Genomic DNA, 54907 nt, shown 5'->3' with positions numbered 1-54907 from the left:
GTCGTTGGGCCCGACGTACATCGACAGCACATGGCCGACCTCCTCCACGCTGGGCTGGGCCATGGCCATCTCGCGGATCGCGCGGGCCGTCTCGGGGCGAATGCCCTCCCCAATCAGCAGGCCGCGCGCCTGGCGGATCAGGAACACGGCCACGCCGGCCAGCAACAGGCCGATGACCACGGAGGCCACGCCGTCGAGCTCAGGCATGTTCAGGCTGTGGCTGAAATAGATGCCCAGCCCCGCCACCAACAGGCCCGCCAGCGCCGCCGAATCTTCGGCAAGCACGGTGTAGGTGGTCGGGTCCTTGCTGCGGTCCAGCGCCTCCCAGAACGGCGTGTCGCCGGCCTGCTTCAGGAACTCCCGCAGCGCAATGACAAAGCTCGCGCCTTCGAACACGGCGGCAGCGGCAAGCACGACGTAGTTCCAGGTCGGGTCGCGCATCGGCTCGGGGTGGCGAATGTGCTGCACGCCCTCGAAGAACGACACGCCGCCGCCCAGCCCGAAGATCAGCACCGCGACGATCAGGCTCCAGAAGTACAGCTCCTTGCCGTGCCCGAACGGATGCTCCGCGCTGGGCGGTCGCTTGCTCAGGCGAATGCCCACCAGCAGCAGCACGCCGTTGAAGGTGTCGACCGCCGAATGAATGCCTTCGGACAACATCGCGGAACTGCCCGTGACGCCGGCCACGACGAACTTGGTGACGGCAATGGCAACGTTGGCGGCAATTGCGCCGTAGATGGCGACTTTGGATTCGGCCATGGGCTTTGCTGTGAGAAAGCAAGCAGTGTGGCTACGCCCTGCCGTTGCGCCGCCGGACGCCCGCGCAAGCCCTTGCAGGACGGCAGGACGCGCGCGCACGCACAAGCCGCGTAGTCAGCGTTGAAGAAACGCCGCGGCTACGCAGCCGCCATGGAGGCCGCGCCCAGCGCGTCGTTCCCCGCCTCGCTGAGCCAGCGCTGCTTGTCGCGCAGCGGCGGCGCGCCGAACATGCGGCCGTACTCGCGCGCGAACTGCGAAGGGCTTTCGTAGCCCACGCTGTGCGCCGCGCTCGCCACGTCGGTGCCGGTCACCAGCATCTGGCGGCGCGCCTCCTGCAGGCGCAACTGCTTCTGGTACTGCAGCGGGCTCATGGCCGTGACCGCCTTGAAATGGTGATGGAACGACGACACGCTCATGTGCACCGCGCGCGCCATGTCCTCCACCCGCAGCGACTGCGCATAGTTGACGCGCAGCGCGCTGATGGCCTTGGTAATGCGCTGGGTGTGGCTGTCCTGCAGCGCAATCTGGCGCAGGCGCGCGCCCTCGCCGTTCACCAGCAGGCGGTACATGATCTCGCGCTTGATCATCGGCGCCATGATGGGCACGTCTTCCGGCGTTTCCAGCAGCCGCAGCAGCCGCAGCACCGGGTCGAGCACCGGCATGGCAATGCGGTTGACGTACATGCCGCGCGACGCGGGCGCGTTGGCCTTGGCGGGCAGCTTTTCGTCGCCGATGAGCTCGCCGATTTCGTCCAGCGCCAGCTCCAGCCGCAGGCCCAGATAGGGCTCGTGCTCGCTGGTCACGCGCACCTGGCCGCACACAGGCAGGTCGACCGAGGTCACCAGGTAGTGCATCGGGTCGTACACGTAGATGTCGTCGCCCACGATGATGCGCTTGGACCCCTGGGCGATGAGGCCCAGCGCAGGCGTGGCAAAGGCGTGCTTGGGGCCGTCGGGCTTGCTGATGCAGAACACCTGCAGGCCCGCCACGGGCGTGTCCACGGTGCCGTCCTGCCCGCGTGTGATGCGGTTGATGAGCTGCACCAGTTCTTTTCTGGCTTCGTCGAGCTCGGGCTCCAGCGGCATCGGCTGGGCAAGGGCAGCGGAAGTGGCAGCGCCAATTTCGGGTGGGGAGTCGGACATGTTCAGGGCCTTGTCACGATGAAGGGGGGCAGCCACGCAACGGCCACCCTGGAGGAATGAGCGGTTTGCAGCTTAGCGCCGCACCCGCGAATCTGCACGCGCCCGGCGGGAGGTCTGGAGAAATAGGCAAGACCTTTGCAGGAACGCGCTCGCCACGCGGGGGGTGGCGGCGGGATACTTTTTGCAGCCGCCGGGGCTTTTCGGCCCGTTCAGGCGCCGCCACGCAAAGGACCACTTTCATGCAGTACCGCAAATTCGGCCGCACCGGCCTCCTGGTTTCCGAACTGTGCCTGGGCACCATGACCTTCGGCGGCTCCACCGGCATCTGGGGCCAGATCGGCAACCTGCAGCAGTCGGAGGCCGAAGGGCTGATCGGCAAGGCGATGGACGCCGGCATCAACTTCATCGACACGGCCGACGTGTACTCCGACGGCCTGTCGGAGGTAATCACCGGGCAGGCGCTGAAGAACCTGAAGGCGCCGCGCGACAGCTTCGTGCTGGCCACCAAGGTGCTGGGCGAAACCGGCAGCAAGGGCGTGAACTCGGCCGGCGCCTCGCGCTTTCACATCATGGACGGCGTGAAAGCCAGCCTGAAGCGCCTGCAGCTCGACCACATCGACCTGTACCAGATTCACGGTTTCGACCCGCTCACCCCCATCGAGGAAACCGTGCACGCGCTGGACACGCTGGTGCGCCATGGCCATGTGCGATACGTGGGCGTGTCGAACTGGGCGGCCTGGCAGATTGCAAAGGCGCTGGGCATTGCCGAGCGCGACCGGCTGGCGCGCTTCGAGTCGCTGCAGGCGTACTACACGATTGCAGGGCGCGATCTGGAACGCGAGCTGGCCCCCATGCTGCGCAGCGAGAACGTCGGCCTGATGGTGTGGAGCCCGCTGGCGGGTGGGCTGCTGAGCGGCAAATATGGGCGTGACATCGAAGCCGAAAAAGGCAGCCGCCGCGCCAGCTTCGACTTTCCGCCGGTGAACGTGGAGCGCGCCTACGACTGCATCGACGTGATGCGCCAGCTGGCCGACGCGCGCAAGGTGTCGGTCGCGCAGATTGCGCTGGCCTGGCTGCTGCACCAGCCGGTGGTGACCAGCGTGATCATCGGCGCCAAGCGCGCCGAGCAACTGGACGACAACATCGCGGCCACCGCCATCAAGCTGACGGCCGACGAGCTGGCCACGCTCGACAAGGTGAGCGCCCTGCCCGCGGAGTACCCCGGCTGGATGCTGGAGCGCCAGGGCGGCGCGCGCGCCAAGCGGCTGACGGAGTCAGGCCAGCGCGGCTGAAGCCAGAGGCTGTGCGCGGCACGCGAAACGGGCCGCATGAGCCGCCGTGGCGCGCAGGGCCCGCAGGTCGAGGTGGCGGGCGGCCTGCGCCGCATCGGGCTGGGCCAGGTGCGGTACCACGCCCAGCAGCGGCGCGCCAAGGCGGGCGCGCAGCGTCTGCAAGTTGGCTTGCGGCGCGAGCATCGACGGATCGACCCTGCTCGCCACCCACCCCGCCAGCACCAGGCCTCGCGCGCGAATGGCCTCCGCTGTCAGCAAGGCATGGCTGAGGCAGCCCAGCCGCAGGCCGACGACCAGCACCACGGGCAGCCCCAGCGCCACCGCCAGGTCGGCGCTGTCCAGGTCGTCGCAGAAGGGCACGCAGAAGCCGCCCACGCCTTCGACCACCACCGCATCGGCCAGTGTCTGCAACTGCGTGAAGGCCGAGAGGATGGGCTGCAGCACGATGCGCACGCCCTCTTCCTTTGCAGCGAGGTGCGGCGACATCGGCGCGCGCAGCAGGTAGGGACAGCGCAGCGCAAGCGGCGCGTCGACGTTGCCGGCGGCATGCAGCCGCTCGACGTCTTCGTTGTGCCACTGACCGCCCGCGCCGCCCACCTCTTCCAGCCCCGCGGCCACCGGCTTCATGCCGACCGCGCGCACGCCCGAGCCGACCAGCAGGTGCAGCATCGCGCTGCTGACCAGCGTCTTGCCGATGCCGGTGTCGGTGCCCGTCACGAACCATTGGCGGCGTGTCATGCGGGCTCCTTCGCGGGTTTCATCAGGGGTTGTGCCAGGGCTTGCCCCACGGCGTCCACCAGCCGCGCCACATCGGCCTCGCTGTGGCTGGCCGACAGCGCGATGCGCAGCCGCGCGGTGCCCGCAGGCACGGTCGGCGGACGGATCGCGCCGACGCGGATGCCCAGCGCATCGAGCTGCGCCGTCACCCGCATCGCCCGCGCGTTGTCGCCCAGCATCAGCGGCTGAATGGCGGTGGGCGACGGTGCCAGCCATGCGCTGCCGTCCGCGGGCAGCACCGCCTGCAGGCCCAGGCGCAGTTGCGCAATACGCGCCTGCAGGCGCAGCCGACGTTGCGCGCCCTCCTCGCCTTCGATGAGCGTTAGGCTCGCGAGCAGGGCATGCGCCACCGCGGGCGGCGCGGCCGTGGTGAAGATGTAAGGCCGCGCGCGCTGCACCAGGTAGTCGACCACGGTGCGGTGCGCCGCCACAAAAGCGCCCGCCACGCCCGCCGCCTTGCCCAGCGTGCCCACCAGCACCAGCCGCTGCGAGCGCAGACCCAGCGCCTGCAGCACGCCGCGCCCGGTGGCGCCCAGCACGCCGAAGCCGTGGGCGTCGTCGATGACCAGCCAGGCGTCGTGCCGCTCGGCCAGCGCCAGCAGATCGGCCACCGGCGCGATGTGGCCGTCCATGCTGAACACCGCGTCGCTCACGATGAGCTTCACGGGCGCATCGCACGCGGCCAGTTGCGCGTCGAGCGCGGCCATGTCGCAGTGCGCATAGCGCACGACCCGCGCCTTGGCCAGCCGCGCACCGTCGATCAGCGAGGCGTGGTTCAGCGCCTCCGAGAAGATCACCGCGTCGGCCCCGCCCAGCGCCGACAGCACCGCCAGGTTGGCCATGTAGCCAGTGCAGAAGAACAGGCTGCGTGCCTCGGGAATGAACGGCGACATCCAAGCGGCCAGGCGCTCTTCGAGCTGCGAATGCGCGCGCGAGTGGCCCTGAATCAGGTGCGAGCCGCCGCTGCCCGTGCCGTACAGCGCCGCGCCTTCGGCCCATGCCGCGGCCAGCGCCGGGTGCGCGGCCAGGCCCAGGTAGTCGTTGCTGCTGAAGCCGAGCATGGTGCGCGGCTGGGATGTGCCGGCCAGCGTCAGCGCTTGTTCGGGCGCGCAGGCGGTTTCCGCGATGTGGCGGCTACGGCGCAACTGTTGTGCATCGAGCGCGGCCATCTCGCTCTGCAGGCGGTCAAGCAAGCGCGACATCTCGGGCGCCTTCGTTCGGGTGGGTGGCAGTGACGGTCTTCAGCGTGGCCAGGGTGGCGTCTACCAATTGGTCGATCTCGTCGTCATCGATCACATAGGGCGGCATCAGATACGCCGTGGCGCCTATCGGGCGCATCAGCAGGCCGTTGGCGCGCGCCGCCAGGTGGAAGCGCTCCGCAAAGCGCGGGCCGGGGTCGCGCACATCGAAAGCGGTGATCATTCCGCACTGGCGCAGGTGCAGGTGGTTGGCCGCCTGCGGGTCGAGCCCCGCGCGCAAGCGCTGCAGCAGCCGCGCGGCGCGGCGCTGGTTGCGTCGCAAGGCGTCTTCTTGCGCGAACAGGTCGAGCGTGGCCACCGCCGCGCGACAGGCCAGCGCGTTGCCGGTGTACGAGTGCGAATGCAGAAAGCTGCGTGCCACATCGTCGTCGACAAAGCCCTGGTAGATGGCGTCACTGGTCATCACCAGCGCCAGCGGCAGATAGCCGCCGCTGATGCCCTTCGACAGGCACAGAAAGTCCGGCCAGATGCCGGCCTGCTCGCAGGCAAAGAAAGTGCCAGTGCGCCCGCAGCCCACCGCAATTTCGTCGGCGATGAGGTGCACCCCATGGCGGTCGCACGCTGCCCGCACGCGGCGCAGGTACTCCGGGCTGTACATGGCCATGCCGGTGGCGCACTGCACCAGCGGCTCGACGATGACGGCGGCAATGGTGTGGTGCTGCGCGGCCAGCAGTGCGTCGAGTTCATCGGCCGCGCGGTGCGCCACGGCGGCGGCGTCTTCGCCCGGCCTTGCCTGTCGCGCGTCCGGCGAGGCCACTCGGTTCGCGTTGGCGAGCAGCGGCGCATAGGCGTCGCGGAACACGGGCACGTCGGTCACGTGCAGCGCGCCGAGGGTTTCGCCGTGGTAGCCCTGCTTCAACGCCACGAAGCGCTGTTTGCCGGCGTGGCCCGCGTTGCGCCAGGCGTGAAAGCTCATCTTCAACGCAATCTCCACCGCCGACGCGCCGTCCGACGCATAGAAGCAATGGCCCAGCGCATGGCCCGTGAGCGCGGACAGTCGCTCGGCCAGTTCCACCGCCGGGGCATGGGTGCAGCCCGCAAGCATCACGTGGGAGAACTTGTCGAGCTGGTCTTTCAGCGCGGCATTGAGCGCGGGGTGCGCATGGCCGAAGAGGTTGACCCACCAGGAGCTGGTGGCGTCCATGTAGCGCCGGCCTTCGGCGTCGAACAGCCACACGTCCTGGCCGCGCGCAATGGGCAGAGGGGGCACCGCGTCCAGGCGGATGCTCTGGGTGCAGGGGTGCCACACGTGGCGCCGGCTGCGTTGCTGCAAGGCGGCGTTGGCGCTGTCAGCGGCATTGGAATCAGGGGGAAAAGCAGTCGTCGAAAGCACCCGTGCGTTCCTTTTTTCAGGGCAAGGCGCGGGATCGTAACGACGCGTTCGCGGCACTGCAAACGCTGAAATCGAGCGCGAGAAGACGGCCGTTTGCACGACGTTTGCCGGCGTAGCAATCATGTTCAAGGCACGCTCGCCGAACAAGCCGGCTCAGTGGCGTCACCGCGCCGTGGCTTGAAAACGCAAGTTGTCCGGCTGCCATCAGAAACAGGTCACGAATGTCCTGTTTGCGAGGCCGAGCATTGCGCTGAACGCTTTTCAGACATGCGCATTGACGGGTTTCAGCGACCCGGCATTGCCGCGCAGATCAGCGAATGCCCTCGCGCTGCGCCACCGATCGCGCATCCCGACACCACACCTGCAGCACGAAGTCGTCTTCCTCGTGCAGCACCAGCCGCGCCAGGCCAATGGCGGCCAGCGTCGCGTGCACCGCGTGGGTGGACAGGCTGCGCTGCGCAAAGTCCGGCCACCAGTCGCAGGCGACCAGCGTGCCGTCGGCAGCCAGCGATTGGCGGCAGCAGTCAGCCACGCGCTCCATGTCGTTGCGCTGCAAAAAGTAGCCCACCTCGCTGAGCACGATCAGGTCGAACGGGCCGGCCTCGTGCGGCCAGTCGCCCGGCAGGGTGTGTTGGGCGACGCGCACGTTAGGGAGCGCGGCGGTGCGTTGCCGCGCGTGTTCGACCGCATCGGCAGAGAAGTCGGCGGCCAGCAGGTCGTCGCAGCGCGGCGCCAGCGCCAGCGTGAGTTCACCGATGCCGCAGCCAGGCTCGTAGGCCTTGCCGTAGCGCGCCCGCGGCAGCGCCGCCAGCAGCACGGCGCGCTTGCGGGCCTCGTACCAGCGATCGCGCACGCCGTAGGGGTCGCTGCCGCCGGCATACATCGCGTCGAAATAGGGTCGCTTGCTCGCGCTCACAGAAACACCACCTCGTACGGGCGCGCCGCGCGCTGCACGGTGGTGTCGCGCAGCACGGGGCCGGCGCCGGTGGATGCGTCGTGCAGCAACTGGCTGGTGAAGGCTTGCACGGCCGCGCGCTTGCGCCGCACCGCGTCATCGCTCAGCACCACGCGAAAGGCGCGCTGCCACGGCACGCGGGCGTCGCCGGGGCCGGCCCAGTGCCAGCCCCACACGGGCACTTCGACCAGCCGCGCGCCGGTGCTGGCCACGGCCAGCGCGCAGGCTTCGCCTGTCGCTTCGTGGTCGGGGTGGCCGTCCTGGCGCCAAGTGGTGAACACCACGTCGCGCGGGCGCAGCAGCTGCACGAGCCGCGCGGCCAGCAAGGCGCGAGACACCTGCAGGCCACCGTCGGGCAGGCCCAGGCGTATCGGCTCGATGTGCAGGCCCAGGCACCGCAAGGCTTGAAGGGTCTCGCTCGGTCGGGTCTGCGCCAGTCGGTCGGCGGGCCATTCGGTGGAGCCCTGGTGGCTGGCGGTGCCATCGGTGACGGCGATCACCGCCACTGGCGTGCCGATGTCGGCCAGCTGGGCCAGCAGGCCGCCCACCGAGAGGACCTCGTCGTCGGGGTGCGGCGCGACGACCACCGCGCGGGCGCCTTCGGGCACAAGCGCATGCAAATCGATGGTGGGCAGCGCGGACAAGCCGGGCCAGCTGTGCCATTCCGCCTCGGTGGTGCCATCGCCTCGGATGGCGCGGCTTGCTACAGCGTCCATGACGGGGGCCCCTTTTGCTTGTTGTCTTGCTCGTTGTCTTGCGTGGCGGCTGCGGCATCGTCGAGGGCCAGTTGGCCCAGCCCCGCCAGGTCGCGCTCCGCATGGCTCTGGCGAAGGAAGACCGGCAGGTCGGCCATGGCGCGCGCGAAGTGCGGCTCTCGGCACAGCGGGCCTGCGCCGACCGCACGGCCGGCGTGGTGCATGACCTGGGTGGCGGCCTGCTCGACCGCCAGGCGCACGCGCATGGCGACGCGCTGGGCGTTGTCGCGCGGATGGCGGTCGATCCATGCGGCTGCCTCGCGCAGCATCGCGGCCGCCGGGGTCAGTGCCACGTCGATCGCGCCAAGGTGGGCCAGCCGGTGCGCGTCGGGCTTGGCGCCACCGGGGCGGCGCACCCGCTGCGCGATGCCGAGCGCCCCGCCGAACCAGCAGGCCGCGATGCCGGCGCCGCCCTGCCAGAAACCGGGCCGGCGCACGTAGTCGCCGGGCTGGCCGATCTGCACGGCCTGGGCGTTGTCGAAATGCACGTCGACGCTGGCGCTGCCGGCCATGCCGACCGCGTGCCAGCCTTCGTCGGTGACGCGCACGCCGGGCTGGCGAATGGCAACGGCCGCAAGACAGGGCTCGCCTGCCGCGTTCCAGCAACTGACAACTGCATGCGTCACCGTTGCCGCGCCGGAGCACCAAGCCTTTGTGCCGCTCAGACTGATGCGGCCGGCTTCATCGGCATCGAGCGTGACCCGCGCGTCCGGCGGCTCCGCGCACCATGTGCCCCACAGGGCGTGCGGCTCCGTGGCAGGTGCGCCGCCCAGTTCGGCCAGGATGGCGAGCGCGTCGGTGTGGCCTTCGAACAGCTTTACCAGCGAGAGATCGTGCGCGGCCACCGAGGCCAGCACACGCCAGCGCGCCAGGGTATGGCCGGCGCCGGGCAGAGGAAGTCGGTCGACACCGGCTTCAACCAGGTGGCCGAGGGTCAGAGCGTCGCCGTACCGTTGCGCAAGGGTATGGAGGCCATCGACAGATGCGAGACCGGGGGATGAATCGGGCATGTACCGAAGGTAGGCAAGCCCTGTGCGCCGAACAGTCGGCAAGACGCCCTCCCCCCTGTAGGAATGCTGGCCCGCGCGCCTGGCCTTATGCCGTGCGCCTCGCATCGCTGCGAATCAAGGCGTTCGGTGTCGGCGCGTTCGCAAGGTGATCGAGTAGCGCAGCGTCTCGGTCGGCGCAATGGCGTGCTGCCAGTCCCACCGCGCCGGCCCGCGCAGCACATAGATGGAGCGCGGCTCGACCAGAAATTCGAGCGCGCTCGGCCTAGACGCCGAGGCGCCCGGCACATAGGGCCTGAACTGCATCACCGCGTCGCCCTGCAGCGAGACGCCGACGATGTCCTCGAAGTCCGGCACGTCGCGGTGCCAGCCCAGCGGCGTGCCGGGCCGGTACTCCGCAATCAGCGCATGCGTGAGGTCGCCGGGCGCAATGCCGGCCCAGGCGGCGGCCTTGTCCCGCAGCGGATGCAGCATGTCGGGCAGCGGCGCGCCGGGTTTCAGTCGGTGGGTGTCGAAGTCGTAGCTGCCACCAAAGCCGATGCCGCGCCGGCGCGCGGTGTATTCCTTGTAGCGCATCTCCTTCAGCGGCAGGCCCTGCACGATGCGCAGCAGCTCGGCCTCTTCGTCGCGCGACAGAAAGTCGTTGTCGTAGCGCAGGCCTTCGATGGCGGCCACGGGGCCTTCACCGGTGCCTGCGACTTCCCCGAACAGGTCGGGCTGGCCAGCGTGCTGCAGGCGTCTAGCGGCGCGCACCGTCTTCACTCCCGGCCACTCGCCCGCCGGCCAGTTGCACATGCCACCAGCGCGGCAGCAGCTCGCGGATGTCGGGTCGCGCGAAGCGGTCGTCCAGCAGGTGCAGCACGCCCCTGTCCTGCTCGGTGCGAATCACGCGGCCGGCCGCTTGAACCACCTTCTGCAGGCCCGGGTAGAGGTAGGTGTACTCATAGCCCTTGCCGAAGCGCGTTTGCATGCGCTCGCGCGTGATCTCGTTGAGCTCGTTGTATTGCGGCAGCCCCAGGCTGGCCACGAAGGCGCCGATTAGCCGGCTGCCCGGCAGGTCGATGCCCTCGCCGAACGCGCCGCCCAGCACCGCAAAGCCGATGCCCTGCCCGCCTTCGGCAAAGCGGGCGATGAAGCTGTGGCGATCGGCCTCGCGCATGCCGCGCGTCTGCGTCCACACCGGCACACCGGGGTGCCGCAGCGAGAACGCGGCGCAGGCTTTTTCCAAGTAGTCGAAGCTGCTGAAAAAGGCCAGATAGTTGCCCGGCATGCGCTCGAACTGGGCGCCGATGATGTCCGCCACATTGCGCAGCGAGCCCGCACGGTCGCGAAAGCGCGTCGACACATGCATGGCCACCTCCACGCGCAACTGCTGGCTGCTGAAGGGCGAGGCCACGTCGAGCAAGGCGGTGTTCTCGGGCAGGCCGAGCGCGTCGCGGTAGAACTCGAACGGTGACAACGTGCCAGAAAAACAGGTGACCGAGACGGCATCGGCAAAGCGCGCCGCCAGGAACGGCGCGGGCACGATATTGCGGATGGCCAGCGAGCGTTCTTGCTGCGTGGCGCCCAGCGTGCGCTCGAACACCGAGTGGTCGCCGAAGGCTTCGGCCAGCCGGGCGAAGTGCAGCGCGTCGAAGAAAAAGCGCTGCAGCGGGCCTTGCGCGGCGTCGGGCGTGGCCGCGAAGTACTCGGCCATGGCGGTGTTGGCGGCCTGCAGCGTGCGCAAGAAACGCTCCGGAATTTCGTCGCCGGTTTCATAGGCCGCCTGCTGCGACTGCTGCACCGTGTCCCACTCGCGGAACAGCCGGGCCAGCGGGCCGCGCAGGGCGGCGGGCGCCACGCGGTGCGCTTCTTCGAGCGCCGCGCCTTCCAGCGCCGCGGTGTACATGCCGCGCGCGCGCTCCAGCAGGTTGTGCGCCTCGTCGACCAGCACGGCCACGCGCCAGTCGGCGTCGCGCATGGTGGCGTAGAGAAAGGCGCTGCTGTCGAAGTAGTAGTTGTAGTCGCCCACGATGGCGTCGGCCCAGCGGGTCATTTCCTGCGCCAAAAAATACGGGCACACGGTGTGCGCCAGCGCAATGTCGCGCAGCGCCGGCCTGTCGAGCCAGGCCGCCTGCGCGGCCTGCGCGCGCGCGGCGGGCAGGCGGTCGTAGAAGCCCTTGGCCAGCGGGCAGGCGTCGCCGTGGCAGGCGCGGTCGGGGTATTCGCAGACTTTTTCGCGGGCCGCGAGCTCCAGCACGCGCAACCGGCCGTCGCCCTGCCCCTGGTCGAGCACGCGCAAGGCGTCGAGCGCCACCGGGCGGCCCGAGGTCTTGGCGGTGAGAAAGAAGACCTTGTCGATGCGCTTCGCACTTTTCGCGGCCCGCGCCTTGAGCAGCGGAAAGATGGTGGCCAGCGTCTTGCCGATGCCGGTGGGCGCCTGCGTCATGAGGCAGCGCCCGCCCACGCCGGCGCGGTACACGGCCTGCGCCAGCTCGCGTTGGCCGGCGCGAAAGCTGCCGTACGGAAATTTGAGCCGCGCCAGGCTGTCGTCGAGCGCCGCACGGTGCGCAGCCTCGCTGGCGGCCCAGGCGCTGTAGCGCGCGCACAGCTGCTCGAAGTGTTCGCGCAGCGTGTCGCGGGTGTGGTGCTCTTCCAGCACGGTTTCGTCGCCGCTGGCCAGGTCGAGATAGCACAGCGCCACGGTCATCTGGTCATGGCCGTTCAACTCGCACAGCATCCAGCCGTAGCTGCGGGCCTGTGCCCAGTGCAGGGCGCGGTGGTTGCCGCGAATGGCATCGAAGTCGCCGCGGAAGGTCTTTATTTCTTCCACGCGGGCCAATTTGCCTTGGCCCCGGCGCGGCTCGTAGCCGTCGGCCCGGCCGCGCACCCGCAGCGTGCCGCAGATGGTGTCGAGGCTGACCTCGCTTTCGTACCCCTCGCCGCGTCGGTGCTGCACCAGCGCATGCCCGGCCATGCCTTCGAGCGCGCTGGGCGCGGGCACGAAGCGCAGGTCGAGGTCGCCCGCCTTCGCGCCGAAGGCACAAAGGGCCTTGACGGAAACGACGTGCGCTGCAACGGGGGGCGGCTTGGAGGGTTGAATGCCCATCGGGTTTTTACTGGATGAAAATACAGTATAGCCATGCGTGCCTCAAACTCGACCCCCCTCCTCGCGCGCCTGTCGAGGCCTTCTCCGACAGGGCGAGCTGAATTTATCGGCAAGACTTGAGGAGTTTTGCTTACAAATGCGACCGATGAACACGCGACCGATGAACACTCCCACCGCGATCGACCCCGAAGACTTTGAACGCCTGCTGGGCCGCAACATCAAGCTGCCGCTGATCGGCGGCGTCTTTGGTGCCGTGGTGTTCGTCGGGCTGATCCTGTTTTTGCTCAACAGCATCGGCTGGGTCGAGCACACCGACCGCGTCACCCGCGCCGCCAGCGAGCTGCAGCGCCAGAGCATCGACATGGAAACCGGCATGCGCGGCTTTCTGATCACCGGGGACGAGAGCTTTCTGGAGCCCTACCAAAGCGCCGTGCCGCGCATCAGGGGCGACACCGCCGCGCTGCGCGAGCTGGTGTCGGACAACCGCCAGCAGGTGGAGCGCATCGACCGCATCGCCGCCATCCAGGCCACCTGGCTGGAGTTTGCGCGCAGCCTGATTGCCGCGCGGCGCGCCGGCGAAGACGCGCAGGCCCAGGTGCGCCTGGGCCGCGGCAAGCGGCTGACCGACGACATGCGCACCGAGTTCACCGCGTTCATGGACACCGAGCAGACGCTGCGCTTTCAGCGCAACAACGACGCCAACCGCACCGCCTGGTGGACGGTGGGCCTGTTCCTGCTGTTCACGGTGGGCTTCACCGGGCTGGTGGCGTACTTCGGCAGGCGCCAGCTGATGCGGCTGTCCAACAGCTACGACGTGGTGCTGAACGAGCAAACGGCGCATTCCGACCGGCTCTCGCACGAGGCCTGGCTGCGCGGCGCGCAGAACGAGCTGGTGGGCGACCTGGTCGGCGAGCTGAGCGCGCCGGACATGGGCCGCAAGGTGCTGGCCTTCTTCTCGCGCCACATGGGCACCGCCGTGGGCGCTGTGTATGTGCGCGAGCGGCACGGGCCGCTGCGCCGCGCCGCCAGCTACGGTTTCTCCAGCGCGGCGGAGGCCACGCAGCAGGTGTTTTCGCCCACCGAAAGCCTGGTCGGCCAGGCCGCGGCCGAGCGCCGCCGCATGGTGATCGACCCGATCGACGCGAGCTACCTCCAGGTCAATTCCGGCCTGGGCCACATGGCGCCCAAGGCGGTGCTGCTGCTGCCGGTGGCCAGTGCCGGCATGGTCAACGGCGTGATCGAACTGGGCCTGGCCGGCCCGCTGGACGCGCGCTCCGGCGAGCTGCTCGACCTGGTGGCCGACGACATCGGCACCTCGCTGGCCGCGGCGCGCTACCGCGAGCAGCTGCAGGACGTGCTGGCCGAAACACAACAGCTCAACGAAGAACTGCAGGTGCAGCAGGAAGAGCTGCGCACCGCCAACGAAGAGCTCGAAGAACAGTCGCGCGCGCTTCGCGCCTCGCAGGCCATGCTGGAGAACCAGCAGGCCGAGCTGGAGCAGACCAACAGCCAGCTCTCGGAGCGCACCGAGGCACTCGACCAGCGCAACACCGCCCTGCGCCGCGTGCAGAGCGACCTGGAAGACCGCGCCGACGAGCTGCAGCGCGCAAGCCGCTACAAGTCGGAGTTTCTGGCGAACATGTCGCACGAGCTGCGCACGCCGCTGAACAGCGCTCTCATTCTGGCCAAGCTGCTGGGCGACAACCCGCAGGGCAATCTGACGGCCGAGCAGGTGAAGTTTGCCGACTCCATCTACTCGTCGGGCAACGACCTGCTGGTGCTGATCAACGACATTCTGGACATTGCCAAGGTCGAGGCCGGCAAGCTCGAGGTGGTGACCGAAGACATGTCGCTCGCCAAGCTCGCGCAGAGCCTGGAAAGCACCTTCAGCCCGCTGGCCATGCAGAAGAACCTGAGGTTCAGGCTGGAGATACAGCCCGCCGCGCCGGCCTTTCTGGTGACCGACCGCCAGCGCGTAGAGCAGATTCTGAAGAACCTGCTGTCGAACGCGCTGAAGTTCACCGACCGCGGCGAAGTGGCCGTGGTGGTGTCGCCCACGGCCGACGGCGGCGCGGCCTTTGCGGTGTCCGACTCGGGCATCGGCATCGACCCGCAGCAGCACGAGCTGATCTTCGAGGCCTTCCGCCAGGCCGACGGCACCACCAGCCGGCGCTACGGCGGCACCGGCCTGGGCCTGTCGATTTCGCGCGACCTCACGCTGCTGCTGGGCGGCACGCTCACGGTGCAGAGCACGCCGGGCCAGGGCAGCACCTTCATCCTGCAACTGCCGGCCAAGGCGCCGCAGGCGAGCGCGGCGGCCAACGCGCCGTCGGCTTTCACGGCGTTCTCCAGCGCGCCGCATTCGGCGATTTACTCGCCCAGGGGCAAGGCCACGGCCACCTCTGCGATGGCCCCGATGGCGCCGCTGGCGCCGCAACCGCCAGCGCCTGTGCCCGCGCCGCAGTTCGCCGACGACCGCGCCATTCCGCGCGACCAGGTGCGCCGCGTGCTGGTGATCGAGGACGAGCCGCAGTTCGCGCACATCCTGTACGACCTGGCGCACGAGCTGGGTTACCGCTGCCTGGTGGCGCACGGCGCGGCCGACGGCTTTGAGCTGGCCACGCAGTTTCTGCCCGACGCCATCCTGCTGGACATGCGCCTGCCCGACAGCACCGGGCTGGACGTGCTGCAGCGCCTGAAAGACTCGCCGCACACACGCCACATTCCCATTCACGTGGTGTCGGCCGCGGAGAACGCGCAGAGCGCCGCGCTGCAGATGGGTGCGGTCGGCTATGCGCTGAAGCCCGCCACGCGCGGCGAGCTCATGAAGGTGTTCGGCCGGCTGGAGGAAAAGCTCACGCAAAAGGTGAAGGTCGTGCTGCTGGTGGAAGACGACGCGCTGCAGCGCGACAGCGTAATCCGCCTGATTGGCGACGACGACATCGAGATCGTGGCCGTGGGCTCGGGCGAAGAAGCGCTGGAGCTGCTGCGCACGCGCGTGTTCGACTGCATGATCACCGACCTGAAGCTGCCCGACATGCAGGGCAGCGAGCTGCTCAAGGCCATGGCGGCGGAAGAGATCGTGTCGTTCCCGCCGGTCATCGTGTACACCGGGCGCAACCTCACGCGCGACGAAGAGACCGAGCTGCAGCGCTATTCGCGCTCCATCATCATCAAGGGCGCGCGCTCGCCAGAGCGCCTGCTCGACGAGGTGACGCTGTTCCTGCACAAGGTGGAGGCCGAGCTTTCCACCGAGCGCCAGGGCATGCTGAAAACGGTGCGCGGGCGCGACCGCATCTTCGAAGGCCGCACCATCCTGCTGGTGGACGACGACGTGCGCAACATCTTCGCGCTGACCAGCGCGCTGGAAGCACGCGGCGCCATGGTGGAGATTGGCCGCAACGGGCGCGAGGCGCTCGAAAAGCTCGACCAGGTGAGCGACATCGACCTGGTGCTGATGGACGTGATGATGCCGGAGATGGACGGCCTGGAGGCCACGCGCCGGCTGCGCGCCAACCCGCGCTTCGAGAAGATGCCGGTGATTGCCATCACCGCCAAGGCCACCAAGGACGACCGCGAACAGTGCCTGGCCGCCGGCGCCAACGACTACCTGGCCAAGCCGGTCGACCTGGAGCGGCTGTTCTCGATGCTGCGCGTGTGGATGCCGAAAATGGAGCGCCTGTGACCCTGAAGCCTTCCTCCTCCTCGCCCTCCTCCCCTGCCGCCACGCCACCGCACCCGCTCAGCGACACCGAGATCGAGCTGCGCCTGCTGACCGAGGCCATCTACCTCAAGTACAGCTACGACTTTCGCAACTACACCGTGGCCTCGCAGAAGCGCCGCGTGCTGCATGCGCTCGACCAGTTCGGCCTGCCCAGCATTTCCGCGCTGCAAGACAAGGTGCTGCGCGACCCGGCCCTGTTCGCCCGGCTGCTGCAGTTCCTGACCATTCCGGTGAGCGAGATGTTCCGCGACCCGCCGTACTTTCTGGCGCTGCGCCAGCACGTGGTTCCCATCCTGCATACCTACCCTTCCGTGAAGGTGTGGGTGGCCGGCTGCAGCACCGGCGAAGAGGTGTTCTCGCTCGCCATCCTGCTGCGGGAAGAAGGCCTGCTGGCACGCACGCAGATCTATGCGACCGACATCAACCCGAACTCGCTGGAGAAGGCGCGCCAGGGCATCTTTCCGATGGACGCGATTCGCGGCTACACCACCAACTACCAGCGCGCGGGGGGGCGCAGCTCGTTCTCCGACTACTACACCGCCGCCTACGACGCCGCGCGCTTCGACCCCTCGCTGTGCGCCGACGTGATCTTTGCCGACCACAGCCTGGCCACCGACAGCGTGTTCGCGGAAACGCAACTGGTGTCGTGCCGCAACGTGCTGATTTATTTCAACCGGCAGTTGCAGGACCGGGCGCTCGGGCTGTTCCACGAGTCGCTGTCGCACCGCGGCTTTCTGGGGCTGGGCTCGAAGGAGAGCATCGACTTTTCGGGCTATGCCAACAGCTTCGAAACGCATGCGCGCGCCGAGCGCATCTACCGCAAGCTCGCATGAGAAAAAGCCTGCGTTCGTCGGTTCACAAGCGCGTGGACGCCGTGGTGCTCGGTGCCTCTGCCGGCGGCATCGAGGCGCTGTACACGCTGCTGCACGACCTGCCCGCCACCTGGTGCCTGCCGATGGCGGTGGTGCTGCACCTGCCCGAAGAACACGAGAGCCACTTGGCCGAAATTTTTGCGCAGCGCCTGCCCATTCCCGTGCGCGAGGCCACCGACAAGATGCCGCTGGCGGGTGGCAGCCTTTACTTTGCCCCGCCGGGCTACCACCTGTCGATAGAGCGCGAGCGCACGTTCTCTTTGAGCTGCGAGCCGCCCGTGCTGTTCTCGCGCCCGTCGATCGACGTGATGATGGGCTCGGCCGCCGACGCCTATGGCCCCGCGCTGGCGGGTTTTCTGCTGACCGGCGCCAACTACGACGGCGCGCAGGGTCTCCACCGCATTCACCTGGCCGGCGGCCTTACCGCCGTGCAGGAACCGAAAGAAGCTCAGATTTCCACCATGCCCCAAGCCGCCATTGCGCGCCACGACCCCGACTACGTGCTCCCCTTGCGCGAACTGCGCGAACTGCTGCTTCAACTGGAGGCCGCTCATGAACTTTGAGGTCGAAAGCAAGCTGCTGATCGTCGACGACCTGCCCGAGAACCTGCTGGCGCTGGAGGCGCTCATTCGCGCGCCGGGCCGGGTGGTGTACCGCGCCGCCTCGGCCGAGGCGGCGCTGGCGCTGCTGCTGGAGCATGAATTTGCGCTGGCCATCGTCGACGTGCAGATGCCGGGCATGAACGGCTTCGAGCTGGCCGAGCTGATGCGCGGCACCGAGCGCACTCGGCACATTCCCATCATCTTCGTGAGCGCCGCCGGGCGCGAGCTGAACTACGCCTTTCAGGGTTACGAGAGCGGCGCGGTCGACTTTCTGCACAAGCCGCTGGACCCGCACGCGGTGGTCAGCAAGGTGAACGTGTTCGTCGACCTCTACCAGCACCGCAAGGCGCTGCGCCACGAGATGGAATCGCTGGCAGCGGCGCACCGCAAGCAGGAAGAACTGGTGCAACAACTGCAGCACACCCAGCAGGAGCTGGAGCGCGCGGTGCGCATGCGCGACGACTTCATGTCGATGGTGTCGCACGAGCTGCGCACGCCGCTGAACACGCTGTACCTGGAGGCGCAACTGCGCCAGCTGCACCTGTCCAAGGGCAACCTGGCCAACTTTTCGCCCGAGCGGCTGCCGGCCATGATCGAGCGCGACCAGCGGCAGATTCGCAACATGGTGCGCCTCATCGACGACATGCTCGACGTGACGCGCATGCGCCGCGACGCGCTCTCCATCCAGACCAAGCCGGTCGACCTGGCCGTGCTTGCGCGCGCCGTGGTCGAGAGCCTGCGCCAGCAGGCCGAGGCCGCGGGCACGGTGATCACGCTGGAGGCGCCGGCCGCGTTGCACGGCGTGTGGGACGAGTTCCGCATCGAGCAGGTGCTGACCAACCTGCTGACCAACGCGCTGCGCTACGGCGGCGGCAAGCCGGTGCAGATGGTGGTGCAGCAGATCGGCGACACGGCACAGGTGGCGGTGCGCGACCAGGGCATCGGCATTGCGCCGCAGGACCAGGCGCGCATCTTCGAGCAGTTCGAGCGCACCGCGGACAGCCACAAGCATGCGGCGGGGCTGGGCCTGGGGCTGTACATCACGCGCAAGATCGTGAGCCTGCATGGCGGGCGCATCGGCGTGGAAAGCGCGCCGGGCGAAGGCTCGCGCTTCGTGGTCGACCTGCCGATGCATGCGAGCGACACGGGTGGCGACACAGGCCCGAGCGACGCGGCCGGTGCCCACGCACAACCGTAGGCATGCTCCTACGGCAAAGCACACGGCGGACCCCGATACTGCTCCATTCGACTTACTTGATAGGAAGCTTTCAGTGAACGTGCTGATCGTCGACGACAACGAAGCGGCAGCCGATCTCCTGCAGGAGCTGCTGTCCCTGCAGGACCACACGGCCCGCTGTACTTACACCGCGCAGCAAGCCATGGACGCGGCGGCCGTCGAGCATTTCGACGCCGCGCTGATCGACCTGACCCTGCCCGACTTTCCGGGCACTGAGGTGGCGCGGCGCCTGCGTGCCAGCACCGCCGAAGGCACGCCCAAACTGCTGGTCGCCATCTCGGGCTTTTCCGTGCACGACACCGGCGGGCATGCGGCCGCGGGGCTGTTCGACCACCACCTGCAAAAGCCGATCGACATTGAAAAGCTCGAGCGGATCCTGGCGCATGGCCTCTGAGCGAAGGCGCTTCAATCGTGTTTGTCTAGTGGGGTGAGCTGGTGCACGCGCTGCACCGGTTCGGTGAGCGGCGTGCTGCCGGCAAGCAGTCAGCCGCTGCTCATTGCGCGGCCTTTCCACATCCCGCACACCATTTCCCCCAGGGCCGTGCGCCCTGCTAGGGGATTTCCCTTGCCGCCTGGCCCGAAGCTTGCGTAGCTCGTTCATATAGTTGAAACTTTCAACTATTGAAGATTTCTACCATAGAGCCATGCACGAACCGCTTCAACTCAAGACCGACTACATCAACGTCCTGCTCGATCAGGCCACCGAGCGCACGCGCGATCGCGGCTCGCGCGTGTACGAGATCGAACTGGGCATTTCGCTGCGCGACATCCGCCTGCTGCGTGCCGTGGGCGGCTCCCCCGGCATCACCATGGGGCAGCTGGTGCAGGTATGTGCCATCGAGAAGACGCTGGTGTCCAAGCTGGTGAGCGCGCTGGTGCAGCGCGATCTGCTGAAGCGCCAGATCGGCAATGAAGATGCACGCCAGATCCATCTGTACCTCAGCAAAGCCGGCGTTGACCTGGTGATGCGCGCCGAGCCCATCGGCCATGAGATGGAAGCGCGCTTTCTAGATTGCCTGAGCGTTGCGGAAGCCGACACGCTGCGCCGCACCCTCGCAAAGATCATCGATGCCGAAGCGCGCTCGCGCGACATCTTCGAGTTCTTGCTCGTGCAGCTGCGCGAAAGCAAGGCCGCCGAATCCGCCCCCTCGTCTCCCTCCGCCCGCCCCCGAAAGAAGTAAGGCCCCATGGCAACTCCCCTCTCGCTACGCCGCGCGTTCGCGGTCTCCTTATGCGCACTGGCAATGGCGTTTTCAGCCGCCGCGTCGGCACAGACCGTGCTGCGCACGGTGCCCTCGTCGGACCTGAAGATCCTCGACCCGATCTGGACCACCGCCAACATCACGCGCAACCACGGCTTCATGATCTACGACACCTTGTTCGGCATGGACGAGAAGGGGGTCATCAAGCCGCAGATGGTCGACAAATACACCGTCAGCCCCGACAACAAGGTATGGGCCTTCACGCTGCGCCCGGGCCTGAAGTTTCATGACGGCGCGCCCGTCACCTCGCAGGACGTGATCGCCTCGCTCGCGCGCTGGGCCAAGCGCGACACGCTGGGCCAGAAGATGTACGAGGCCATGGACAGCATTGCCGCGGACGGCCCCAACGGCTTTCGCATGACGTTCAGGCAACCGTTTGGCGTGGTGCTGGAGGCGCTGGGCAAGCCCAACCCGCTGGTGCCCTTCATCATGCCCAAGCGCGTGGCCGACACGCCCGCCGACAGGCAGATCGAGGACATGACCGGCTCCGGCCCATTCACGCTGGCCAAGGAAGACTTCCGCCCCGGCGACCGCATCGTCTACCGCAAGAACACCGCCTACGTGCCGCGCAAGGAGCCCGCATCGGGCCTTGCGGGTGGCAAGGTGGTGCATGTGGACCGCGTTGAATGGGTGCTGCTGCGCGACCCGCAGACGCAGGCCAACGCGCTGCTCAACGGCGAGGTCGACATGCTGGAAACAGTGCCGTCCTCCGGCTACGCCGACATGCGCACCAACGACAAGATCGACCTGGTGGACGTGATGCCCGCCGGGCCGTTCACCGTGATCTACAACCACAAGATCGCGCCCTTCAACAACCCGAAGGCACTGCGGGCCGCCATGCTGGCCATCAACCAGGAGGCGATGCTGCGCGCCCAGGCCACCTTCCGCGACTTCTACAAGCCCTGCGCGTCGATCTACCTGTGCGGCTCCACCTACGCCAGCGACAAGACGGGCTTCTTTACCGGCAAGCCGCAGTTCGAGGAAGCACGCAAGCTGCTGAAGGAATCAGGCTACGACGGCAAGCCCGTGGTGATCATGCTGCCGGGGGACTCGCCCGCGCTGAACAAGCTGCCCGCGGTGTACGGCCAGTTGCTCAAGCAGGTGGGTTTCAACGTGGACGTGCAGACCACCGACTGGGCCACGCTGGTCACCCGCCGCACAAAGAAAGACCCGGTGGAAAACGGCGGCTGGAACGCCTTCATCACCTTCTGGGGCGGCGTGGACGCCAGCAGCCCGCTGACCTACAGCCCCCTGACCGGCAACGGCGACCAGGGCTACTTCGGTTGGCCGGTCGACCCCGAGCTCGAAAAGCTCAAGTCGCGCTTCATCGAAACAGCCGACGTCGCGCAGCGCAAGGACATTGCCACGCAGATCCAGCTGCGCGTGCTCGAAGGCGGCGTGATTGCGCCGCTGGGTGAAGGCAAGGCGCCGACGGCCGTGCGCCGCGGCGTGGTGAGCGGGCTGCTGAAGTCGCCCGCGGTGCTGTACTGGAACGTGCAGAAGAAGTAGCCCCCTCTTCGATCGGAGTGCTTGGCCGGTTGCCCTTGCGGCAACCGGTTGGGGACTGCCGTTGCCCGCGCTTTTCGCGCACTCCCTTTGCAGGAGATTTCCTCATGCTCAACTTTCTGTTGCGGCGTGGCCTGGCCACCGTGCCGGTGCTGCTGATCGTCGCCGTCATCGTCTTCCTGCTGCTGCGCATGACGCCCGGCGATCCGGCCGCGGCCATTGCGGGCGATGCGGCCAGCGCGCTGGACATCGAGCGCATTCGCGCGCAGCTTGGCCTGAACGATTCGATTCTTGTGCAGTTCGTCACCTGGCTCGGGCACGTGGTGCGCGGCGACCTGGGCTATTCGTTTTTCTACAAGCTGAGCGTGACCCAGCTCATCGGCCAGCGCCTGGAGCCCACGCTGTCGGTGGCCGCGGTGACGGTGGTGCTCACCGTGCTGATCGCCGTGCCGCTGGGCGTGCTGGCGGCGTCCAGGCGCGGCGGTCGACTCGACCGCTTCATCATGGGGGCGTCGGTGCTGGGCTTCTCGGTGCCGGTGTTCGTGGCGGGCTATCTGATGATCTGGCTGTTCTCCATGAAGCTGGGTTGGCTGCCCTCGCAGGGCTACAGCCGAATGGCCGATGGCGTGGGCCCGTGGCTGCGCAACCTGGTGCTGCCGTGCATCACGCTGGCCGTGATGTATGCGGCGCTGATTGCACGCGTGACCCGCGCCGCGGTGTCCGAGGCGCTCACCGAAGACTACGTGCGCACCGCGCGTGCCAAGGGCATTTCGGAGTGGCGCATGCTGATGCGCCACGCGCTGGCCAATGCGGCCGTGCCCATCGCCACCATCATCGGGCTGAGCGTGGCGGGGCTCATTGGCGGCGTGGTGGTCACCGAAACCATCTACGCGATTCCGGGGCTGGGCCAGCTCACGGTCGACGCGGTGCTGTCGCGCGACTACCCGCTCATTCAGGGCATCACCCTGTTCTTTTCCCTCGTCTACGTGGTGGTCAACCTGCTGGTGGACCTGAGCTACCTGCTGCTCGATCCGCGCATCCGGTACTGACACGCCACGGCTTTCATCGGGACACTTCTCATGACTTCGATTTCCATTCCAGCGGACCCGGCAGACCCAGCAGACCCGGCGGACCCGGCGGACCCGACGAGCGTGCCACGCCAGCGCAAGCCGTCTTTGCTGCGCCGCATCTTTTCCAACGGTGCCGTGCGCACCGGCAGCGCACTGCTGTGCCTCATGGTGTTGATCGCGGTGGCGGCGCCCTGGCTCTACACCATCGACCCCAACGCCATGGACCCGGCCAGCTCGCACCTGTCGCCCGGCACGCGGGCCGAGTTCGTCACCCTGGCGGGCGACGCGTTCGAGCATGTCTTTCCCCTGGGCACGGACAGCATGGGCCGCGACATCTGGAGCCGCACCGCGTACGGGGCGCGCGTTTCGCTGTCGGTGGGGGTGACCGTGGCGCTGGGCTCCATTGCAATGGGCCTGCTGGTGGGCATGGTGGCGGGCTACTTTCGCCGGCTCGACGGCATCGTCATGCGGGTGATGGACGGGATGATGGCCATCCCCGGCATCCTGTTCGCCATCGTGCTGGTGGCCGTGTGGCGGCCCAGCCTGTGGACGGTAATTTTGGCCATCGTGGTGCCCGAGACACCGCGCGTGGCGCGGCTGGTGCGATCGGTGGTGCTGTCGGTGCGCGAGGAGCCCTATGTGGAAGCCGCCATTGCGCTGGACACACCCACCTGGCGGCTCATGGTGCGCCACATTCTGCCCAACACCATTGCGCCGCTGATCGTGCAGGGCACCTTCGTGTGCGCCGCGGCCATGCTGGTGGAAGCGGTGATGTCGTTCCTGGGCATCGGGCTGCCGACCGATGTGCCGACCTGGGGAAACATCATGGCCGAAGGCCGCGCGCACTTCAGCTCGCACCCCTCGACGGTGCTGCTGCCCGGTGCGTTCCTGGCAGTGACGGTGCTGGCGGTGAACATGCTCGGCGACGGCCTGCGCGACGCGCTCGACCCCAAGTTCAACCCGCGCGGAGCCTGACATGACACCCACCTCTTCCAGTCAACACACGGGCCAGGTGCCCAGCCTCTCGGTGCGCGACCTGCGCATCGACCTGCCAACCGGTGCCGATCGTGCGCATGCGGTGCACGGCGTTTCTTTCGATGTGATGCCTGGCCAGGTCGTGTGCCTGCTGGGCGAATCGGGCTCCGGCAAATCGGTGATCGCGCAGGCGGTAATGGGCCTGCTGCCCACGTCGCTCGTGCCCTCGGGCGGACGCATCGAGGTCCAGGGCGAGAACGTGCTCGACGCCGACCACGCGCGGCTGCGCGCGCTGCGTGGCGTTCGCATGGCCATGGTGTTTCAGGAGCCGATGACGGCACTCAACCCGGTGATGCGCTGCGGCGCGCAGGTCGACGAGGTGCTGGCCGAGCACACCGCGCTGGGCACGGCCGAGCGCCGGCAGAAGGTGCTGGCCATCTTCGCGCGGGTGAAGCTGCCCGAGCCCGAGCGCATCTACGACGCCTACCCGCACCAGCTGTCTGGCGGGCAGCGCCAGCGCATCGTGATTGCCATGGCGCTCATCCTGCGGCCCGCGCTGCTGATCTGCGACGAGCCGACCACAGCGCTGGACGTGACCACGCAGGCCGAGATCCTGTCGCTCATCCGCGAGATGCAGCAGGAGAACGGCACCGCGGTGCTGTTCATCACGCACGACTTCGGCGTGGTGGCGGACATTGCCGACCAGGTGGTGGTTTTGCAACTCGGCCGTCAAGTCGAGAGCGGCCCGAAAGATGAAGTGTTGCGCCGACCGAAAGAGGCCTACACGCGCATGCTGCTTGACGCCGTGCCGCGCCCTGAGCCAGCGCAGCGCCCTGCCCTGGCCGCCGTGCCGCCGCTGCTCGACGCGCGCGGCATCAGCAAGACCTACACCGCCGGCGCCTGGCCCGGCAAGCGACGCACGGTGCACGCGGCCATCGACGTGTCGCTGAAGCTGCATGCGGGTGAAACGGTGGGCATCGTGGGCGAGTCTGGCTCGGGCAAGTCGACGGTGGCGCGCTGCATCGCGCGGCTCATCGAGCCGACCGAGGGCGACGTGCGCATGCCGCGCATGCCTGAGCAGCACTCCGCGCGCGAGCGGCTCTCGGCCTTCCGGCGCACCGTGCAGGTGGTGTTCCAGGACCCGAACCGGTCGCTGAACCCGCGCCGCACGGTCGGCCAGTCGATCGTGGAGGGGCCGGTGAATTTCGGCATGTCGCCCGCGGCCGCATGGAAGCGCGCCGAAGAGCTGATGGCGCTCGTGCGGCTGAAGCCCGATGTGCTGCACCGCTACCCGAGCGAGTTTTCCGGTGGCCAGCGCCAGCGGCTGTGCATTGCGCGCGCGCTGGCCTGCGAACCCCAGGTGCTGATTGCCGACGAGGCCGTGTCCGCGCTGGACGTGTCGGTGCAGGACCAGATCCTGAAGCTGCTGGCGGAGATCCAGCAGCGGCTGTCCATCGGCATCCTGTTCATCACGCACGACCTGCGCGTGGCCAGCCAGATCTGCGACCGGCTGATCGTCATGCACAAGGGCCGCATCGTCGAGGAAGGCACTGCGCGCGACGTGCTGCTGTCGCCGCGCGAGGCGTACACGCGCTCGCTGCTGGCCGCCGCGCCGGGCCAGGGCTACGCCTTTGGGCAGGGCTGAACCTCGCCGACCGGCCACTCTTTTTTCTTCACACCTCAACCACCAAAGAAGACAACGCACATGACCACTCCCCTCTACGAACTCAGCGCGGTGCAACTGCTTGAACAGTACCGCGACCGCGTGCTGTCGCCCGTCGACGTGATGCAAGCCGTGCTGGACCGCATCGAACGCTGGGAGCCGAGCATCCATGCGAGCTATGGGCTGGATGCCCAAGCAGCCCTTGCCGCGGCCAAGGCCTCTGAGGCACGCTGGGCCCAGGGCGCGCCGCAGGGGGACCTCGACGGCGTACCCGTGACGCTGAAAGAAAACATCGCCACGCGCGGCACGCCGACACCGCTGGGCAGCGCGGCCACGGTGCTCGTGCCGGCCGCGGCCGACGCACCCGCGGCAGCGCGGCTGCGCGAGGCGGGCGCAGTGATCGTCACCAAAACCACCATGCCCGACTTCGGCTTTCTGGGCGCGGCGCCGTCGAGCTTTCACCCGCTCACGCGCAATCCGTGGGACCTGAGCAAGAACACCGGCGGCTCGAGTTCGGGTGCCGGCGCGGCCGCGGCGGCCGGGTACGGGCCGCTGCACCTGGGCTCGGACATAGGCGGCTCGGTGCGCATTCCGGCCAACTTCTGCGGCGTGTTCGGGCTCAAGCCCAGCCAGGGCCGCGTTCCGGTCGATCCGCCAGCGGCGGCCCGCGTGATCGGCCCGATGACGCGCACGGTGGCCGACGCCGCGTTGCTGATGCAGGTCGTTTCCCGCCCCGACCCGCGCGACTTCGTGAGCCTGCCCGCGCAGGACATCGCCTGGCGGCAGCTTGCGCGCAACCTCAAAGGGGTGCGCATCGGGCTGTGGACAGAAACCGCGGGCAAATGGCCCATCGACCCGGAAGTGAAAGACGCGGTGCTCGCAGCGGCGCGGTTGTTCGAGCAAGCCGGCGCCATCGTGGAGCCACTCGCCGACTGGACCACGCAGGAGATGCGCCTGGGCATGGCCCACTTCTTCACCATGCGCTGCCGCGTGGACCTGGCCGCCATGCCGCCGGAACGCGCCGCGCTGGCGGCGCCGTACATCCATGCCGCGGCCGAGTTCGCGGGCTCGCTCACGCCAGAGGAAACGTTCCGCGCCTTCACGCGCCTGCAGCACATGCGCGCCGCCACGGTGGCTGCCACCCAGCCATACGACTACGTGCTCTCACCGGTATCGCCCGTGCTGCCTTTCGCGGCGCAGGCCACCAACAGCGGCGCGGACACGCCCATGAAAGACTCGCACTTCACCTCGGTGTTCAACCAGTCGGAGCAGCCCGCGGCGTCGATCAACTGTGGCTACGCCAAGAGCGGCTTGCCGATCGGCCTGCAGATTGCGGGGCGTCGGTTCGACGACCTTGGCGTGCTGCAGATGGCCGCGTTCTACGAAGGCGTGCGTGCGGCGCAGGCCCCTTGGCCTGAACCTGGGCAGCAGGCACCGGCGATGTGAACGCGCCGCGCCTCAGCGCGGCCTGCGGCGCCCCGAAGAGCCCCGCATGGCCTCGTAGCGGTAAAGCCTGAAGCCGTCTTTCTGCGTGAAGCTCAGCGGCTCCCAGCCGCGCGCCAGGGCGCAGTCGGTGATCTGCGCCATCTGCACGCCCAGGTAGTCCTGCAGGCTGTCGGCCACCGCCAGCTCGAACTTGCGCAGGTCGCGGTCCAGCGCCTCGACCGCCACGATGGCGGCCTCCACCGTGGTGAACGGCCGCACATGCGTCACCGATCTGCTGCGCGGCAGCGTGCGCGCCGCCGGCTCCGGGCCAAAGGTGACGCTGGTGCCGCCGTCCATGCCGTTGAGGCCGCTCAAGCTCATCGTGGTCATTTCATGAACCCCATGTTGCGAAGGTAGGTCATGCCGGGACCACCGCACGCGGCCAACGCCGCGGCCATCGAAAAGCCCGCCGCCGCCTTCAACGGCCGTGCTGCATCCGCGGAATGCGCCACGTCCACGGCCTGGTCTTCGCCGGCCTCCAGATGTTCCACCATGTGCTCTCGCTCCTTCGGCGCTCCAACGCCGGTTGAACGATGCAAGGCAAGCGGCGTGCCCCCTGCCAACCTGCTGGAAACGGGGCTTTCAGAATGCCCAAGCGACAGCAAGGCCACATAAATGTGAACATGTGTGACTTTTTCGTCACCTCCTGAAACAAAAATGGCATGCCAAGCGGCATGCCATGTTCAGAATCCGCTCAGCCGATGAAGCGGCCGGGGAATACAAAGGTGCTCAATCGCGTTCGTCGTCCCAGGCGTTCGGTGCACGGTACGGATAGCCCGGGCCGTAATACACACGGCCCGGTGGCGGTGCGTACACAGGCGCCGGCCGGTAGTACACGGGCGGGGCCGGACGGTAGTACACAGGGGGCGGCGGACGGTAGTAGACCGGTGGCGGCGCTTCGTAATAGATGGGCGCGGGGTATGGGTAGACCGGCTGCGGCGCGTAGTACGGCTGCGGGTAGCCGCCGACCGCCAGGCCCGGTGTGCCGATCTGCACCGACCAGCTGCCGCGCGCACTGGCGGCACCGGCGGCCAGCAGCGCACCGGCGGCGACGGCACCGATGGCCATCCATTTGAAAACAGAAGATTGATGTTTGAGGTTCACGCAGGCTCCAGAGCCAAGGGCGGACGTTGTCCGGGTGTGTAAGCAACGCCGCAGCATGCCGCGCGGTGCACCCGGCACGCCGCACGCTGGTTGCCAAACGTGAACAGCCGGGCCGCGTGCGCCAAGGTCAGCGCGCGATCTCGCGGCGCGACAACATCACGTCGCCGCTGGTGGTGTTGAAGGCGATGGTCGGCGCGCTGAAATCGCTCAGTGGTGCGCCCAAGCCAATTTCTCCACGGCCGTGCAGCACGCACTCTTCGCGCCGCAGCGCAATCTCGGTGCTGGGGCCGCCGTCACTCTGAAAACGCACCCAGGTGCCGTAGGTGCTGACGTCGATCAACACGCAGCTGCCCTGGCGCAGTTCAATGCGCGCATGCAGCCGCGACACGCGCGGGTCGTTCACCACAAACTGCGCGTCGCCGACGCGGCCCAGGTGAATGGGCAACTGCTCGGTGCGAAACATCGAGCGCACGTCGAGCCAGGCCAGTTCGATCTGGCCGAACGACGAGTCGGGCATGCGCATGGGCGCCAGCGAGGCCGGCACAGTAAGAAATGAGGTCACCTCCTCCTGCCAGTCGATGCGATGCACCACCGACATCTCGACGCGCCCGCGAATGTTGATGAGGCCAAGGTCGCGGTGCTGCACCGTGCCTTCGTGCAGTTGCGAGACGACCGCTTCGGTCACCCAGATCTGTCCCGGCCCCGCCAGATCGCTGAGCCGAGATGCAAGATTGACGGCGTCGCCGTAGCAGTCGCCCTCCACCTCGACCACCTCACCACTGGCCACGCCGATCTGCAGCGCCATGCGCAACGGCGCCGGCCAGCTCAGCAGGCGCTTCTGGTGATAGCGCTGCATTTCGATCACGGCATGCGTGGCCGCGGCACCGCTCGTGAAGATGGCAAAGACGCCATCGCCCAGCGACTTCACGACACGGCCGCCGTGGGCCTGGCACACGCCGCCGATCCATTGCGTCAGCCGTGTGACGGTCTCCGTGGCTCGCGCATTCCCCATGGCCTCGAAGACCCTGGTACTTCCCGTCAAGTCTGCGAAGACGACTGTGGAATTGACACCCATGTTGTTCTGATTCTCGATTTCTAAGATCGCTGTTGTTGATGGTGCAAGGCCCTCACCTTACCCTGCAAACAATTCCCGCTGCTCTTGAACAGTGACGCAAAAGTTGAGCGGCTTGCACGCTATGTTTGTTGACGTTACCTGTATACGCAGGTTGAAACAGAACAGATGCAACACAGTCATGTGGTGTTATGTAGTACTTAAGAAAACAAAAGTGAGAACCATCTCAAAACCCTAAGTAAAGCGTGTTGTTTACAAACAAGAAACGCCGTTCCAGATCTTGTGCAATGGTGAACTGCGCCTTAAGGTAGCGTTCGTCCTTGCTTCAGGCAATACGCTTTTTGTCCCATGCTTCTTCGCCGCATCCTTCGTCTGCTGAACGTGCCCGGCTTCGGTTCTCGCCAAGCCGCGGAGAGCCAACTGGGGCGCATCCGCACCGCCATGCTCTCGGTGCTTCAGGGCCATGGTGGCCATTCCGTGCAGCGCGTGAGCCAGCGCGTGCGCTTTGCAGCCGATGTCGAATCCCTCTGGTATTTGCGCCAGGATTTGATGTTGGCGCTGAGCGCCATTGACGGCGAAACCGCCGCACGCCGCCAGATGAAAACCATCAACAGCATGTTCAAGGGCGGTCTGCCCGGCTCCATGGGCCCGCGCACCCATCAGCGCTTCACACCCGACGCCTGAAAAGGCTTGCACCAACGACGGCCCTTCGGGGCCGTTTTTGTTGGGGCGTTTGTTCGATCGATGTCTTGCCGGCTCAATGCGCGTGGTGATGACCATCGTGACCATCGTGGCCGTGGTGGTCATGACCATCGTGCCCTTGGTGAGCGTGATGAGCGTGGTGATCGCCATGCTCGGCCCCGTGCCGATGCCCCCACACCAGGAACACATCGCGCCCCTCGGCCGCCAGCGCCACCTTCGCGCCGACAGGAAGCAGCACCTTGGTAGGCACATGCCCAAACGGCAGCCCGGCCAGCACGGGCACTTTCAGCGAGCCGCGCAACCGGTCGATGACGGTGTTCATGCCAAAGCCGCGGTCGTAGCCCGGCACCTTGCGCACTCCGGTGAACTGGCCGAACACGATGGCGCGCTGGCGTGCCAGCACGCCAGCCATCTTCAGCTGGTCGAGCATGCGCTCGACGCGGTATGGATGCTCGTTCGCGTCCTCGATGAACAGCACGCCCTTGTCGACGGCCGGAAAGTACGGCGTGCCGAGCAGGCTGGTCAGCACGCACAGGTTGCCGCCCCACAGCACGGCGTCTTGCACGGCCTTGAACTTCAGCTCGGCATCGCGCGCCGGCATGCGCCAGCCGGTGCCTTCGCCCTGCCCCGTGACGAGGTCGTCGAAGCAGGCTTCCATGATGTCGTCCGGCCCGGCCTCCGCGCCAAAGTCTTCGCCCACCGAGGGGCCCGACCAAGTGACCGCGCCGGTCTTGGTGAGCACTGCGTTCTGCAAGGCGGTGAAGTCGCTGCAGCCGACGAACTCGGTGCCCTTGCCGATGGCCTTGGCAATGGCCTTGTACGGCAGCGCATCCAGGATGCGCGTGAGCCCGTAGCCGCCGCGCGAGATGAGCGCCACGTCGGCACCACTGGAAGCCGCGCGCGAGATGGCTGCAAGCCGCGTGGCGTCGTCGCCTGCAAAGCGCTGGTGCACGGACAGTGCCGCGTCGTCGACTTCGACTTCATGGCCCAGTGCCTTCAGCCGCTTCACGCCGCGCCGAAAGGCCGCCTTGTCGCGAATGGCACTGGAGGGGGAATAGATGTAGATGTGTTTGGTCACGCGCTCGAGTATCCCATTGCGTTGCGCACTTCAAGGGCGAACACCTGGGCCTGCGCCTGCGTCGGGCCCGATGACGATGCGATGGGCCCCAGCGCGCGCAGCGCGGCCTCGTAGCCGCGGTCGGGGTACGGCGCGCGCCATGCGTGCTGAATGCGCTCGTTGCCTTCTGGTGCAACGAGCGTCGCCGCGAAGCGTTCGGGCGCCGCGGCCTGCAGCAGTGCGGCGAGTTCCGTGCCGCTCACACTGTGCACCAGCACCCACGGCCCAGCCTGCACGCGGTCCAGCCATTCGAGCAGCACGCCACAGTGCCAAGCGAGCGTGTGCGTTGTCTCGCGCTTTGGCTTGTCGCTCTTGCCGAAGCCGATCAGGTCGGGCACATGCACATGCAGGCCCGGCTGTGCCACGAGGTGACGAAAGAAGTAACCCCATTCACCGGGGCCGTGCAGGCATAGGCAATCGGCGATCTGCTCACCCTCGCCTCCTTCACCGCCCTCATCGACGTACTGCATGCGCCAGCCATTCAGTGCCGGCAGGTCCTGCACGGCGTGCGGCGCGAAGGCGTAGTCGCTCAGTGCGGCAAAGCGCTCGACGGGCGTGCGCAGCGCGTCGTCGCGCAGGGGCTCGGCCTGCGCGCGCGCCGCACTGCGCCGCTGCTGAAAGAAGGCCTGCAGCACGGCAGCGCTTTCATCCGCCAGCACACCGCCCTGCACCTTCGTGTGGTGGTTCAGCCGCGGCTCGGCAAACAGATCGAGCACCGAGCCGGCCGCGCCGGTCTTCGGATCGGTCGCGCCGAACACCACGCGCGCCAGGCGCGAATGCAGCATCGCGCCCGCGCACATGGCGCACGGTTCGAGCGTGACGAACAGCTCGCAGCCGTCAAGCCGGTAGTTGCCAAGCGCAGCGGCGCCTGCGCGCAGTGCGTTGATTTCGGCATGCGCGCTCGGGTCGTGCTGCGCCACGGGCGTGTTGCGGCCAGTCGCAACCACGCGGCCGTCTTTCACCAGCACAGCGCCGACAGGCACCTCGCCCGCTTCGGCCGCCAGGCGCGCCTCGGCCAGCGCGAGCGCCATCCAGTGCGCGTCGGTCACCACCGAAGAGGGAGCGGGCTCAGTTGTCATCGGGCATCGGGCGTGCCTTGGCGGCCGCGTCGAGCGCATCCTTGACCTGCTGTTGCACGCGCTGCGCCTGGTCGTGCGCATTCACCGGCGCTTCGCCCGTGGCTGCAACGCCACCGACGGGCGCGGCCACGCTGGTCATCTGCTTCTTTGCCAGCAGGCCGACGATCACCAGTGCCAGCACAAGTCCGATCAGTCCCAGTCCACGCATGTCAGCTGCCTTGCGCCGGGGCGGCTTCGGCAGGCATGCCCAGGCGATCCATCCAGGCGGCCAGCGCCTTTTCATCGCTCGTGCCGGCGCTGTACATCGCGTGCATTGCGGCATGCGACTCGCGGCGGTGCTGGTTGAGCTTGACCTCGCATTGCAGCGCCGTCACGCGCAGCTCGAAGCCGACGATGCCGGCCAGCATCTTCAGCTGAAACTCCTCGCCCAGGTCGCGCCATTGCTGCGCATACGCGGGCTCGTGGTCGCCGATGAGTTTCTTGAGCAGCGCGTCCTTGGCGGCAGGCTCTTCGACCAGCCGGGCCTCGACGGTGCAATGCACGGCCAGGTAGTTCCAGGTCGGCACGCGCGCCAGGTCGGGGTACACCGAGGGCGACAGGTACGAATGCGGCCCCAGAAAAGTGACGACCGCCTTGGGCCGCGCCTGCAGGTAGCGCCAGTGCAGGTTGGGCTTGGCGCAGTGGCCCCACAGCACCAGTGCATCGCCCTCTCCCGGCTGCCCCTGATCGGCCCGCTCTGCCACCAGCGGCAGATGCGAGACATAAGGCAACCCGTCTTCGTCGTTCGAGATGAGGCTGGCGAACGGATGCGAGCGCATCAACTCCAGCGCGATGGCCGGGTCCTTGGCATTGAACTGCGGGGGCATGTACATGGGGCGTCTTCCTGTCTTCCTCGTTCGAAGCCCCGATTGTCCGCGAGCCGCCCTACCTTGCGCGCGGCGTCTCCAGCAGCTTCACCATGGCCGTGTAGCCACGTGCCTTCGCCAGTTGCAGCGGCGTGTTGCCCTGCCGGTCGGACAACTTCAGGCTGGCGCCCGCGTCGACCAGCGCGGCCAGCGTGCGCTGATGGCGCGGGCCGCCGTCGCCGAGCACGATCGACTCGATCACCGCCGTCCAGTGCAGGTTGTTGACGTGGTCCAGCGGCGCGCCGGCGGCAATCAGCCGTCGCACCACCTCGTCATGCCCGAGATGCGCGGCAGCGATCAGCGCGGTGCCGTCGTAGCGGCTGGTGGTTTGCCCGGCATTGGCGCCGAGCGACAAAAGAAGGGACAGCGTGGCCGCATCGTCGGCCACCGACGCGATGGTGACCGCGTCGTAGCGGTCGTCTTCCAGCAGGTCGAGGTTGGCGCCAGCATTGGCCAGCAGCTTGACGGCCTCGCGCTGCCGCGCATGCGTGGCCACCTGCAACGGCGTGCGGCCACGGGTGTCGCGCACGTCGAGCTTCGCGCCCGAGGCGATCAGCGCCTTCAGCTTCACGAGGTCGCCCTGCCACGCGGCCTGGTGCAGCCCTTCATAGGCCAGCACCTCGGCCGCGAGCGGCGGCACCTGGGCCCGCGCACCGGCCGCCACGCCCATGCCGAGCGCGACCGCCAACACACCAGGCCAGATGCCGCGCCCGAACATCAGAGCAGGCCCTTGACCTTGTCGATGGCCGCGTTGGCGCATTGCTCGTCGAGGTGGCCGCCAGGCGCGCCGCCCACGCCGACCGCGCCAATCACTTCGTTGCCCGACTTCACCGGCACGCCGCCGCCCAGCAGCAGCACGCCCGGCAGGTACACCAGATTGGCGCCGCCCGGGTTCTTCTGCGAGCCTTCCATCATGGCTTGCGTGGGCGCCTTCGACGACGCCGAGGTCCAGGCCTTGCGCTCGCTCGATGCCAGCGTGTGCGGGCCGGCGTTGTCGGCGCGCTGCACGGCACGCACGGTGCCGGCGCGGTCGACCACGGTGGCGGCCACGTTGTAGCCGTTGGCGGCGCAGGCGACCACGGCTTCCGCGGCGAGCTGGTTGGCCAGCGCGAGGGACATGTTCTTTTCGGTACGAACGGCCGAGGCTGCCGGGGCGGCGGTCTGCGCTTGAGCCACGGATGCGGCGAGCAACACGGCGATGCCGCAAAGGCCGCCAAGGCGAAGGGTGGTTTGCATTGTTTGTTTTCTCCAGTGATTCAGGTGTTTGCGCCGGCCGTTGCCGACAGCTGCGCCACTGTAGAAAACCTGGCCCGCGCCGGCCATTCGTACGGCTACGCGCGGCACTCCGTAGAACTACGCAGCGCCGTCCACCAGCACCGCGTAGCGCCGGATCAGTTGCGCGAGCGAATCGCAGCCGAGCTTGGCGAACAGGTTGGCACGGTGCGTTTCCACCGTGCGCGGAGACAGCGCCAGCGTGCGCGCAATTTCCTTGTTGGTGAGCCCCTGCACGATGAAGGCCAGCACCTCGCGCTCGCGCTCCGACAGCTGCGCCACCTGCTCGCGCGCTGCGTTGTCGGCCTGCGAGCGCTGGCGCGAACGCACATGCTGGCGCACGGCGTTCTGCAACGCCTCGAGCAGTTGCTCGTCGTCGACCGGCTTCTCCAGGAACTCGGCCGCTCCGGCCTTGAAAGCACGGCGGCACATCTCGACCGTGCCGTGGCCGGTCAACATGATCACGGGCTGGTCCACACCCTGCGCAACCAGGCGGTCGAGCACGGTGAGCCCGCTGATGCCGGGCATGCGCACGTCCAGCACGATGGCGCCCACGCTCGCGCGGTCGAAGCCGTCGATGAAGGCCTGCGGGTCGGCCCAGGCCTGCACGCGCAGGCCGACCGTGCCGATCAGCAGCGAGAGGCTGTCGCGCACCGCCTGGTCGTCGTCGATGAGGTGGATCAGCGGGGACTGCGGCTGATCGGCAAGACGAAGTGCGGGGGTGTTCATGACAGCCTTAGTTCGCTGGCGCGACCAGCGGCAGCAGCAAGGTGAAGCGCGCGCCCCGCGGCAGCACGTTGGCCGCGCCCAGGCTGCCGCCCATGCCGCTGGCCAGTGTTTCGCTGAGGCTCAGGCCAAGGCCCAGGCCGCCCTCGCGCGTGCTGAAGAAAGGCTCGAAGAGCCGGGGCAAGGCCTCCGGCGCAATGCCGCGTCCGTTGTCGGTCACGGTCAGCACGCCCTCCTGCCCATTGCGCCCGACCGACACCACCAGGCGGCGCTCGGCGGCGGGCACCAGGTCGAGCGCCTGCAGCGCGTTCATCAGCAGGTTGTGCACGATCTGCTCCAGCGCCACCGCCTCGGCCTGCACGCGCACCGGCGCCTGCGCGGTGGCATCGAACTGCGCGGCCACGGTGCGCTGGCTGAACTCGGGCGCCAGCAGGTGCATGGCACTGCGCACCACCTCCTGCAGCACCAGCGGCTTCATGTCGCCGCCGGCCTCGGGTCGCTCGATGACTCGGCGCAGGCGCCCCACCACGCCGGCCGCGCGGCGGGCCTGCTCCACCGCCTGCCCCATGGCATTGCGCGCGGTGGCCAGGTCCGGAGGATCGTCGTCGAGCAGGCGACGTGCGGCCTGCGCATTGGCCAGCACCGCGGTCAGCGGCTGGTTGAGTTCATGCGCCAGGCCGGCCGACAGCTCGCCCAGCGCATTGAGCCGCGCGACCTGCCCCAGCCGCAACAGCTCTTCGGCCCGCCGCCGCGCCACGCGCTGGCGCTGCGCGGCCCACAGCCCCGCCAGCAGCGCGGCCATGGCCACCGCCCAGCCCGCGATGCCGCGCCACGGCAGCTCGCCCCAGCCGACCTGCCGCTCGGCCACCACGTCGAACGGCTGGCTCGGCGACGCCAGTGCCTTGGTCAGCTCGAAGCGCCAGCCGTGGGCCCCCGGCACACCCGGCTGCAGCACCAGCTGCTGGCCGTCGCGCTGCAGGCTCAGGCGCACCGGGCTGCGCTGCGGGTTCATGGGCCAGTCGCGCCAAGGCACGGAGCCGGCCAGGTCGATGTCGAGCGCATAGCTGAAGGGCGTGGCGCCCGTCACCAGCACATAGCGGCCGTGGGCCAGGTCGAGCATGACCAGGTCGGCACGGTGCTGCTCGCGCGAGCGCGCTTCGGCCGCGGCCAGTGCCTGCGCCGTGGCGCCGGGCAATGCGCCGTCCTGCCAGGCCTCGTCGCGCTCGCGCCGCTGCACGCGCAGGATCGACGAGTACACCGAAGGCAGGCGCTGCTCCGGGTGGTCCGCGCCGTTGCTGGGCTCCAGCAGCGCGAGCGTGGCCAGCACGGCGTCGTACTGCACCATCTGCTGGCTCATGAGCCGGTGCGCGATGCGCACGTCGGTCTCGAAGTCCTGGTGCATCTGCGCGAGCTCGGCGCGCGCGATCCACACCGCTCCCACGGCCGTCAGCGCCAGCCATGCCAGCCACCAACCACCCTGCGTACGCAACCACTTTTTCATGGCGCGGATTGTGCCCGCCGCGGCCACACGGTCCGGTGTTGGATGAGAATGCGGCCCCACACATGGCCGAAGTACAGGACTCTCTTTTCCCCGACCTGCCACCGCCCGAGGAGGCGCCCTTGGCGACCTTGCCTGCGAAGGCCAAGGGCAAGGGCAAGGGCAAGGCCAATACCCAAGCCGAACCCGCAGCCGAATCGGGAGTGCCCGCAAAGAAGAAACCCCGCACCGGCACCGTCGAGCCCGCCCCCACCGACCCCGCACTGGTCGAACTGGCCGCCGCGCTGTCGCCCCACCTGCGCCTGGGCACCTCGTCATGGAGCTACCCCGGCTGGGCCGACCTGGTGTGGGACGGCGAATACGCCGAGAGCGTGCTGTCGAAGAACGGCCTCTCGGCGCTTGCCAGGCATCCGCTGTTTCGCACCGTCAGCCTGGACCGCAACTTCTACCGCGCGCTCACCGCCAGCCAGTACGCGCGCTATGCGGCGATGGTGCCCGGCGACTTCCGCTTCATGGTGAAGGCACCCAGCCTGGTCACCGATGCCACCGTGCGCGACGAGAGCGGCCGCGGCATGCAGGCCAACCCGGTGTTCCTGAGCCCGGAAATCGCGCGGCAGGAGTTCGTGTTGCCCGCGCTCGAAGGCCTGGGCGATCGCATCGGCGTGCTGGTGTTCCAGCTGAGCCCGATTCCGGGTCACATCCTGGCCGACCCGCCCGCGCTGCTCGCGCGCATTGCCGAGATGATCGACGCGCTGCCCGACCTGAAGCAGACCGCGCCAGACGCCGTCGTTGCCGTCGAGGTGCGCGACCCGCAACTGCTGAGCCCCGCCTTCGCCCAGATGCTGCGCAGCGTGGGCGCCACCTTCTGCATGGGCCTGCACGCGAAGATGCCGCCCATCGAAGACCAGTTGCCGATGCTGCGTGCGCTGTGGCCCGGTCCGCTGGTGTGCCGCTGGAACCTGCACCGCCGCCATGGGCGCTTTGGGTATGAAGACGCGGAAAAGCTCTACGGCCCGTTCGACAAGATCGTCGACCCCGACCCCGAAACCCGCGCCGCGCTGGCCAAGGTGATTGCGGGCACGACGCGCGCGGGGCAGAACGCCTTCGTCACCGTGAGCAACAACGCCGAAGGCTGCGCGCCGCTGACCATCGCGCAGCTGGCGCGCGAGTTGGTCGAGCTTGCCGGCCCGGCCGCCTCGCCTAACCTCGCCAACAGTTAGCCGATGTTCTGCTTGGCTGCGACGGTCATCTCGACCTCGACGCTCGCGTTCTTCGGCAGCTGATACACCCCCACCGCCGTGCGCACATGCACGCCGGCCTCGCCGAACACACGGTGCAGCAGGTCCGACGCGGCATCGGCCACTTCGCTTTGCTGCGTGAAGTCGGCCGTGCACTGCACGAACACGCCCACGCGCAAAACCTTCTCTACCGCGTCGAGCGAACCGAGCGCGCGGCGCAGCAGCGTGAGGCTGCGCAAGGTGGAAATCTGGGCGCCTTCGCGCGCCTTGTCGAGCGACACCGCGTCGCCCACGCGCCCGGTAACCACCACCGTGGTGCCCACGCGCGGCACCTGGCCGCTGAGGTAGACCGTGCGGCCGTCGCGCACCAGCGGCACGTAGTGGCCGCCGGCAATGATCTCGCCGTCGAAGCTGTGGCCCAGCTCGGCGGCAATCTGGTCGGCGATCTGGTCTCGGGTCGTTTCTGTCATGGCTGTTCCGCAAAAAGGAGCGCCATTGTCGCCAGCCCCTTCGCGGAAAAACAGATACAGAAGACGGCGATCAGAGCCGCAACAGATCAGCCCTCGAACGCCAGAAACACCCGCCCGCCCTCGATCTTCACCGGGTAGCTGCGCAGGTCCTGCGTGAGCGGCGCACACATCGCCTTGCCGTTGCGCACGTCGAAGCGACCCTGGTGCAGCGGGCATTCGATTTCATGGCCTTCCAGAAAACCGTCGCACAGCCGCGCATGGCCGTGCGTGCAGATGTTGTCGGTGGCGTGAATGCCATCGTCGGTGCCGTACAGCGCAATGTCGCGCCCTTGCACTTCGATGCCGACCACGTCGTCGGCGGGAACGTCGTCGACCGCCGCGGCGTCGACCCAGGTCATCGTGCTCATTGTTTTTTCTTTCTGGCGTGGGGATCAGTTGTCGGGCTTCAGGCCGGCGCGCTCGATCACGGGCTTCCAGCGGCGCAGCTCCTCGACCATGAACTTGTTCAATGCCTCGGGCGTGCTGCCCACCGGATCGAAGTACGCGGTCTGCAGGCGCTTGAGCGTTTCGGGTTCCTTCAGCACCGCGGCAATCTCGCGGCTCATGCGCTGCACCACCTCGGGCGGCGTGCCCTTGGGCGCCATGTAGGCGAACCACGGCACGGCCTGAATGTCGGGCAGGCCCGACTCGCGCAGCGTCGGCAGATCGGGCAGCAGCGCCGATCGCTCGGCCGACGTGACGGCCAGCGCCTTCAGCCGCCCCGCCTTCACCTGCGGCATCACCGTGACCGGCGGCAGGCAGGCGTACTGCACGTCGCCCTGAATGAGGGCCGTGACCGCCTGGCTCGACGACGCATACGGAATGTGCACCGCGAAGGAGTTGGTCTTGAGCTTGACCAACTCCACGCCCAGGTGCGAGATGGAGCCATTGCCGGTCGAGGCAAAGTTGAACTTGCCCGGGTTGCGCTTCATGGCGTCGAGCCAGCCCTTGACCGAATCGACGTTCATCGAATTCGACACCGCGCACACATTGGGCGTGGTGGCCGCGAGCGACACCGGCACCAGGTCCTTGAACGGGTCGTAGGGCAGGTTCTTGTAGAGCACCGTGTTGTAGACCAGCGGCGCGTTCACCGACAGCAAGAAGGTGTAGCCGTCGGGCTGCGCCTTCGATGCCTGGTCGGTGCCGGTGTTGCCGCCCGCGCCAGGCTTGTTGTCGACGATCAGCGGCTGGCCGATGCGCGCCGACAGCTTGTCGTTGACGATGCGCGCAAGTATGTCGGGTGACGAGCCGGCCGCGAACGGCACCACGATGCGAATCGGGCGTTGCGGCCATTCCTGCGCGTGGGCCGCAACGGCCATGGCGGTTGCGGTGAGGGCCATCGATAGATGCGCAAGGCGAGCGAGCTTCATGGCTTGGCCTCCACGGCGGTCATGCCCAGGTGGTCTTGCTGCTCGCGCGCGATGAAGCCCGCAATGAGCGCGAGGTAGGCGGCCTCGACCACCTCGGGGTAGGCGCCCTCTTTCACGGCCAGCGCCTTCACCTTGTCGATCACCTCCAGCTGGCGCTGCGGCGCTGAGACCTGGAAGGCGTCGCGCTTGAAGCGCGCCGCGTCCTTCACATAACGGCCGCGTTCGGCCAGCAGCGAGACGATCTGGCGGTCGAGCCGGTCGATGTTCTCGCGCACCTCTGCCAGGTTGGCGCACAGCGGCACATAGGCCGGGTCGGTGAAGCGGCGCAGCGGCGCGCCGTGTGTCTCGGGTTCTTTTTCTTGCATGGCTCTGCCCTGTTTTCAGATGGGGTAAATGATGGAATTCGGGATCATCTCGCTGTCGAACACGCACAGGCGCGATGCGAACTTCAGGCCCTCGGGCGTAGGCACCACGGTGTCGATGTAGCGCCCGACGTTGAACACCGTCGAAGGCCCGTCGAGCTTGGTGCGGAACACCACATAGTTGGCCTCGCTGTGAATGCTGCCGTCTTCATCGACCTGGTGCACCAGCGGCAGGCCGACCACATGGCGCTGGTAGTACGGGTCGTGGAACAGCGTCTCCTTGATGCCGTACACGCGGTCTTCCAGCATGCCCCGGCTCTCGAAAGAAAGCGTGGCCAGCGGCAGGTTGCGCTCATGGTTCTCGCGCGGCTGCAGGCGGTAGCTGCACACCTCGGTGAAGAAGGCGGGCCACAGCTCCCATTGGCCCGAATCGACCGCGTGGGCATAGGCCGCGTACAGGCGGGCCAGGTCGAGGTAGGCGTTGGCGTCGAGGTTTTTCATGCGTCCATCACCTCGCGCCAGTAGCGGTACATGCCGCGAATGAGCGTCTCGGTCACCATGTGGTCGGTGTTTTCGACCTCGCGCCCGCCCAGCTCGGCCAGCGTCCGGTGAAAAGGCTTTTGCTCGAAGCCCTGCTGCGAGAACTCGATGACCTCGCCGTCGTCGGCCGACACAAAACCCGCCGGCCCGAACAGGTTGGCCTGGCGCAGGCGGCGCTGCGTCATCTCCTCGGTGTCTTCCTCGAAGCCGAAGTGCGTCCACACGAAATCGAAGGCGTCGTGGCCCACCGGCTGAATGTGCCGGGTCGAAACGCTGTTGACCTGCTGCTGCAGGATCACGCTGGGAAACAGCGTCATCAGCACCGCCGTCGGGCCCTTCCACCAGTCCTCCGGCACGATGTCCAGAAAGCGCGGGTCTTTGAGCTGCATGCTCTCCTTGAAGCTCGACACCTGCGTGACCTGGGCTGCCTTGCCGCCGGTGCCGCGCGTGGAAATCATGGCGGCATGCCGGCCATGCGCGTCCATCTTCAGCTCCGACTTGTTGTCGGCCCGCCAGAGCCCGAAGGTGACGAACCAGGTGTGCAGCAGGCCCGGGTGGTACGGGTCCTTGATGTTCTCCTGCATGAGCTTCCAGTTGCCCGGAATGCGCTGGCGGCTGTAGCCCAATATGGTGAGCTTGCGGCCGTCGAACAGGCGGTCGAAGTAATGCAGGATGTCGGGCCCCAGAAAGTCTTCTAGCGACTCGATCTCATGGTCGAAGCTCGCAAACACCACGCCGCCGCGCGACGCCACCTTGAGCTTGGTGAGGCCGTGGTCCTCGGTTTTGAAGTCGGCCGGCATGCCGCCGTTGACCTTGCCGTCCTGCTTCACGCCCCGCCTAAAAGGCACGCCCTGCAGGTCGCCCTTGAGCGTGTAGTTCCACTGGTGGTAGGGGCAGACGAACTCCTTTCGGTTGCCGTGCCGCTCTCTGCAGAACTGCATGCCGCGGTGCGCGCAGACGTTCTCGAAGACGTGGATCACGCCCTCTTCGTCGCGCGACATGACGACCGAACGCTCGCCGACCGCCGTGCGTTTGAAATCTCCCGGGTTCGGAATTTCGGCCTCCAGGCCCACGTAGCACCAGTGCTTTTCGTAGAAGAAGCGCTGCAGCTCTTTCTTGTTCAACGCCTCGTCGGTGTAGGCCATGAAGGGAATGCGGCTGCTCTTGTCGCTTTCCCATTGCAGCGCGATGGGGAACACGTTTTGCGCGGTCATCGGGGTCTCCTTTTTTGTTCGTGGTGGTGGCTTCAGGTGCCCTGCAGGTAGAAGGCATCGGCATGGGTCTGCTCGGGTGCGAGGCCGCGGCCGCGCACCAGCTGGGTGACGGCCTCGACCATCGGCGGCGAGCCGCACAGGTAGGCGCGCCAGCCGTCGAGCTGGCCCGGCCAGTCGGCGCGGATGGCGTCGGTGATGAGGCCCACGCGCTGGTTGTCGCGCGCCGGGCCGGTGACCACCACCACGTGCACGTTCAGGGCCGGATGCAGTGCCTGCAGTTCGCGCAGTTCCTGCAGCCCGTACACGTCGGCGTTGGAGCGCACGCCCAGGTAGACGTGAATCGGCTGCGTGAGCCCGGCCGCGATGGCGCCGCGCACGATCGACAGGATGGGCGCAAGCCCCGTGCCGCCCGCGGCACACAGCATCGGCCCACGGTGTTGGGTGCGCAGGTAGGCGGTGCCCAGCGGCCCGCTCACGCGCACCGAATCGCCCACCGCGAGCTGATCGAAGATGTGGGCCGTCACGCGCCCACCCGGCACACGTCGCACATGGAATTCAAGCTCCGCGTCGCGGCTGAGGCCGGCCATCGAATACGGCCGTGCCAGGTCGGGCGCGAACTGAAGTTGCGCGTACTGGCCTGGAGAAAACTCCAGCGGCTTGTTGGGCTTCAGGCGCAGGCGGCGAATGTCGTGGGTCAGCACGTCGATGCCGGTCACGGTGGCCTTGAGGATGCGCGCCGGATGCACCACAACCTCGTCGGGCTCGGGGATCTCGATGGCGCAGCTTTCGGTCAGCGTGGTCTGGCAGGCGAGCACGTAGCGCTCGCCTTGCCCGTCGGGGCGGATCGCGTCTTGCCCGGCGTCCAGCACCTGACCCGACACCACCTTGCAGCGGCAGGTGCCGCAGCGCCCCGACATGCAGCTGTACGACACGGGCACGTGGTGCTCGCGAAGCACCTCGAGCAGGTTTGCGCCGGGGCGAACCTGAAGGGTGCGGGCAAGGGGGTGAATATGCAGGTCCATCGGTGGGGCTCTCTTGCGCCGGCGTCATGACCAGCTTGTCTCTTGGGGCGGATGATGCGCGGCGCTTGCCGATTGACCAATAGAATTTGGTGAATCCTCTTCATCACTGCCGTGAATAAAGGTGCAAAGGCAAGTCATGCAACTCAAGGACATCGACCTCAACCTGCTGCTGGTGTTCGACCGCATGCTGGCCGAGAAGCGCGTGTCGGGCGTGGCCGCGTCGCTCGGGCTTTCACAGCCGGCCATCAGCAATGCGCTGGCGCGGCTGCGCAAGCTGCTGGGCGACGAGCTGTTTCTACGCACCGCGCGCGGCATGGAGCCCACGCCCTTCGCGCTGCAACTGGCCGAGCCGGTGGCCTACGCCATGGGCGCGTTGCACACCGCGCTCAACCAGCAGGTGGTGTTCGACCCCGCCACCAGCACGCGCAGCTTCACGCTCGCGATGACCGACATCGGTGAGATCTACTTCACGCCACGGCTCATGGAGGCACTGTCGGTGGCCGCGCCGGGCGTGACCATCAGCACCCTGCGCAACAACACCGCGACCAACCTGCGTGAAGAACTGGAGGCCGGCCATGTCGACATTGCCATCGGCCTGCTGCCTCAGCTGAAGGCGGGCGTGTTCCAGCGCCGGCTGTTCTTGCAGCGCTATGTGTGCCTGTTTTCCGGCGAGCATGCGCTGGCGCGCAAGCGCAGCGTGTCACTGAAGGACTTCAGCGCGGCCGACCATGTGCAGGTGCAGGCCGCCGGCACGGGCCACGGCAAGGCGGACGACGTGATGGCGGCGCAAGGCATTCAGCGGCGCATTCGGCTGCGGGTGCCGCACTTCGTGGCCATTGGCCACATCCTGCGATCGAGCGGCATGATCGCGACCGTGCCGGAGCGGCTGGCGCAGAGCATTGCCGAGCCCTTCGGGCTGGTGTGGCGCCCTCACCCGGTGGCGCTGCCGCAGATTGCCATCAACCTGTTCTGGCATGCGAAGGTGCACCGCGACCCGGGCAACCAGTGGTTGCGCGGGCTGCTGTTCGACAACTTTGCGGATGGCGATCAGCCCGCTGGAGCGGGCTGATCGGGCTCACCGGGCGGACCCGGCGCACCCGATGCACCTGGCGCAACTTGCGCAAATCGCAGAGGCGCCCGGCGCGCGAGCTGGTCGACGGCGCGCAGCAGCGTCGGCATGCGGTGGTCGCCGTGCATGCGGCGCACCTCGGCCGCGGCAAGCGCCACGTCGATGCCGACGGCCGTCACGAACAACGGCGACCCGCTCTGGCCGCGGCGCACCTCAACCGCTTCGCTCGCGCTGCGGTAGGCCGTCTTCGCCACGCCGACCACCGGCACCTGGTGCGCGAGCGCCGCATGCAGATGCGCGCCCAGGCCCGGGTGGCCCTGCTCCAGCGACACATAGCCGTCGACGATGACGATGTCGGCCGCCGGCCCTTCGCGCAGCACGCCGAGCAGGCAGGGCAACTCGCGGCGATAGAACTCGCCGGGCTCGTACTGCGCCACGTCGCTGAAATACGCGACGGCCTGCGCCTCCTGCTGTTCGGCGCTCCAGCCGCGAAACCAGATGCCCGCGGCGGCCGCCTTGTTGCCGCGGTAGTCCACGTCGAGGCAGACCAGCAGCGGCGCGCTCACGTCAAGCGTCCTCGTTGGCCAGAGCGCTGTCGAACATCGCATCGCGTTCGGTATCGGGTGCGACGTCAGGCCATCGACCCAGCACCTCGTGCACGCCCTCGCCCACATGGCTGTCGATCAGCACCAACGAGCCCGCGGTCCAGCGCAGCGGTTCTTCGAGCGCATGTTTTTCGAGCTTGCGCCGCGCGTAGGCCACCGTCATGTGAGGCGTGAAGGCGCGCGGGGGCTTCAGGCCCGAATCGGCCAGCGCCTCGCCCAAGCGCTGGCGGAAGGCCTTGAGGGCCGCGATGTTTTCTTCGGCGTCGGCACACAGCACCAGCGCGCCCTTGGGGTAGCTCATGGCCTTTTCAAAGACGATGTCGAACGCCGGCAGCGCGACCGATGCAGCCGCGTTGCGAGCCTGCGCCACCTTGTCGGCCGGCACCTGTGCGTAGTCGCCCAGATCGAACAACGTGACGTGCAGGCGATGCGCCTCGACCAAGGTGCCTTTCAGTGCGTGCCGGGTGTTCATGCGCTCGCCGAGCGCAGCCGCCGATGCGGCATGAGCGGTGGAGGGAAGCAGTGCGAGAAAAAGCGAATGCGGCTGGGGTTCCTTGCGCTGCGCCTTGTTGCGAGGGCGTGGCAGGGGCCGCGGCGGGGGATCGATACCGGGAAGAAGAAACTGTTCTGACATGCCTCGATCATCGCCCATGGCTTGTGCCCCCTCATGCGAGGTCATTCGCCTTCATGCGCTCTTCAGCAAGCGCCAAGCTGGCCTTCAGATTGGAATTTGAGAATCGTCGGACGCTGGTGAGCAGGCAACGCGCTGCACACCAGCTTCACAGATCTCTACGACTCCAACCAGGAATTTCATCTTGAAGCATTCGCAAGCCTCCGCCCTTCCCATCCTCCTTGCCGCACTTCTTCTGGGCACCTTCGCGATGGGTGTGCACGCCGCCGGACCAGAGAAGGACACGGGCTTGTATGCCGGCGGCGCTATCGGTCGGTCGAGCTTCAGCCTTTCCTCGTCCAACAGCGTTCCTCTGCCCTGGGGCGGCGAGAAAAACAGCAAGGCCGGCACGGCCTACAAGCTGTACGGCGGCTACCGGCTGACCGAAAACTTCGGCGTGGAAGCCGGCTATGCGCGCCTGGGCCGCGTGAGCCAGTGGACGTCGGCCTACGGCGTTTTCACGCAGCAGAGCGGCTCGGGCCAGGCCTTCTATGCGGCCGCCACCGCGCGCCTGCCGCTGGGCGATGCCTTCGCCATCAACGGCCGCCTGGGCATTTCGCGCGGACGCATTTCCGGCAACGACAACGCGGTGGCGGGCAGCCAGCGCTTTTCGGGCAGTTCGACCGGCGTGATGGCGGGCTTCGGCGCGGAGTACCGCGTGACGCAGAACCTGGCGATCACGGCGGACTACGACTACTTCGGCAAGCTGTCGAAGCAGGCCAAGGGCGGCATGCTGACGGTGGGGCTGAAGGCGAGCTTCTAGGCGCGCGAGGCTTCAGAGCCTCAGGGCCAGGCCGGCTCTGAGCGCGATCAGCGCACGGAGGCCGGGTCGGTCTCAGGCCGGTACAGCGTGTCGCCCGTCCACTCGCGCACGAAGGCGTCGGGTGCGTGGCGCGCGGGCGCGGACGTCGCCTCCTTCGGCGTGCCCACGTAGAGAAAGCCCAGCAGGCGGTCGGCGTCCTGCAGGCCCAGCGCCTGCTGCACGTGGCGGTCGTAGCTGTTGAGCCCGGTGGCCCAGAAGCCGCCATAGCCCAGCAGGTGCAGCGCGTTGAGCATGTTCATGGCCGCGGCACCCACGGCAAGCACCTGCTCCGACTCCGGCACCTTGTGTGGCGCTTGCACGCGGGCGCACAGGGCAATGAGCAGGGGCGCGGCCATGGCCTTGCCACGGAAGCGCTCGCCGTCGTCCAGCGGATCGCGCAAGCGCGCGGCCTGCGCGAAGACCTTGCCCAGGGCCAGGCGCGCGTCGCCGCGAATGATCACGAAGCGCCAGGGCCGCAGCTGCCCGTGGTCGGGGGCGCGCAACGCGGCCTGGAACACGAGGTCGAGTTCCAGCGCGGACGGCGCGGGTTCGGTCAGCGGCCAGGGCGAGTGCCGCTCGAGCAAAAGGTCGAGCGCACGGCGTGCGTCGGTGCGAAGCGTGGAAGTATCCGGGTGCATGTCAGCGTCCTTCGAAATGAGAAGGCCGCCCCACGGCCGATGGCAGGCGCTGGAAAGATTGCAGTGGCGGGCTGGCTCGCGGTGCGAGGTGGCTGGCATCCGGCGCTTTGCATGTGTCGCTAGAAGCGAAAAGCGAAGCCGGTGCACCATCGTTCGACGGGGCGACGAACAGGCAGGCATCCTAGGCGATGAGGCATTGCCCACGTGCGGGGTGCGTGTAAGGCGGAGTTCGCAGTCGCATCAAACAAAGCCGACCTGTTGCAGACGATCACGCAGCAGCGAGACGCCCTTGCGCTGGCCTGGCCGCGGGTGCAAGCCGGCATTGCGCCTCGAGATCGCAACCGCGAAGGGAACCGGCGGTCAACAGCCACTGGGTTGATTCATGCGCTGCCTCACTCACTCAGTGCCGAGCGAACAGGCTTCGCGACAAGCCGACCTAGACGGAATTGGCAGCTGGGATATCCGGTGTTCAGGAGGATCTGCGGCCACCGTTCAATCTTGTCACGCCACTCGATGGTTTTCGAGGACTGGAAGCCCGCATGGATGCTTGCTCTTAGGTGGCGGGAGACCGTACTTTACCGTCGCTTCCACCGTCGAAAAATGAGCGCTTTGCTGGCGCGGGAGATGGACGGCTTGACTCACTGCGCGTCACCACGGCCCGGCGTCACCAATCGCCGAAATCCATCTGCCGGCTTTGCAATGGCCATCTGCCCACGACGACATGTTTGCTGCGGCCTACGAGGCTGTCTATCAATACCAGCTCGTCCACTGGCCAGCGAATCGGCGCGATCGGTTCACGGGGCACATGTTCATCGCAATAGAGCAAGCTCACATGAGGGTTAAAACGCTCGCGAATGTGGTGGCCGATTCCGGAAGCTTTCATCGCCGATGCCAGGGAGCGTTGAAGCTGGCGCAGCTTCTTCAGTTCCGCAGCACCGGTCAGCACCAGGCCCCCCATCCCCGCGCCTCCCAAGCTACCGATACGGTCAAAACCAACGCCGAATGGCGCAACCTCGACACTGCCGCCCGCTTCCTTCGCTCGACACTGCAGTTCATGCGGTATGCCTTCGTAGTCTCCCAACCAGTGAAGCGTGGCATGCAAATACTCCGGCGGAACATGACGACCGGACAAGCCATTCGCCGCCATTTGCCGTTGCATGGCATGGACGGCCATCGATCTGGCTGCTGAGTCAGGCCGGACCGCATAGAACAACCTGTGAAGGTCGATCATTGCGATAGCCCGAGCCAGTGCTTTCGCCGCTCACTCCCACTCGATCGTCGCAGGCGGCTTACTCGACACGTCGTAAGTCACCCGGTTGATGCCGCGCACCTCGTTGATGATTCGTCCCGACACCTTCTTCAGCAGCGCATACGGCAGCTCCGCCCAGTCGGCCGTCATGAAGTCGCTGGTCTGCACGGCGCGCAGCGCGACCACATAGTCGTACGTGCGGCCATCGCCCATCACGCCCACGCTCTTCACCGGCAGGAACACGGTGAAGGCCTGGCTGGTGAGGTCGTACCAGCTCTTGCCGGCGTCGTCCTTGAAGTTGCGCAGCTCCTCGATGAAGATCGCGTCGGCGCGGCGCAGCAGGTCGGCGTATTCCTTCTTCACTTCGCCCAGGATGCGCACGCCCAGGCCCGGGCCGGGGAACGGGTGGCGGTACACCATCTCGGGTGGCAGGCCGAGCGCCACGCCCAGTTCGCGCACTTCGTCCTTGAACAGGTCGCGCAGCGGTTCGAGCAGCTTCAGGCCGAGCTGCTCGGGCAGGCCGCCCACGTTGTGGTGGCTCTTGATGGTGACGGCCTTCTTGCTCTTGGCGCCGCCCGACTCGATGACGTCCGGGTAGATGGTGCCTTGCGCCAAAAAGGTCGCGCCCTTGTGGCCGCCGTCGCCAGCTTTCAGCTTGGCGGCTTCCTGCTTGAACACGGTGACGAACTCGCCGCCGATGATCTTGCGCTTGGCCTCAGGGTCGCTCACACCGGCAAGCTTGCCCAGGAACAGGTCGCTGGCGTCCACGCGAATCACCTTCGCGTTGAGCTTGCCTTCGAACATTTCCATGACCAGGTCGCCTTCGTTCAGGCGCAGCAGGCCGTGGTCGACGAACACGCAGGTCAGCTGGTCGCCGATGGCGCGGTGAATAAGCGCGGCAGCCACGCTCGAATCGACGCCGCCCGACAGACCCAGAATGACTTCTTCGTCGCCCACTTGCTCGCGAATTTTCTGCACGGCTTCAGCGATGTGGTCGTGCATCACCCAGTCGGGCTTGGCGTCGCAGATGCCCAGCACAAAGCGCTCGAGCAGCGCCTTGCCCTGCACGGTGTGCGTCACTTCAGGATGGAACTGCACGCCGTAGTAGCGGCGCGCCTCGTCGGCCATACCGGCGATGGGGCAGCTGTCGGTGCTGGCCATGAGCTTGAAGCCCGGCGGCAGTTCGGTCACCTTGTCGCCGTGGCTCATCCACACATTGAGCATGCCGTGGCCTTCAGGCGTGGTGAAGTCGGCGATGTCCTTCAGCAGCGCGGTGTGGCCGTGGGCGCGCACGGCCGCAAAGCCGAACTCGCGCTTGTGGCCGCCTTCGACCTTGCCGCCCAGTTGGTGCGCCAGGGTCTGCATGCCGTAGCAGATGCCCAGCACAGGCACGCCCAGGTCGAACACGGCCTGCGGGCACTTGTCGGTGGTTTCCTCGTACACGCTGGCGTGGCTGCCCGAAAGAATCACGCCCTTCAGGTGGCCGTCGGCGGCGTATTGGCGCACCCATTCGTCGGTGACGTCGCAGGGGTGCACTTCGCTCAGCACATGGGCTTCGCGCACGCGGCGGGCGATAAGCTGGGTGACTTGCGAGCCGAAGTCGAGGATGAGGATCTTGTCGTGTTGCATGGGCGTTGGACTCAGAGCGTTGAAATGTCGAACAGCTTGACGCCCGCCTTGGGCGCGGCCTTGATGAGTTGCTCGTCGAAGGTGGCGAGCGGAAGGTTGAGCGATTTTGCAAGCCACAGGTAGCCCGCGTCGTACTGGGACACGCCCGCGTCGATGGCCACGGCCAGCACGGCCTTGTGCTGCGCGGGCGCGAGTTCATGCAGCTCCACGCGGTGGCGAATGGCGTCGAGCACGCTCCACAGCCCTTCGACCGCGGCCGATGGAATGCGCCCGCTGCGCACGCCGTTGGCAAGAATGTTCGTGCACTCCCACTGCCAGGCATTGGGCGCCTGCGGCTCGCATTCGTCACGCCGAATGGCGGCGTAGAGCTTGCGGGTATGTTCGCTGGCTTGGTCGGGCAGCAGCCAGGCGGCCGTGACCGAAGCGTCCATGACAAAGGCCGTCATGGTTGGCGCCCCTGGTTGCGCAAGGCGTTCAGGGAAGGTCCGGGCTGGATGGTGGCGTGCAGCGCGTCCATTTGGCCGAGCTCGCGCTGGATCTGCTCGTCGGTGATGACCGGCTTGCGCCGCACCGGCAGCATGCGCACCACTTCCTTGCCGTGGCGGGTGATGCGAACCTCCTCGCCCTTTTCGACCAGGTCGATCAAGGCCGAGAAGTTGTTCTTGGCTTCGGCGATACCGATGGATTGCATTTGGGCCAGAAAAATTGAATCTGGCCCAAATTCTAAACCCAGTCTGGCCTGACTTTCAAGGTCTGGCCAGATTGGGCTTATTCAGCGCGGTAGTTGGGCGCTTCTTTCGTGATCTGCACGTCATGGACGTGGCTCTCACGGATGCCGGCCGTGGTGATCTCGACGAACTCGGCCTTGTTCTGCATGTCCGCGATGGTCGCGCAGCCGCAGTAGCCCATGCTGGCGCGCACGCCGCCGGCCATCTGGTAGACGATGGAGACGATCGAGCCCTTGTAGGGCACGCGGCCTTCGATGCCTTCGGGCACGAGCTTGTCGGTGTTGGGGTTGCCGGTGGTCGATTCCTGGAAGTACCGGTCGGCACTGCCCTGCTGCATCGCACCGATCGAGCCCATGCCGCGGTAGCTCTTGTAGCTGCGGCCCTGGTACAGCACGATTTCGCCCGGCGCCTCTTCGGTGCCGGCAAACATGCTGCCCATCATCACGGTGCTGGCGCCGGCCGCAATGGCCTTGGCGATGTCGCCCGAGTAGCGCACGCCGCCATCGGAAATCAGCGGCACGCCGGTGCCATGCAGCGCAATGGCGACGCTGTCGACCGCCATGATCTGCGGCACGCCCACGCCGGCCACGATGCGGGTGGTGCAGATGGAGCCCGGGCCGATGCCGACCTTGACCGCATCGGCGCCCACGTCGGCCAGCGCACGCGCCGCGTCGCCGGTGGCGATGTTGCCGCCGACGACATCGACCTGCGGATAGTTGCGCTTGACCCAGCGCACGCGCTCGATCACGCCGGCGCTGTGGCCGTGCGCGGTGTCGACCACGATGGCGTCGACGCCGGCCTTCACCAGGGCTTCGACGCGCTCTTCGGTGCCGTCACCCACGCCCACCGCCGCGCCCACGCGCAGGCGGCCGCTGGCGTCGCGTGCGGCGTTGGGGAAGCTGGTCTGCTTGGTGATGTCCTTGACGGTGATCAGGCCCTTGAGCTCCCAGTCGCTGTTGATGACCAGCAGGCGCTCGAGCTTGTACTTGTTCAGCAGCGCCTTGGCCTCGGCCAGCGTGGTGCCGTCGGGCACGGTGATGAGCTTGTCGCGCTGCGTCATGATTTCGCTGACGGGCACGTCATAGCGGTTCTCGAAACGCAGGTCGCGACCCGTGACGATGCCGACCACCTTGCCGGCGTCGACCACCGGAAAGCCCGAAATGCCGAGCTGGTCCGACAGCGCCATCACCTGGCGCACGGAGTGCGTCGGGGTGATCACCACGGGGTCGCGCAGAACGCCCGACTCGTAGCGCTTCACCCGAGACACTTCAGCAGCCTGCTGTTGCGCGGTGAGGTTCTTGTGCACGATCCCGATACCGCCTTCTTGCGCGATGGCAATCGCGAGGCGGGCTTCCGTCACGGTGTCCATTGCCGCAGAGACGAGCGGCAGGTTCAGCGTGATGTTTCGGGAAAATTTGGTGGCGAGAGAAGTGTCCTTGGGCAGGACCTGGGAGAACGCTGGCACCAACAACACGTCGTCGAAGGTGAGCGCTTTGCCGAGAAGGCGCATGGGTGAAGCTCCAAAAGGCGGATTGTAACGAGGCCTCCGCCCTGTTTGCCGGGCCGGGCTTTCTGCGGACGTTGCAAAAGTACCCAACGTGCACCCAACATGGATGTTGCAAAAAGTAAGGCAAGGCTAAAATTCGGAGATGAAATTCGTGCACTGGCTGGTATTTGGATGTGTCGTGGCGCTGCCGCTTTCCGCAAGCGCTCAATGGCAATGGCTCGACAAGAACGGCAAGAAGGTCTTCAGCGACCAGGCGCCGCCCCCCGACATTCCCGAAAAAAGCATCCTGCGTCGTGTCGGCCCGCCGCCGGCCGCGCGCTCCACCGCCAACCCGAATGTGGACGCGGTGCCGGACGAAGCATCGGCCGATGCCGCCTCCAAGGCCGGCGCGCCACTCAAGCCGACCGGTGTCGACAAGGAACTCGAAGAAAAAACCAAGAAGGCAGAAGCCGACGAAAAGGCCAAGCAGGCCGCAGAAACCGCCAAGGCCACCAAGGCCAAGGCCGACAACTGCGTGCTCGCCCGCCAGGGCAAGGCCACTGTCGATAGCGGCGTGCGCATCGCCAAGGTCAATGCAAAGGGCGAGCGCGAAATCATGGACGACACCGCGCGCGCCGCCGAGCAAAAGCGCATTCAGTCGGTGATCGACAGCGACTGCAAGTGAGGCGAGAGCCTCAACAGCCTTTCCAGCCTCAGTAACCGGCCGCGCCGCCCTTGCGGCGGTTCGCGAACAGGCCGGTTCCCCGCGCGCCCTGGCCCTTGAAACGCTCGCGGCGCGCCACTTTCGGGTCCACCTTCAGGGGCCTGCACAGCTCGATGCGGTCGCCGTCCTTCAGGGCCTGCTCCCATTCGACCGCCCGCCCCCAGATGCCCGGCGTTGTTGCGTGGCGCCAGTCCAGCTCGGGAAACTGTTGCGCCAGGCCGCTGGCCTTCACCGCGTCGACCAGCGTGGCGTCGGGCGGCAGTTGCAGCAACTCTTCGAACACCTGGCGCGCCGCTGGCGAGCAGCTCAGCGCCACCTCGATCATGCGGGTCATGGCGCGCCCATCAGGTGGCGCCGTAGACCTGCTCGGCGCGCTTGACGAAGGCCTCGACCAGGCTGGAGGCGATGGTGTCGAACACCGGCCCCACCAGGGCCTGAAGGGCGAAATTGCTGAAGCCGTAGCTCAGGTGCAACTCCACGCGGCAGGCGCGTTCGCCCGCTTCGCCGACGGGCGTGAACTTCCATTTGCCGTCGAGGTTGGAGAACGGCCCATCGACCAGCTTCAACTGCACCTCGCGCCCCGGGACATGGGTGTTGCGGGTGGTGAAACTCTTGTGCAGGCCACCGAAGGACAGGCCGACTTCGGCGGTCATGCCGGCCTCGTCCTGATCGATGACGCGCGACTTGTCGCACCAGGGAAGAAACTGCGGATACTTGGCCACGTCGGTGACCAGCGCATACATTTCTTCAGCGCTGTACCAGATGAGGACGGACTTGTTGACTGTTTTCATAGAATCGGCACAGCGTGCGCGACGGATTGTATTGAAGCCATGCAGCCCCAACATTCCTGAGTCATGGCCACAAAGAAACAAGATACCTCCTCCCGCATCGCCGACAACAAGAAGGCCGCCTACAACTATTTCTTCGAAGAGCGCTTCGAGGCCGGAATGGTCCTCGAGGGCTGGGAAGTCAAATCGCTGCGCGAAGGCAAGGTGCAGCTCACCGACGGCTACGTCGTGATTCGCGACGGCGAGCTGTACGTGGTGGGCCTGCAGATCAACCCGCTCAAGAGCGCGTCGACCCACGTCAGCCCCGACTCGATCCGCACCAAGAAGCTGCTGCTTCACAAGGAAGAAATTCGCCGCCTGGTCGGCAAGATCGAGCAAAAAGGCTACACGCTGGTGCCGCTCAACCTGCACTGGAAGGCCGGCAAGGTGAAATGCGACATCGCGCTGGCCAAGGGCAAGGCAGAGCACGACAAGCGCGACACCATCAAGGACCGTGAAGGCAAGCGCGAAGTCGAACGCGCCATGAAGAGCCGCAGCCGCTGATTCTTTTTTTAAGGGCGATGGAATAAAACAAGCGCTGCGGGCGTTTGTGCGGTTGTCACCAAAGCCATTGGTGGCACCACAACCCAGGAGTCTTTCCATGTCGCCCTTGTCCCCCTCGCGTGCCTCTTGCGCTGTCTTGCTGAGCGCCCTGCTCGCGGTCCCCGCCTTCGCCCAACCCAAGCCCGCCGACGGCGCGCTGGTCGGGCCGAGCGGCATGACGCTCTACACCTTCGACAAGGACACGGCCGGCAGCGGCAAGTCCGCCTGCAACGGCGGCTGCGCCACCAACTGGCCGCCCTTCATGGCCGCCGACGCCGACAAGCCCAGCGGCGACTTCACCGTGCTCACCCGCGACGACGGCAAGAAGCAGTGGGCCGCCAAGGGCTGGCCGCTGTACTACTGGGCCAAGGACAGCAAGCCCGGCGACAAGACCGGCGACGGCGTCAACGGAACCTGGAAGACCGCCAAGCCCTGAGCCGCGCCCCCTGCCGCCACCCCAGCATCACCCTCGCGCCGCCCCATGGACGCCCGCCTCCTGGTCGAGCACATCCCCAGCCTGCGCCGCTATGCGCGGGCGCTCACGGGCAACGCGTGGGCGGCCGACGACCTGGTGCAGGACACGCTGGAGCGCGCCTGCAACAAGTGGCGCCTGTGGGTGGTGGGCAGCGACCTGCGCGCCTGGCTGTTCACGGTGATGCACAACCTCTTCGCCAGCCAGGTGCGGCGCACGCCGCCGCCGCATGCGGTCGTCTCGCTCGACGACCTGCCCCATGAAATGCAGGGCGGCATCGACCCTGGCCGCGACCAGGGCACCCACCTCGACCTGCAGCGCTGCCTCATGCAATTGCCCGAGGAGCAGCGCGCCGTGCTGCTGCTGGTGACGCTCGAAGACCTGTCGTACGCCGACGTAGCCAAGGTGCTCGGCATTCCCGCGGGCACCGTCATGTCGCGCCTGTCGCGCGCCCGCGTCCGGCTGCAGGAGCTGATGGACGGTGCCAGCGCGCCCGTTCGCCCCGGCCTGCGCCGCCTCAAATGAAACCCGCCGTACCATGAACCGCCCCGCCCCGCCCCCTACCGATGACGAGCTGCACGCCTGGGTCGACGGCCAGTTGGCTGCCGAGCGCCATGGCGCGGTCGAGCACGCCATCGCGCACGACCCCGTCGTGGCCGCGAAGATTGCGGCCTGGCACACCCAGCGCGACGCGCTGCGCCGGTTGCACGGCGAGCTGCTCGATGCGCCCGTTCCCGCGGCCTTGCTGGGCGCGCTGGACCGCCAGCAGGCGCCACATGCACAACGGGCCCAGCACGCGCCGTGGCTGCGCTGGAGCGGCATGGCCGCCGGCGTGCTGCTGGCTTTTGTGGCCGGCTGGCTCGGCAATGTCCAGTGGTCCACGTCGCGCGGCAGCGCCCAACTGGCCAAGGCGCCCGCGGTGCGAGAGTTCGTGCACGACGCGTCGATCGCGCATGTCGTCTACGCGCCGGA

The 54907-nt window shown here is 67.4% G+C and carries 60 protein-coding genes (2 of these 60 only partly in view); 21 read left to right on the top strand and 39 right to left on the bottom strand.

What is annotated here, in order from left to right; all coding sequences use genetic code 11:
* Both VLK31_RS12205 and VLK31_RS12200 read right to left on the bottom strand, forming a co-directional pair.
* A protein-coding gene (locus VLK31_RS12205) for a cation diffusion facilitator family transporter (protein ID WP_409168652.1) crosses the window boundary here: on the bottom strand, positions 1–759 show its 5' portion. The gene continues 177 nt to the left of window position 1, outside the view; only the first 759 of its 936 coding nucleotides appear in the window; it begins with the start codon at positions 757–759; its stop codon lies beyond the left edge, outside the window.
* Between the two features lie 137 nt (positions 760–896).
* Positions 897–1901, bottom strand: a complete 1005-nt coding sequence (locus tag VLK31_RS12200) for an AraC family transcriptional regulator N-terminal domain-containing protein (protein WP_409168651.1) — start codon at positions 1899–1901, stop codon at positions 897–899.
* A gap of 239 nt (positions 1902–2140) precedes the next feature.
* Between VLK31_RS12200 and VLK31_RS12195 the strand changes: the two genes are divergently transcribed.
* A complete protein-coding gene (locus tag VLK31_RS12195; RefSeq protein WP_409168650.1) occupies positions 2141–3193 on the top strand; it encodes an aldo/keto reductase in 1053 nt (350 codons plus the stop codon).
* Here VLK31_RS12195 and bioD read toward each other — a convergent pair.
* From bioD to VLK31_RS12155, 8 genes are all read right to left on the bottom strand, one after another.
* The gene (gene bioD, locus VLK31_RS12190) at positions 3176–3931 is read right to left on the bottom strand and encodes a dethiobiotin synthase (RefSeq protein ID WP_409168649.1); all 756 of its coding nucleotides are present in this window, start codon (positions 3929–3931) and stop codon (positions 3176–3178) included. The two genes, VLK31_RS12195 and bioD, sit on opposite strands and share 18 nt — an antisense overlap.
* Entirely contained in the window at positions 3928–5172 is a 1245-nt protein-coding gene (bioF, locus tag VLK31_RS12185) for an 8-amino-7-oxononanoate synthase (protein ID WP_409168648.1), read from the bottom strand. Before bioF ends, bioD begins: the two co-directional genes overlap by 4 nt.
* Positions 5156–6562 (bottom strand): adenosylmethionine--8-amino-7-oxononanoate transaminase, encoded by a 1407-nt coding sequence (bioA, locus tag VLK31_RS12180; protein ID WP_409168647.1) that lies wholly within the window; start codon positions 6560–6562, stop codon positions 5156–5158. The genes bioF and bioA overlap by 17 nt, the downstream gene beginning before the upstream one ends.
* 310 nt (positions 6563–6872) lie before the next feature.
* Positions 6873–7478 carry a class I SAM-dependent DNA methyltransferase gene (locus VLK31_RS12175; protein ID WP_409168646.1) on the bottom strand — a complete coding sequence of 202 codons (606 nt, stop codon included), beginning with the start codon at positions 7476–7478 and terminating at the stop codon, positions 6873–6875.
* Positions 7475–8233: a PIG-L deacetylase family protein gene (locus VLK31_RS12170; protein ID WP_409168645.1), complete on the bottom strand. Its 759-nt coding sequence runs from the start codon at positions 8231–8233 to the stop codon at positions 7475–7477. Before VLK31_RS12170 ends, VLK31_RS12175 begins: the two co-directional genes overlap by 4 nt.
* Entirely contained in the window at positions 8221–9282 is a 1062-nt protein-coding gene (locus tag VLK31_RS12165; protein ID WP_409168644.1) for an acyl-CoA dehydrogenase, read from the bottom strand. Before VLK31_RS12165 ends, VLK31_RS12170 begins: the two co-directional genes overlap by 13 nt.
* A gap of 114 nt (positions 9283–9396) precedes the next feature.
* On the bottom strand, positions 9397–10032 hold the full coding sequence (locus VLK31_RS12160) for an alpha-ketoglutarate-dependent dioxygenase AlkB (protein WP_409168643.1): 636 nt from the start codon (positions 10030–10032) through the stop codon (positions 9397–9399).
* Positions 10019–12367, bottom strand: coding sequence for an ATP-dependent DNA helicase (locus VLK31_RS12155; RefSeq protein ID WP_409168642.1), 2349 nt, complete (start codon positions 12365–12367; stop codon positions 10019–10021). The genes VLK31_RS12160 and VLK31_RS12155 overlap by 14 nt, the downstream gene beginning before the upstream one ends.
* Positions 12368–12527: 160 nt before the next feature.
* On the opposite strand from VLK31_RS12155, the gene VLK31_RS12150 reads away from it, so the two are divergent.
* The 11 genes from VLK31_RS12150 to VLK31_RS12100 all read left to right on the top strand — a co-directional run bounded on the left by VLK31_RS12150 (position 12528) and on the right by VLK31_RS12100 (position 26724).
* Positions 12528–16052 (top strand): response regulator, encoded by a 3525-nt coding sequence (locus tag VLK31_RS12150; protein WP_409168641.1) that lies wholly within the window; start codon positions 12528–12530, stop codon positions 16050–16052.
* A 2-nt stretch (positions 16053–16054) separates the two neighbouring features.
* On the top strand, positions 16055–16924 hold the full coding sequence (locus VLK31_RS12145; RefSeq protein WP_409168732.1) for a CheR family methyltransferase: 870 nt from the start codon (positions 16055–16057) through the stop codon (positions 16922–16924).
* Entirely contained in the window at positions 16921–17526 is a 606-nt protein-coding gene (locus tag VLK31_RS12140) for a chemotaxis protein CheB (protein WP_409168640.1), read from the top strand. Before VLK31_RS12145 ends, VLK31_RS12140 begins: the two co-directional genes overlap by 4 nt.
* On the top strand, positions 17516–18763 hold the full coding sequence (locus tag VLK31_RS12135; RefSeq protein ID WP_409168639.1) for an ATP-binding protein: 1248 nt from the start codon (positions 17516–17518) through the stop codon (positions 18761–18763). Before VLK31_RS12140 ends, VLK31_RS12135 begins: the two co-directional genes overlap by 11 nt.
* A gap of 73 nt (positions 18764–18836) precedes the next feature.
* On the top strand, positions 18837–19196 hold the full coding sequence (locus VLK31_RS12130) for a response regulator (protein WP_409168638.1): 360 nt from the start codon (positions 18837–18839) through the stop codon (positions 19194–19196).
* A 250-nt stretch (positions 19197–19446) separates the two neighbouring features.
* Positions 19447–19983, top strand: a complete 537-nt coding sequence (locus tag VLK31_RS12125; RefSeq protein ID WP_409168637.1) for a MarR family winged helix-turn-helix transcriptional regulator — start codon at positions 19447–19449, stop codon at positions 19981–19983.
* A 6-nt stretch (positions 19984–19989) separates the two neighbouring features.
* Complete coding sequence (locus VLK31_RS12120; RefSeq protein ID WP_409168636.1) at positions 19990–21573, top strand: ABC transporter substrate-binding protein; 1584 nt, start codon at positions 19990–19992, stop codon at positions 21571–21573.
* 104 nt (positions 21574–21677) lie between these two features.
* The gene (locus tag VLK31_RS12115) at positions 21678–22619 is read left to right on the top strand and encodes an ABC transporter permease (protein WP_409168635.1); all 942 of its coding nucleotides are present in this window, start codon (positions 21678–21680) and stop codon (positions 22617–22619) included.
* Positions 22620–22649: 30 nt separating this feature from the next.
* Complete coding sequence (locus tag VLK31_RS12110; RefSeq protein ID WP_409168634.1) at positions 22650–23615, top strand: ABC transporter permease; 966 nt, start codon at positions 22650–22652, stop codon at positions 23613–23615.
* A 1-nt stretch (position 23616) separates the two neighbouring features.
* Positions 23617–25260, top strand: a complete 1644-nt coding sequence (locus VLK31_RS12105) for a dipeptide ABC transporter ATP-binding protein (protein WP_409168633.1) — start codon at positions 23617–23619, stop codon at positions 25258–25260.
* A gap of 60 nt (positions 25261–25320) precedes the next feature.
* Positions 25321–26724, top strand: a complete 1404-nt coding sequence (locus VLK31_RS12100; protein WP_409168632.1) for an amidase — start codon at positions 25321–25323, stop codon at positions 26722–26724.
* Between the two features lie 12 nt (positions 26725–26736).
* On the opposite strand, the gene VLK31_RS12095 is transcribed toward VLK31_RS12100, so the two are convergent.
* The 4 genes from VLK31_RS12095 to VLK31_RS12080 form a co-directional block, all read right to left on the bottom strand.
* A complete protein-coding gene (locus VLK31_RS12095) occupies positions 26737–27084 on the bottom strand; it encodes a hypothetical protein (RefSeq protein WP_409168631.1) in 348 nt (115 codons plus the stop codon).
* A 5-nt stretch (positions 27085–27089) separates the two neighbouring features.
* The gene (locus VLK31_RS12090; RefSeq protein WP_409168630.1) at positions 27090–27257 is read right to left on the bottom strand and encodes a hypothetical protein; all 168 of its coding nucleotides are present in this window, start codon (positions 27255–27257) and stop codon (positions 27090–27092) included.
* A 235-nt stretch (positions 27258–27492) separates the two neighbouring features.
* Positions 27493–27867 carry a hypothetical protein gene (locus VLK31_RS12085; protein ID WP_409168629.1) on the bottom strand — a complete coding sequence of 125 codons (375 nt, stop codon included), beginning with the start codon at positions 27865–27867 and terminating at the stop codon, positions 27493–27495.
* Between the two features lie 127 nt (positions 27868–27994).
* A complete protein-coding gene (locus VLK31_RS12080) occupies positions 27995–28942 on the bottom strand; it encodes an adenylate/guanylate cyclase domain-containing protein (RefSeq protein WP_409168628.1) in 948 nt (315 codons plus the stop codon).
* A gap of 345 nt (positions 28943–29287) precedes the next feature.
* Here VLK31_RS12080 and VLK31_RS12075 point away from each other — a divergent pair, with 345 nt between their 5' ends.
* Complete coding sequence (locus VLK31_RS12075) at positions 29288–29623, top strand: hypothetical protein (protein WP_409168627.1); 336 nt, start codon at positions 29288–29290, stop codon at positions 29621–29623.
* A 73-nt stretch (positions 29624–29696) separates the two neighbouring features.
* Here VLK31_RS12075 and VLK31_RS12070 read toward each other — a convergent pair whose 3' ends face one another.
* The 8 genes from VLK31_RS12070 to VLK31_RS12035 form a co-directional block, all read right to left on the bottom strand.
* The gene (locus VLK31_RS12070) at positions 29697–30719 is read right to left on the bottom strand and encodes an LD-carboxypeptidase (protein ID WP_409168626.1); all 1023 of its coding nucleotides are present in this window, start codon (positions 30717–30719) and stop codon (positions 29697–29699) included.
* Entirely contained in the window at positions 30716–31837 is a 1122-nt protein-coding gene (tadA, locus tag VLK31_RS12065) for a tRNA adenosine(34) deaminase TadA (protein ID WP_409168625.1), read from the bottom strand. Before tadA ends, VLK31_RS12070 begins: the two co-directional genes overlap by 4 nt.
* Positions 31827–32045 (bottom strand): hypothetical protein, encoded by a 219-nt coding sequence (locus VLK31_RS12060; protein WP_409168624.1) that lies wholly within the window; start codon positions 32043–32045, stop codon positions 31827–31829. Before VLK31_RS12060 ends, tadA begins: the two co-directional genes overlap by 11 nt.
* Before the next feature lies 1 nt (position 32046).
* The gene (locus VLK31_RS12055; RefSeq protein ID WP_409168623.1) at positions 32047–32709 is read right to left on the bottom strand and encodes an FMN-binding negative transcriptional regulator; all 663 of its coding nucleotides are present in this window, start codon (positions 32707–32709) and stop codon (positions 32047–32049) included.
* A 52-nt stretch (positions 32710–32761) separates the two neighbouring features.
* Positions 32762–33460: an ankyrin repeat domain-containing protein gene (locus VLK31_RS12050; RefSeq protein WP_409168622.1), complete on the bottom strand. Its 699-nt coding sequence runs from the start codon at positions 33458–33460 to the stop codon at positions 32762–32764.
* Positions 33460–33978 (bottom strand): GlcG/HbpS family heme-binding protein, encoded by a 519-nt coding sequence (locus VLK31_RS12045; RefSeq protein WP_409168621.1) that lies wholly within the window; start codon positions 33976–33978, stop codon positions 33460–33462. Before VLK31_RS12045 ends, VLK31_RS12050 begins: the two co-directional genes overlap by 1 nt.
* Before the next feature lie 117 nt (positions 33979–34095).
* Positions 34096–34743: a response regulator transcription factor gene (locus VLK31_RS12040; RefSeq protein WP_409168620.1), complete on the bottom strand. Its 648-nt coding sequence runs from the start codon at positions 34741–34743 to the stop codon at positions 34096–34098.
* 7 nt (positions 34744–34750) lie between these two features.
* Complete coding sequence (locus tag VLK31_RS12035) at positions 34751–36241, bottom strand: sensor histidine kinase (RefSeq protein ID WP_409168619.1); 1491 nt, start codon at positions 36239–36241, stop codon at positions 34751–34753.
* 62 nt (positions 36242–36303) lie between these two features.
* On the opposite strand from VLK31_RS12035, the gene VLK31_RS12030 reads away from it, so the two are divergent.
* Entirely contained in the window at positions 36304–37458 is a 1155-nt protein-coding gene (locus VLK31_RS12030; protein WP_409168618.1) for a DUF72 domain-containing protein, read from the top strand.
* On the opposite strand, the gene VLK31_RS12025 is transcribed toward VLK31_RS12030, so the two are convergent.
* The 7 genes from VLK31_RS12025 to VLK31_RS11995 form a co-directional block, all read right to left on the bottom strand.
* Positions 37455–37946, bottom strand: a complete 492-nt coding sequence (locus tag VLK31_RS12025; protein WP_409168617.1) for a RidA family protein — start codon at positions 37944–37946, stop codon at positions 37455–37457. The two genes, VLK31_RS12030 and VLK31_RS12025, sit on opposite strands and share 4 nt — an antisense overlap.
* A gap of 86 nt (positions 37947–38032) precedes the next feature.
* Positions 38033–38353 (bottom strand): non-heme iron oxygenase ferredoxin subunit, encoded by a 321-nt coding sequence (locus VLK31_RS12020; RefSeq protein WP_409168616.1) that lies wholly within the window; start codon positions 38351–38353, stop codon positions 38033–38035.
* 24 nt (positions 38354–38377) lie between these two features.
* Positions 38378–39355, bottom strand: coding sequence for a Bug family tripartite tricarboxylate transporter substrate binding protein (locus tag VLK31_RS12015; protein WP_409168615.1), 978 nt, complete (start codon positions 39353–39355; stop codon positions 38378–38380).
* Positions 39352–39720 carry a chorismate mutase gene (locus VLK31_RS12010; protein ID WP_409168614.1) on the bottom strand — a complete coding sequence of 123 codons (369 nt, stop codon included), beginning with the start codon at positions 39718–39720 and terminating at the stop codon, positions 39352–39354. The genes VLK31_RS12015 and VLK31_RS12010 overlap by 4 nt, the downstream gene beginning before the upstream one ends.
* A gap of 15 nt (positions 39721–39735) precedes the next feature.
* Positions 39736–40218, bottom strand: coding sequence for an aromatic-ring-hydroxylating dioxygenase subunit beta (locus VLK31_RS12005; RefSeq protein ID WP_409168613.1), 483 nt, complete (start codon positions 40216–40218; stop codon positions 39736–39738).
* A complete protein-coding gene (locus tag VLK31_RS12000; RefSeq protein ID WP_409168612.1) occupies positions 40215–41471 on the bottom strand; it encodes an aromatic ring-hydroxylating dioxygenase subunit alpha in 1257 nt (418 codons plus the stop codon). The genes VLK31_RS12005 and VLK31_RS12000 overlap by 4 nt, the downstream gene beginning before the upstream one ends.
* Before the next feature lie 32 nt (positions 41472–41503).
* Positions 41504–42493: a 2Fe-2S iron-sulfur cluster-binding protein gene (locus VLK31_RS11995; RefSeq protein WP_409168611.1), complete on the bottom strand. Its 990-nt coding sequence runs from the start codon at positions 42491–42493 to the stop codon at positions 41504–41506.
* Positions 42494–42629: 136 nt separating this feature from the next.
* On the opposite strand from VLK31_RS11995, the gene VLK31_RS11990 reads away from it, so the two are divergent.
* On the top strand, positions 42630–43562 hold the full coding sequence (locus tag VLK31_RS11990; RefSeq protein WP_409168610.1) for a LysR family transcriptional regulator: 933 nt from the start codon (positions 42630–42632) through the stop codon (positions 43560–43562).
* Here the strand turns inward: VLK31_RS11990 and VLK31_RS11985 are convergent.
* A complete protein-coding gene (locus VLK31_RS11985) occupies positions 43541–44128 on the bottom strand; it encodes an endonuclease V (protein WP_409168609.1) in 588 nt (195 codons plus the stop codon). The two genes, VLK31_RS11990 and VLK31_RS11985, sit on opposite strands and share 22 nt — an antisense overlap.
* Before the next feature lies 1 nt (position 44129).
* Positions 44130–44639: a 2'-5' RNA ligase family protein gene (locus VLK31_RS11980; RefSeq protein WP_409168608.1), complete on the bottom strand. Its 510-nt coding sequence runs from the start codon at positions 44637–44639 to the stop codon at positions 44130–44132.
* A gap of 343 nt (positions 44640–44982) precedes the next feature.
* On the opposite strand from VLK31_RS11980, the gene VLK31_RS11975 reads away from it, so the two are divergent.
* Positions 44983–45600, top strand: a complete 618-nt coding sequence (locus VLK31_RS11975; RefSeq protein WP_409168607.1) for a porin family protein — start codon at positions 44983–44985, stop codon at positions 45598–45600.
* Positions 45601–45647: 47 nt separating this feature from the next.
* Here VLK31_RS11975 and VLK31_RS11970 read toward each other — a convergent pair whose 3' ends face one another.
* The 6 genes from VLK31_RS11970 to guaB all read right to left on the bottom strand — a co-directional run bounded on the left by VLK31_RS11970 (position 45648) and on the right by guaB (position 51393).
* Positions 45648–46277 carry a nitroreductase gene (locus tag VLK31_RS11970; protein ID WP_409168606.1) on the bottom strand — a complete coding sequence of 210 codons (630 nt, stop codon included), beginning with the start codon at positions 46275–46277 and terminating at the stop codon, positions 45648–45650.
* 664 nt (positions 46278–46941) lie between these two features.
* Positions 46942–47451 carry a 2'-5' RNA ligase family protein gene (locus tag VLK31_RS11965; protein WP_409168605.1) on the bottom strand — a complete coding sequence of 170 codons (510 nt, stop codon included), beginning with the start codon at positions 47449–47451 and terminating at the stop codon, positions 46942–46944.
* Positions 47452–47538: 87 nt separating this feature from the next.
* Positions 47539–49155 carry a glutamine-hydrolyzing GMP synthase gene (gene guaA, locus VLK31_RS11960; RefSeq protein WP_409168604.1) on the bottom strand — a complete coding sequence of 539 codons (1617 nt, stop codon included), beginning with the start codon at positions 49153–49155 and terminating at the stop codon, positions 47539–47541.
* An 11-nt stretch (positions 49156–49166) separates the two neighbouring features.
* Positions 49167–49601: a type II toxin-antitoxin system VapC family toxin gene (locus VLK31_RS11955; protein ID WP_409168603.1), complete on the bottom strand. Its 435-nt coding sequence runs from the start codon at positions 49599–49601 to the stop codon at positions 49167–49169.
* Positions 49598–49846 (bottom strand): type II toxin-antitoxin system Phd/YefM family antitoxin, encoded by a 249-nt coding sequence (locus tag VLK31_RS11950; protein WP_409168602.1) that lies wholly within the window; start codon positions 49844–49846, stop codon positions 49598–49600. Before VLK31_RS11950 ends, VLK31_RS11955 begins: the two co-directional genes overlap by 4 nt.
* A 77-nt stretch (positions 49847–49923) precedes the next feature.
* Positions 49924–51393, bottom strand: a complete 1470-nt coding sequence (gene guaB, locus VLK31_RS11945) for an IMP dehydrogenase (protein ID WP_409168601.1) — start codon at positions 51391–51393, stop codon at positions 49924–49926.
* A 139-nt stretch (positions 51394–51532) separates the two neighbouring features.
* Here guaB and VLK31_RS11940 point away from each other — a divergent pair, with 139 nt between their 5' ends.
* A complete protein-coding gene (locus VLK31_RS11940) occupies positions 51533–52054 on the top strand; it encodes a DUF4124 domain-containing protein (protein WP_409168600.1) in 522 nt (173 codons plus the stop codon).
* Positions 52055–52082: 28 nt separating this feature from the next.
* Here VLK31_RS11940 and VLK31_RS11935 read toward each other — a convergent pair whose 3' ends face one another.
* On the bottom strand, positions 52083–52418 hold the full coding sequence (locus VLK31_RS11935; RefSeq protein WP_409168731.1) for an RnfH family protein: 336 nt from the start codon (positions 52416–52418) through the stop codon (positions 52083–52085).
* 19 nt (positions 52419–52437) lie between these two features.
* Complete coding sequence (locus VLK31_RS11930; RefSeq protein WP_409168599.1) at positions 52438–52884, bottom strand: type II toxin-antitoxin system RatA family toxin; 447 nt, start codon at positions 52882–52884, stop codon at positions 52438–52440.
* A 63-nt stretch (positions 52885–52947) separates the two neighbouring features.
* On the opposite strand from VLK31_RS11930, the gene smpB reads away from it, so the two are divergent.
* The 4 genes from smpB to VLK31_RS11910 form a co-directional block, all read left to right on the top strand.
* Positions 52948–53424 (top strand): SsrA-binding protein SmpB, encoded by a 477-nt coding sequence (smpB, locus tag VLK31_RS11925; protein WP_409168598.1) that lies wholly within the window; start codon positions 52948–52950, stop codon positions 53422–53424.
* Between the two features lie 106 nt (positions 53425–53530).
* Positions 53531–53899, top strand: a complete 369-nt coding sequence (locus tag VLK31_RS11920; RefSeq protein WP_409168730.1) for a hypothetical protein — start codon at positions 53531–53533, stop codon at positions 53897–53899.
* A 45-nt stretch (positions 53900–53944) separates the two neighbouring features.
* Positions 53945–54460, top strand: a complete 516-nt coding sequence (locus tag VLK31_RS11915; protein WP_409168597.1) for an RNA polymerase sigma factor — start codon at positions 53945–53947, stop codon at positions 54458–54460.
* 13 nt (positions 54461–54473) lie between these two features.
* On the top strand, positions 54474–54907 hold the 5' portion of the coding sequence (locus VLK31_RS11910) for an anti-sigma factor family protein (RefSeq protein WP_409168596.1). Its footprint extends 394 nt past the window's final position; only the first 434 of its 828 coding nucleotides appear in the window; its start codon is at positions 54474–54476; the stop codon falls past the right edge of the window.

It is taken from the genome of Variovorax sp. H27-G14 (genome assembly GCF_046156345.1).
GTDB lineage: Bacteria > Pseudomonadota > Gammaproteobacteria > Burkholderiales > Burkholderiaceae_C > Variovorax.
This window is presented reverse-complemented; position numbering and strand designations above follow the sequence as displayed.

Coding starts and splice junctions, on each gene's coding strand:
- VLK31_RS12100 (WP_409168632.1), top strand. CDS start 25,321: ATGACCACTCCCCTCTACGAACTCAGCGCGGTGCAACTGCTTGAACAG.
- VLK31_RS12135 (WP_409168639.1), top strand. CDS start 17,516: ATGAACTTTGAGGTCGAAAGCAAGCTGCTGATCGTCGACGACCTGCCC.
- VLK31_RS12025 (WP_409168617.1), bottom strand. CDS start 37,946: ATGACAGAAACGACCCGAGACCAGATCGCCGACCAGATTGCCGCCGAG.
- VLK31_RS11940 (WP_409168600.1), top strand. CDS start 51,533: ATGAAATTCGTGCACTGGCTGGTATTTGGATGTGTCGTGGCGCTGCCG.
- VLK31_RS11930 (WP_409168599.1), bottom strand. CDS start 52,884: ATGAAAACAGTCAACAAGTCCGTCCTCATCTGGTACAGCGCTGAAGAA.
- VLK31_RS11980 (WP_409168608.1), bottom strand. CDS start 44,639: ATGAACACCCGGCACGCACTGAAAGGCACCTTGGTCGAGGCGCATCGC.
- VLK31_RS12030 (WP_409168618.1), top strand. CDS start 36,304: ATGGCCGAAGTACAGGACTCTCTTTTCCCCGACCTGCCACCGCCCGAG.
- VLK31_RS11915 (WP_409168597.1), top strand. CDS start 53,945: ATGGACGCCCGCCTCCTGGTCGAGCACATCCCCAGCCTGCGCCGCTAT.
- VLK31_RS12075 (WP_409168627.1), top strand. CDS start 29,288: ATGCTTCTTCGCCGCATCCTTCGTCTGCTGAACGTGCCCGGCTTCGGT.
- VLK31_RS12035 (WP_409168619.1), bottom strand. CDS start 36,241: ATGAAAAAGTGGTTGCGTACGCAGGGTGGTTGGTGGCTGGCATGGCTG.
- VLK31_RS12195 (WP_409168650.1), top strand. CDS start 2,141: ATGCAGTACCGCAAATTCGGCCGCACCGGCCTCCTGGTTTCCGAACTG.
- bioF (WP_409168648.1), bottom strand. CDS start 5,172: ATGTCGCGCTTGCTTGACCGCCTGCAGAGCGAGATGGCCGCGCTCGAT.
- VLK31_RS12080 (WP_409168628.1), bottom strand. CDS start 28,942: ATGGGTGTCAATTCCACAGTCGTCTTCGCAGACTTGACGGGAAGTACC.
- guaA (WP_409168604.1), bottom strand. CDS start 49,155: ATGCAACACGACAAGATCCTCATCCTCGACTTCGGCTCGCAAGTCACC.
- guaB (WP_409168601.1), bottom strand. CDS start 51,393: ATGCGCCTTCTCGGCAAAGCGCTCACCTTCGACGACGTGTTGTTGGTG.
- VLK31_RS12060 (WP_409168624.1), bottom strand. CDS start 32,045: ATGCGTGGACTGGGACTGATCGGACTTGTGCTGGCACTGGTGATCGTC.
- VLK31_RS12050 (WP_409168622.1), bottom strand. CDS start 33,460: ATGTTCGGGCGCGGCATCTGGCCTGGTGTGTTGGCGGTCGCGCTCGGC.
- VLK31_RS12090 (WP_409168630.1), bottom strand. CDS start 27,257: ATGGTGGAACATCTGGAGGCCGGCGAAGACCAGGCCGTGGACGTGGCG.
- tadA (WP_409168625.1), bottom strand. CDS start 31,837: ATGACAACTGAGCCCGCTCCCTCTTCGGTGGTGACCGACGCGCACTGG.
- VLK31_RS11990 (WP_409168610.1), top strand. CDS start 42,630: ATGCAACTCAAGGACATCGACCTCAACCTGCTGCTGGTGTTCGACCGC.
- VLK31_RS12015 (WP_409168615.1), bottom strand. CDS start 39,355: ATGAAGCTCGCTCGCCTTGCGCATCTATCGATGGCCCTCACCGCAACC.
- VLK31_RS12165 (WP_409168644.1), bottom strand. CDS start 9,282: ATGCCCGATTCATCCCCCGGTCTCGCATCTGTCGATGGCCTCCATACC.
- VLK31_RS12155 (WP_409168642.1), bottom strand. CDS start 12,367: ATGGGCATTCAACCCTCCAAGCCGCCCCCCGTTGCAGCGCACGTCGTT.
- VLK31_RS12095 (WP_409168631.1), bottom strand. CDS start 27,084: ATGAGCTTGAGCGGCCTCAACGGCATGGACGGCGGCACCAGCGTCACC.
- VLK31_RS11955 (WP_409168603.1), bottom strand. CDS start 49,601: ATGACGGCCTTTGTCATGGACGCTTCGGTCACGGCCGCCTGGCTGCTG.
- smpB (WP_409168598.1), top strand. CDS start 52,948: ATGGCCACAAAGAAACAAGATACCTCCTCCCGCATCGCCGACAACAAG.
- VLK31_RS12005 (WP_409168613.1), bottom strand. CDS start 40,218: ATGAAAAACCTCGACGCCAACGCCTACCTCGACCTGGCCCGCCTGTAC.
- VLK31_RS12105 (WP_409168633.1), top strand. CDS start 23,617: ATGACACCCACCTCTTCCAGTCAACACACGGGCCAGGTGCCCAGCCTC.
- VLK31_RS11965 (WP_409168605.1), bottom strand. CDS start 47,451: ATGGCCGTCCATGCCATGCAACGGCAAATGGCGGCGAATGGCTTGTCC.
- VLK31_RS12200 (WP_409168651.1), bottom strand. CDS start 1,901: ATGTCCGACTCCCCACCCGAAATTGGCGCTGCCACTTCCGCTGCCCTT.
- VLK31_RS11970 (WP_409168606.1), bottom strand. CDS start 46,277: ATGCACCCGGATACTTCCACGCTTCGCACCGACGCACGCCGTGCGCTC.
- VLK31_RS12000 (WP_409168612.1), bottom strand. CDS start 41,471: ATGACCGCGCAAAACGTGTTCCCCATCGCGCTGCAATGGGAAAGCGAC.
- VLK31_RS12040 (WP_409168620.1), bottom strand. CDS start 34,743: ATGAACACCCCCGCACTTCGTCTTGCCGATCAGCCGCAGTCCCCGCTG.
- VLK31_RS11950 (WP_409168602.1), bottom strand. CDS start 49,846: ATGCAATCCATCGGTATCGCCGAAGCCAAGAACAACTTCTCGGCCTTG.
- VLK31_RS12055 (WP_409168623.1), bottom strand. CDS start 32,709: ATGTACATGCCCCCGCAGTTCAATGCCAAGGACCCGGCCATCGCGCTG.
- VLK31_RS12045 (WP_409168621.1), bottom strand. CDS start 33,978: ATGCAAACCACCCTTCGCCTTGGCGGCCTTTGCGGCATCGCCGTGTTG.
- VLK31_RS12150 (WP_409168641.1), top strand. CDS start 12,528: ATGAACACTCCCACCGCGATCGACCCCGAAGACTTTGAACGCCTGCTG.
- VLK31_RS11935 (WP_409168731.1), bottom strand. CDS start 52,418: ATGATCGAGGTGGCGCTGAGCTGCTCGCCAGCGGCGCGCCAGGTGTTC.
- bioD (WP_409168649.1), bottom strand. CDS start 3,931: ATGACACGCCGCCAATGGTTCGTGACGGGCACCGACACCGGCATCGGC.
- VLK31_RS11995 (WP_409168611.1), bottom strand. CDS start 42,493: ATGGACCTGCATATTCACCCCCTTGCCCGCACCCTTCAGGTTCGCCCC.
- VLK31_RS12020 (WP_409168616.1), bottom strand. CDS start 38,353: ATGAGCACGATGACCTGGGTCGACGCCGCGGCGGTCGACGACGTTCCC.
- VLK31_RS12010 (WP_409168614.1), bottom strand. CDS start 39,720: ATGCAAGAAAAAGAACCCGAGACACACGGCGCGCCGCTGCGCCGCTTC.
- VLK31_RS12110 (WP_409168634.1), top strand. CDS start 22,650: ATGACTTCGATTTCCATTCCAGCGGACCCGGCAGACCCAGCAGACCCG.
- VLK31_RS12140 (WP_409168640.1), top strand. CDS start 16,921: ATGAGAAAAAGCCTGCGTTCGTCGGTTCACAAGCGCGTGGACGCCGTG.
- VLK31_RS12125 (WP_409168637.1), top strand. CDS start 19,447: ATGCACGAACCGCTTCAACTCAAGACCGACTACATCAACGTCCTGCTC.
- VLK31_RS12115 (WP_409168635.1), top strand. CDS start 21,678: ATGCTCAACTTTCTGTTGCGGCGTGGCCTGGCCACCGTGCCGGTGCTG.
- VLK31_RS12170 (WP_409168645.1), bottom strand. CDS start 8,233: ATGGACGCTGTAGCAAGCCGCGCCATCCGAGGCGATGGCACCACCGAG.
- VLK31_RS12120 (WP_409168636.1), top strand. CDS start 19,990: ATGGCAACTCCCCTCTCGCTACGCCGCGCGTTCGCGGTCTCCTTATGC.